The 40,374-nt window shown below is 72.2% G+C and carries 34 protein-coding genes, 1 tRNA gene and 1 pseudogene; 11 read left to right on the top strand and 25 right to left on the bottom strand.

Annotated features, from left to right (window positions below):
• Positions 1 to 27: 27 nt before the first annotated feature.
• A complete protein-coding gene (locus ACSNOK_RS05050) occupies positions 28 to 627 on the bottom strand; it encodes a TetR/AcrR family transcriptional regulator (RefSeq protein ID WP_436779339.1) in 600 nt (199 codons plus the stop codon).
• 164 nt (positions 628 to 791) lie between these two features.
• Between ACSNOK_RS05050 and ACSNOK_RS05045 the strand changes: the two genes are divergently transcribed.
• Positions 792 to 4,076 carry a S41 family peptidase gene (locus ACSNOK_RS05045; protein ID WP_436779338.1) on the top strand — a complete coding sequence of 1,095 codons (3,285 nt, stop codon included), beginning with the start codon at positions 792 to 794 and terminating at the stop codon, positions 4,074 to 4,076.
• A gap of 157 nt (positions 4,077 to 4,233) precedes the next feature.
• Here ACSNOK_RS05045 and ACSNOK_RS05040 read toward each other — a convergent pair whose 3' ends face one another.
• The 3 genes from ACSNOK_RS05040 to ACSNOK_RS05030 form a co-directional block, all read right to left on the bottom strand.
• Entirely contained in the window at positions 4,234 to 4,413 is a 180-nt protein-coding gene (locus ACSNOK_RS05040; protein ID WP_436779337.1) for a hypothetical protein, read from the bottom strand.
• Positions 4,414 to 4,496: 83 nt separating this feature from the next.
• Positions 4,497 to 5,417, bottom strand: coding sequence for an SDR family oxidoreductase (locus ACSNOK_RS05035; RefSeq protein WP_436779336.1), 921 nt, complete (start codon positions 5,415 to 5,417; stop codon positions 4,497 to 4,499).
• Positions 5,414 to 6,955: a flavin-containing monooxygenase gene (locus ACSNOK_RS05030; RefSeq protein ID WP_436779342.1), complete on the bottom strand. Its 1,542-nt coding sequence runs from the start codon at positions 6,953 to 6,955 to the stop codon at positions 5,414 to 5,416. Before ACSNOK_RS05030 ends, ACSNOK_RS05035 begins: the two co-directional genes overlap by 4 nt.
• Before the next feature lie 332 nt (positions 6,956 to 7,287).
• On the opposite strand from ACSNOK_RS05030, the gene ACSNOK_RS05025 reads away from it, so the two are divergent.
• Positions 7,288 to 8,049, top strand: coding sequence for a MerR family transcriptional regulator (locus ACSNOK_RS05025; protein ID WP_436779341.1), 762 nt, complete (start codon positions 7,288 to 7,290; stop codon positions 8,047 to 8,049).
• Positions 8,050 to 8,127: 78 nt separating this feature from the next.
• Here ACSNOK_RS05025 and ACSNOK_RS05020 read toward each other — a convergent pair whose 3' ends face one another.
• Positions 8,128 to 9,618: an MFS transporter gene (locus ACSNOK_RS05020; RefSeq protein ID WP_436779335.1), complete on the bottom strand. Its 1,491-nt coding sequence runs from the start codon at positions 9,616 to 9,618 to the stop codon at positions 8,128 to 8,130.
• Between the two features lie 153 nt (positions 9,619 to 9,771).
• Between ACSNOK_RS05020 and ACSNOK_RS05015 the strand changes: the two genes are divergently transcribed.
• On the top strand, positions 9,772 to 10,728 hold the full coding sequence (locus ACSNOK_RS05015; RefSeq protein ID WP_436779334.1) for a LysR family transcriptional regulator: 957 nt from the start codon (positions 9,772 to 9,774) through the stop codon (positions 10,726 to 10,728).
• Between the two features lie 81 nt (positions 10,729 to 10,809).
• Here the strand turns inward: ACSNOK_RS05015 and ACSNOK_RS05010 are convergent, their stop codons facing one another.
• Both ACSNOK_RS05010 and ACSNOK_RS05005 read right to left on the bottom strand, forming a co-directional pair.
• Complete coding sequence (locus ACSNOK_RS05010) at positions 10,810 to 11,064, bottom strand: FAD-dependent monooxygenase (protein ID WP_436779340.1); 255 nt, start codon at positions 11,062 to 11,064, stop codon at positions 10,810 to 10,812.
• A 76-nt stretch (positions 11,065 to 11,140) separates the two neighbouring features.
• Positions 11,141 to 11,932, bottom strand: coding sequence for an exodeoxyribonuclease III (locus ACSNOK_RS05005; protein WP_436779333.1), 792 nt, complete (start codon positions 11,930 to 11,932; stop codon positions 11,141 to 11,143).
• A 66-nt stretch (positions 11,933 to 11,998) separates the two neighbouring features.
• On the opposite strand from ACSNOK_RS05005, the gene ACSNOK_RS05000 reads away from it, so the two are divergent.
• Positions 11,999 to 12,547 (top strand): GNAT family N-acetyltransferase, encoded by a 549-nt coding sequence (locus tag ACSNOK_RS05000; RefSeq protein ID WP_436779332.1) that lies wholly within the window; start codon positions 11,999 to 12,001, stop codon positions 12,545 to 12,547.
• Positions 12,548 to 12,596: 49 nt separating this feature from the next.
• Here the strand turns inward: ACSNOK_RS05000 and ACSNOK_RS04995 are convergent, their stop codons facing one another.
• Complete coding sequence (locus ACSNOK_RS04995; protein WP_436779331.1) at positions 12,597 to 13,901, bottom strand: ATP-binding protein; 1,305 nt, start codon at positions 13,899 to 13,901, stop codon at positions 12,597 to 12,599.
• Between the two features lie 22 nt (positions 13,902 to 13,923).
• Positions 13,924 to 14,397: a hypothetical protein gene (locus ACSNOK_RS04990; protein ID WP_436779330.1), complete on the bottom strand. Its 474-nt coding sequence runs from the start codon at positions 14,395 to 14,397 to the stop codon at positions 13,924 to 13,926.
• A 382-nt stretch (positions 14,398 to 14,779) separates the two neighbouring features.
• Here ACSNOK_RS04990 and ACSNOK_RS04985 point away from each other — a divergent pair, with 382 nt between their 5' ends.
• Positions 14,780 to 17,035: an alpha-N-acetylglucosaminidase gene (locus ACSNOK_RS04985; protein WP_436779329.1), complete on the top strand. Its 2,256-nt coding sequence runs from the start codon at positions 14,780 to 14,782 to the stop codon at positions 17,033 to 17,035.
• Between the two features lie 69 nt (positions 17,036 to 17,104).
• On the opposite strand, the gene ACSNOK_RS04980 is transcribed toward ACSNOK_RS04985, so the two are convergent.
• The 9 genes from ACSNOK_RS04980 to ACSNOK_RS04940 all read right to left on the bottom strand — a co-directional run bounded on the left by ACSNOK_RS04980 (position 17,105) and on the right by ACSNOK_RS04940 (position 26,880).
• Positions 17,105 to 18,589, bottom strand: coding sequence for a hypothetical protein (locus ACSNOK_RS04980; RefSeq protein WP_436779328.1), 1,485 nt, complete (start codon positions 18,587 to 18,589; stop codon positions 17,105 to 17,107).
• A 221-nt stretch (positions 18,590 to 18,810) separates the two neighbouring features.
• Positions 18,811 to 19,674: a putative RNA methyltransferase gene (locus tag ACSNOK_RS04975; RefSeq protein WP_436779327.1), complete on the bottom strand. Its 864-nt coding sequence runs from the start codon at positions 19,672 to 19,674 to the stop codon at positions 18,811 to 18,813.
• Between the two features lie 266 nt (positions 19,675 to 19,940).
• Positions 19,941 to 20,807 carry a YwqG family protein gene (locus tag ACSNOK_RS04970; RefSeq protein ID WP_436779326.1) on the bottom strand — a complete coding sequence of 289 codons (867 nt, stop codon included), beginning with the start codon at positions 20,805 to 20,807 and terminating at the stop codon, positions 19,941 to 19,943.
• Positions 20,808 to 21,026: 219 nt separating this feature from the next.
• Positions 21,027 to 22,493 carry a SulP family inorganic anion transporter gene (locus ACSNOK_RS04965; RefSeq protein ID WP_436779325.1) on the bottom strand — a complete coding sequence of 489 codons (1,467 nt, stop codon included), beginning with the start codon at positions 22,491 to 22,493 and terminating at the stop codon, positions 21,027 to 21,029.
• A 67-nt stretch (positions 22,494 to 22,560) separates the two neighbouring features.
• Positions 22,561 to 23,157, bottom strand: coding sequence for a carbonic anhydrase (locus ACSNOK_RS04960; protein ID WP_436779324.1), 597 nt, complete (start codon positions 23,155 to 23,157; stop codon positions 22,561 to 22,563).
• A gap of 650 nt (positions 23,158 to 23,807) precedes the next feature.
• Entirely contained in the window at positions 23,808 to 24,356 is a 549-nt protein-coding gene (locus ACSNOK_RS04955) for a hypothetical protein (RefSeq protein WP_436779323.1), read from the bottom strand.
• Positions 24,357 to 24,376: 20 nt separating this feature from the next.
• Positions 24,377 to 25,672: a hypothetical protein gene (locus ACSNOK_RS04950; protein WP_436779322.1), complete on the bottom strand. Its 1,296-nt coding sequence runs from the start codon at positions 25,670 to 25,672 to the stop codon at positions 24,377 to 24,379.
• Positions 25,673 to 25,897: 225 nt separating this feature from the next.
• On the bottom strand, positions 25,898 to 26,047 hold the full coding sequence (locus ACSNOK_RS04945) for a hypothetical protein (protein ID WP_436779321.1): 150 nt from the start codon (positions 26,045 to 26,047) through the stop codon (positions 25,898 to 25,900).
• A gap of 248 nt (positions 26,048 to 26,295) precedes the next feature.
• Positions 26,296 to 26,880 (bottom strand): dihydrofolate reductase family protein, encoded by a 585-nt coding sequence (locus ACSNOK_RS04940; protein ID WP_436779320.1) that lies wholly within the window; start codon positions 26,878 to 26,880, stop codon positions 26,296 to 26,298.
• 689 nt (positions 26,881 to 27,569) lie between these two features.
• Here ACSNOK_RS04940 and ACSNOK_RS04935 point away from each other — a divergent pair.
• Together ACSNOK_RS04935 and ACSNOK_RS04930 are read left to right on the top strand one after the other, a co-directional pair.
• On the top strand, positions 27,570 to 30,008 hold the full coding sequence (locus ACSNOK_RS04935; protein WP_436779319.1) for an aminotransferase class III-fold pyridoxal phosphate-dependent enzyme: 2,439 nt from the start codon (positions 27,570 to 27,572) through the stop codon (positions 30,006 to 30,008).
• A gap of 2 nt (positions 30,009 to 30,010) precedes the next feature.
• A complete protein-coding gene (locus tag ACSNOK_RS04930; protein WP_436779318.1) occupies positions 30,011 to 31,384 on the top strand; it encodes an aldehyde dehydrogenase family protein in 1,374 nt (457 codons plus the stop codon).
• Positions 31,385 to 31,474: 90 nt separating this feature from the next.
• Here ACSNOK_RS04930 and ACSNOK_RS04925 read toward each other — a convergent pair whose 3' ends face one another.
• The 4 genes from ACSNOK_RS04925 to ACSNOK_RS04910 all read right to left on the bottom strand — a co-directional run bounded on the left by ACSNOK_RS04925 (position 31,475) and on the right by ACSNOK_RS04910 (position 34,253).
• A complete protein-coding gene (locus ACSNOK_RS04925; protein ID WP_436779317.1) occupies positions 31,475 to 31,930 on the bottom strand; it encodes a hypothetical protein in 456 nt (151 codons plus the stop codon).
• Between the two features lie 62 nt (positions 31,931 to 31,992).
• Positions 31,993 to 32,490: a hypothetical protein gene (locus ACSNOK_RS04920; RefSeq protein WP_436779316.1), complete on the bottom strand. Its 498-nt coding sequence runs from the start codon at positions 32,488 to 32,490 to the stop codon at positions 31,993 to 31,995.
• Between the two features lie 26 nt (positions 32,491 to 32,516).
• Entirely contained in the window at positions 32,517 to 33,857 is a 1,341-nt protein-coding gene (locus tag ACSNOK_RS04915) for a PPE domain-containing protein (protein WP_436779315.1), read from the bottom strand.
• A gap of 15 nt (positions 33,858 to 33,872) precedes the next feature.
• Positions 33,873 to 34,253: a hypothetical protein gene (locus ACSNOK_RS04910; protein ID WP_436779314.1), complete on the bottom strand. Its 381-nt coding sequence runs from the start codon at positions 34,251 to 34,253 to the stop codon at positions 33,873 to 33,875.
• 642 nt (positions 34,254 to 34,895) lie between these two features.
• Here ACSNOK_RS04910 and ACSNOK_RS04905 point away from each other — a divergent pair.
• Together ACSNOK_RS04905 and ACSNOK_RS04900 are read left to right on the top strand one after the other, a co-directional pair.
• A complete protein-coding gene (locus ACSNOK_RS04905) occupies positions 34,896 to 35,354 on the top strand; it encodes a hypothetical protein (protein ID WP_436779313.1) in 459 nt (152 codons plus the stop codon).
• A 332-nt stretch (positions 35,355 to 35,686) separates the two neighbouring features.
• Positions 35,687 to 36,214, top strand: coding sequence for a hypothetical protein (locus ACSNOK_RS04900; RefSeq protein WP_436779312.1), 528 nt, complete (start codon positions 35,687 to 35,689; stop codon positions 36,212 to 36,214).
• 212 nt (positions 36,215 to 36,426) lie between these two features.
• On the opposite strand, the gene ACSNOK_RS04895 is transcribed toward ACSNOK_RS04900, so the two are convergent.
• The gene (locus tag ACSNOK_RS04895) at positions 36,427 to 36,777 is read right to left on the bottom strand and encodes a helix-turn-helix domain-containing protein (protein WP_436779311.1); all 351 of its coding nucleotides are present in this window, start codon (positions 36,775 to 36,777) and stop codon (positions 36,427 to 36,429) included.
• 39 nt (positions 36,778 to 36,816) lie between these two features.
• On the opposite strand from ACSNOK_RS04895, the gene ACSNOK_RS04890 reads away from it, so the two are divergent.
• Both ACSNOK_RS04890 and ACSNOK_RS04885 read left to right on the top strand, forming a co-directional pair.
• Positions 36,817 to 37,749 (top strand): hypothetical protein, encoded by a 933-nt coding sequence (locus ACSNOK_RS04890; RefSeq protein ID WP_436779310.1) that lies wholly within the window; start codon positions 36,817 to 36,819, stop codon positions 37,747 to 37,749.
• The gene (locus ACSNOK_RS04885; RefSeq protein WP_436779309.1) at positions 37,746 to 39,545 is read left to right on the top strand and encodes a hypothetical protein; all 1,800 of its coding nucleotides are present in this window, start codon (positions 37,746 to 37,748) and stop codon (positions 39,543 to 39,545) included. The genes ACSNOK_RS04890 and ACSNOK_RS04885 overlap by 4 nt, the downstream gene beginning before the upstream one ends.
• A gap of 262 nt (positions 39,546 to 39,807) precedes the next feature.
• Here the strand turns inward: ACSNOK_RS04885 and ACSNOK_RS04880 are convergent.
• Together ACSNOK_RS04880 and ACSNOK_RS04875 are read right to left on the bottom strand one after the other, a co-directional pair.
• Positions 39,808 to 39,881 (bottom strand) — tRNA-Ala (locus tag ACSNOK_RS04880).
• A gap of 100 nt (positions 39,882 to 39,981) precedes the next feature.
• Positions 39,982 to 40,374 (bottom strand): annotated as a pseudogene (locus tag ACSNOK_RS04875) (hypothetical protein); the annotation flags it as partial.

The following is a 40,374-nucleotide window of genomic DNA, read 5'->3' as shown; positions in this document are numbered from 1 at the left end:
TGTGGGTGGGGGGATATGAGCCGGGGCTCAGCAGCCGAGGGCGGGGAGCACCACGGCGTCGATGAAGCGGGCGAGGTAGGCGGGGTCCGCCGGCCGGTCCTCGATCAGCGGGCGGGCGACGAAGGCGCCGATCATGGTGTGCTCGACGAAGTCCATCGCGGGGGTGTCCGGCGCCAGCTCACCACGCTCCACGGCCCGGTCGAGCAGCCGCCGGAGGGACTCCCGCTCGGGCTCGATCAGCAGCTCCCGCAGGGCGCGGTGGAGCTCGGGGTTGCAGTGGACGGCGTGTCCGAGCCCCCGCATGAGGGCCGCGTCGCGCTCCATCTGCGCGGGGTCGGCGACGGCGGTCAGCGCCAGCAGGTCGCCGCGCAGGGTGCCGGTGTCGATGTCGTCGACCTTGATCGGCTTGGTGTGCCGCAGCGCGCTCGCGACCAGCTCCGGCTTGCCCTTCCACTGGCGGTAGAGGGTCGCCTTGCTGGCCCGGGTGCGGGCCGCCACGGCGTCCATGGTCAGCGCCTCGTAACCGACCTCGCGCAGGATCGCGAGGACGGCCTCGTAGAGCTCCGCCTCACGTTCCGGCGTGAGCCGGGTGCGGCGGACCGGCGGCGCCGCGGATTCCTCCGGCATGTCGCACCTCCTGCGTTCGGGTCCGATGGGAACGAAACGGTTTCGTACAGTACGAGAGTACGGCGGCCCTCAGCGAAACGACGCCGTTTCGCACGTGGTGTGCGTCACGCGTGGCACGCGTCACGGCCCGGGTTGCCGGTGGGCCGGACGGTGGAAACCATGAAGTGGTGAGCGATGCCTACCTGAGGTACCCCCATCTCCACGGCGACCTGCTCTGCTTCGTCGCGGAGGACGACCTGTGGCTGTCCCCGCTGCCGGGGGCGGACGGCGGCAAGGACCGCGCCTGGCGGCTGACCGTCGACCGCACCCGGCTGGGCCACCCGCGGTTCTCCCCCGACGGCACCCGGATCGCGTTCACCAGCTGGCGCAGCCTCGACCCCGAGGTCCACCTCGTGCCCGTCGACGGCGGCCCGGCCCGGCGGCTGACCTACTGGGGCAGTACCGACGCCCGGGTCTGCGGCTGGACGCCGCCGCACCGGGACGGCACCAGCGACATCCTCGCCGTCTCCTCCCACGGCCAGCCCTTCTCCTACTTCTCCTGGGCCTACCGGCTGCCCACCGACGGCAGCCCCGGCCTGCGCCTGCCGTGGGGGCCGGTCTCCGACATCGCGATGCGCGGCAGCGGGCACGGCCCCGGGGACGCGCCCGGCGAGACCCTGCTGCTCACCGGCAAGCCGCCGCACGAGCCGGCCTCCTGGAAGCGCTACCGGGGCGGCGCCACGGGCCGGCTGTGGCTGATGGACAAGCGGCTGGTACCGGACCTGAACGGGCACCTGGACGCCGTGATGTTCGTCGGCGACCGGGTCGCGTTCCTCTCCGACCACGAGGGCGTCGGCAACCTCTACTCCTGCCGCCCCGACGGCACCGACCTCCGCCGCCACACCGACCACGCCGACTTCTACGCCCGGCACGCCTCCACCGACGGCAGCCGGGTCGTCTACCAGTGCGCGGGCGACCTGTGGCTCGTGGACGACTTCGGACCGGACGCCGTCCCGCGCCGGCTGGACCTCCGGCTCGGCGGGCCGCGCGCCGGACGGCGCACGTACCAGGTGCAGGCCGCCTCGCACGTCGACGCGCTGGCCGTCGACACCACCGGCCGGGCCAGCGCCGTCCAGGTACGCGGCAGCCTCTACTGGCTCACGCACCGCGACGGACCGGCGCGGGCCATCGCCGACACCCCCGGCGTCCGCGTCCGGCTGCCCGAGATGCTGGGCTCGACGGGCCGGGTCGCGTACATCACCGACGCGGAGGGCGAGGACGCCGTCGAGATCGCCCGGCTGCCGAGCGCGGCGGGCACGTCGGAGCACCGGCGGCTGGCGGCGGGCCGGATCGGCCGGGTGCACGAGACGCTGTCGTCGCCGGACGGCTCCCGGCTGGCGATCGCCGCGCACGACGGGCGGCTGCTGCTGGTGGACACCTCGCCGGAGGGGGACGGCGAGGTGAGCGAACTTGTCCGGTCCGACAACGGGCCGGTGCGCGACCTGGCGTTCTCCCCCGACTCCGGCTGGCTGGCCTGGTCCCACCCCGGCGTCGGCCGCTCCCTGCGGCAGATCAGGATCGCCCGCCTCTCCGACCGCATGGTCGTGGACGTCACCAACGGCCGCTTCGAGGACGAACAGCCCGTCTTCACCCGCGACGGCCGCTACCTCGCCTTCCTCTCCTGGCGCGGCTTCGACCCGGTGTACGACGTGCACACCGGCGACCTGTCGTTCCCGCTCGGCTGCCGCCCCTACCTCGTCCCGCTCTCCTCGGCCACCCCCTCGCCGTTCGCGCTGACAGCGGAGGGCCGGCCGGCGGGCGGCGGGCTGGACATCGACAGCACGACCGGCAGCGACAACGGGGGCCCGCTGACGGTGGAGACGGAGGGGCTGGAGAGCCGGGTGACACCCTTCCCGGTGGCCGCCTCCAAGTACTCGCACCTCCGCCCGGTGCACGGCGGCGGCCTGGTGTGGCTGCGCTGGCCCATCTCCGGCGCGCTCGGCGAGACCTTCGCCAACCCCGCCGACACCTCCGGCCGCCCCACGCTCGAACACTTCGACCTGTGCAAGGCCAAGCGCACCGAACTGACCGCGTCGCTCGACTGGTTCGAGGTCAGCGGCGACGGCACCCGGCTCGTCGTCAACGACGAGGGCGACCTGCGGGCCGCGCCCGCCACCGAGTCCGGCGACCCCGACTCCGTCGTCCACATCGACATGCGACGCATCCTGCACGAGGTGGACCCGGCCGCCGAGTGGCGGCAGGCGTACGCGGAGGCGGGCCGGATCGTCCGGGCCTACTTCTGGGAGCCCGGCATGGGCGGCGTCGACTGGGACGCGATCCTGGAGCAGTACCGGCCGCTGGTCGAACGCGTCGCCTCCCCCGACGACTTCGCCGACCTGCTCCGCGAGGTGCTGGGCGAACTCGGCACCTCCCACGCCTACGTCATCGGCTCCCGCCGCAACGAGGGCCCGCCGCACTACCAGCGCGCCATCGGCCTGCTCGGCGCCAACCTCACCCGGCTCAAGGACGGCCGCTGGGCCGTGCGCCGTATCCTGCCCGGCGACTCCTCCGACTCCAAGGCCCGTTCGCCGCTGGCCGGTTCGGGCATCCGCGAGGGTGCCGTCCTCACCCACGTGGACGGCCGGCCGGTCGACCCGGTCACCGGCCCGTACCCGCTGCTCGCCGCCGCGGGCGGCACCACCGTCGAGCTCACCTTCGCCCCGGGCGAGGGCGAGGGACCGGCCCGCCGGGTGGCGGTGGTCCCCCTGATCGACGAACGCCCGCTCCGCTACCAGGACTGGGTGGCCAAGCGCCGCGCGGTCGTCCGCGAACTGAGCGGCGGCAAGTGCGGCTACCTGCACATCCCCGACATGGGCGGCTCCGGCTGGGCGCAGTTCAACCGCGACCTGCGGATGGAGATGTCCCGGCCCGCCCTCATCGTGGACGTACGGGGCAACGCGGGCGGCAACATCAGCGAACTGGTGGTGGAGAAGCTCACCCGGACGATCATCGGTTGGGACCTCACGCGGGGCGCGCAGCCGGTGAGTTACGCCTCCAACGCGCCGCGCGGCCCGGTCGTCGCCATCGCCGACGAGATGACGTCCTCCGACGGCGACATGATCACCGCCGCGTTCAAGCTCCAGGGCATCGGGCCGGTGGTCGGGCTGCGCACGTGGGGCGGCGTCATCGGCATGACGGGCCGGCACCGGCTCGGCGACGGGACGGCGATCACGGTGCCGATGAACGCGGCCTGGTTCGACGCCTACGGCTGGGGCGTCGAGAACCACGGCGTGGAGCCGGACGTCGAGGTCGACCGGACGCCGCTGGACTGGGCCGAGGGCCGCCACAAGCAGCTCGACGACGCGGTCCGCCTGGCCCTGGACCTCCTGGAACGCCACGGCGCGACGACCCCGCCGGACTACGCCGACGTCCCGAACCGCGCCCGCCCGGAGTTGCCCCCGCGCCAGTAGCACCGCGGGGGCGCGGCCCCCACGGGAAACGGGAAGGGCCGGGGCGAAACCACAAGGGGCGCGCCCTGCGAACAGGGCGCGCCCCTCGCTCACGGAAGAGCGACCGGCCGACGCGGAGCGACGACCGTCGACGCCGGCCGTCGACCGCCGGCGTACGTCAGCGATCGTCGATCTCGTCGCGGATGTCGTCGAAGGACTGCTGCCCCTCCTGCCGGCCCTGCTGCCCCTTCTCGCGCAGCCGGTCCTGCCCCTGCTGCCCGCGCTGCTGCGCCTGCTCCTTCGCGTCCTGCATCTTCTGCTTGGCCTTCTGGGCCTTGCCCTGCATCTCGTCCTTCATGCCCATGGGTGTTCACTCCTCGGGGAGATCGTCTGATCGGGCCGGGACCAGCCTCGCACGCACCGTCACCCCCCGCACGTCGATCAGTTACCCTCCGTACTCACCGGCCCCTTGGCCCGGCCGGCGGCATCGGCGGCCCCACCGGCCCCCACCAGCCCCGGCGCGGACGCCTCCGCCGAGGCGAGCCGGGGCCCGAACCGCCGCATCTCGCGCCGCGCGCCGAGCGCGGTCAGCGCGGGCAGCAGCGCCCGCACCGGCTGGGCGGCGCGCAGCCACGCCTGGGCGTACACATGCGCCGAGCGCCGTTCGATCCCCGCCACGAGCCGCTCCACGGCGGGCTCCAGCGGGTACGTCCGGTTGGCCGGCCACGGCAGCCGCCGCCGCATCTCGCGCATCACGTCGATCTCGTCCGCACCCCGCACCATGTCGGTGTCCGTCCAGCTCAGATAGCCCACCCCGACCCGCACCCCCCGGTGGCCGACCTCACCGCGCAGGGCGTGCGCGTACGCCTCCACGCCCGCCTTGGACGCGCAGTAGGCGCTCATCATCGGCGCCGGCGCGATGGCGGCGAGCGAGGCGATCTGCAACAGATAGCCGCGGCTCTCGACGAGGGCGGGGAGGAAGGCGCGGCCGGTGACGGCGGAGCCGATCAGGTTGACCTCGACGACGCGACGCCAGACGGCGAAGTCGCAGCGCTCCAGCGGACCTCCCCCGGCGACACCGGCGTTGGCGACCACGATGTCGACGCGCCCGAACCGCGCGCCGACCTCCTGGGCCACCCGCTCCATGGCCTCCTGGTCGGTGACGTCGGCGTGCCAGTGGGCGGATTCCGTCCGCAAGGTGCCCGCGACGCGCCGGAGTTCGTCCGGCTCCAGGCCGACGAGGGCGAGCCGGGCGCCGCGCGCCGAAAGCTTGCGGGCCAGCGACTCGCCCACACCCCGCGCCGCGCCGGTGACGACGGCGACCTGCCCGCTCAGACTGTTCCCGCGGTACGCCGCGCTCATCGGGCCACCGCCCCTTCGCCCCGCCCCGACGAGACGAGCCCGGACACGGCGCCGGCCGCCCGCCGGCGCCGGGGCTCTCGCAGCACCTGGTATTCCTGGAGGTCTACCCGTCGGGTGGCCCGCCGGAACTCCGTCGTGGTGCCCGGCCAGGCCGTGGTGTTGCGCCCCTGGGAGTCGAGGTACCAGCTGTCGCAGCCGCCGGTGTTCCACACGGTCCGTTCCATGCGCCGCTGGAGGCCGCGGTTCCAGGCGTTGACGGCGGACGGCCGGGCGACGAGCGCGGTACGCCCGCCGAGCACGTCGAGTTGCCGCAGGTAATCGGCCAGGTAGTTGAGCTGCGATTCGATCATCAGCACCATCGAGCTGTTTCCGAGCCCGGTGTTGGGGCCGATGATGAAGAGGAGGTTGGGGAATCCGGCGGCGGTGGTGCCGCGCAGCGCGGCCATCCCGTCCTTCCACTCCTCGGCGAGCGTGGTGCCGTCGGCGCCGGTGATGCGGTGGGCGATCGGCATGTCGGTCACCCGGAATCCGGTGCCGAAGACCAGTACGTCGGCCTCCGCCCGCGTCCCGTCGGCCGCGACCAGCTCCGAGCCGCGCACCTCGCTCAGCCCGGACGAGACGACGTCGACGTTCGGCCTGGTCAGTGCCGGGTAGTAGTCGTTGGAGAGCAGGATGCGCTTGCATCCGATGCGGTAGTCGGGGGTGAGCCGGGCGCGCAGCCCCGGATCCTTCACGGAGCGCCGCAGATGCGCCCTGGCCAGCGCCTCCACCGCGCCGAGCCGCTCCGGATGTCTGGTGAACGCCCCCACCTGCAACTCCCTTATCGTCCACAGCAGTCCGCGCCGTACGGCCCGGGTGGCCGGCACCTTGCTGTGCAGCCACCGCTCGGCCCCCGTGATGCGCCGGTCCGCCCGGGGCAGGACCCAGGCCGGCGTGCGCTGGAAGACGGTCAGCCGGGAGACGTCCGGCTGGATCCCCGGGACGATCTGGATCGCCGACGCCCCGGTCCCGACGACCGCGACGCGCTTGCCGCGCAGGTCCACGCCGTGGTCCCAGCGGGCGGAGTGGAAGACGGGCCCGGGGAACGAGTCCAGGCCGGGGACGTCCGGCAGCCGCGGGTCGGAGAGTGGTCCGGTGGCGGAGACGACGACGTCGGCGGTGTAGGCGGCGCCGGAGGCGGTCTCCAGCTCCCAGCGCAGCCCCTCCGCGTCCCACCGGGCGGCTCTCACCTCGGTGTTCAGCCGGAGGTGCGGCCGCAGGCCGAAGGTGTCGGCGAGCCGCTCCAGGTACGCCTGGATGTGCGGCTGTCCGGAGAAGTTGCGCGGCCACTCGGGGTTGGGGGCGAACGAGAACGAGTACAGGTGCGAGGGCACGTCGCAGGCGCAGCCCGGATACGTGTTGTCCCGCCAGGTCCCGCCGATCGCCCCGGCGCGTTCCAGGACGACGAAGTCCGTCACCCCCTCCCGGCGGAGCCGTACGGCCGCTCCCAGCCCCCCGAACCCGGACCCGATCACCGCCACTCGCACGTGCTCGGCCATGCCGCTGCCTCCCGGATCGCTCCGCATCGCGCCAGTGATTACTGGCACGGTGCGAGCGTAGGGGTGTGACGTACCGAGCGGTAGGGGTGCGGCACAAGGAAGTTACCGCCGGTCGTACCCCCTCGCGGTGAACGGGGAGAACGCCTCGCCCGGCCCGTTCGTCGCTCGCTCACCGCGGCCGGACCGTCGACACGGCCGGAGATAACGGCTCACCCCGCCCAACCGGCGAACGAGCGGGACGGGGGCGCCCCACCCCGGCCACCGCCTACGCTGCCCGCGTGACCACCGAAGAGCCCGACGAGCCGGGCACCCCCGGTAAACGCGAGTACCGCATGGCGGAACTGGCCCGGGAAGCGGGCATCCCCCTCCGCACCCTCCGCTTCTACCGCGAACGCAAACTCGTCCCGCCCCCACGCCGCGAAGGCCGCCTGGCCTGGTACGACGACACCCACCTCAGCCGCCTCCGCACCATCGCCGCCCTCCTGGAACGCGGCCACACCCTCGGCGGCATCGCGGACCTGCTGGCCGCCTTCGAGGGCGGCCGGGACGTGGCCGAGCTCCTCGGCTTGGACGGCGTCCTGTCCACCCCCTGGTCACGGGAGACTCCGGTCCGCCTGAGCGCCGAGGAACTGGCGGACACCTTCGCGGGCCAGGTCACGGCCGAGAACCTCGCCGCCGCGCTCGACATCGGCTATCTCGCCGTCGACGGCGAGGAGTTCGTCCACGTCAGCCGCCGCCTCCTGGAGGCGTCCACCGAACTCGTGCGCGCCGGCGTCCCGTTGTCCGCCGTCCTGGCGGCGGCCCGCGACGTCCGCGTCCACGCCGACGCCCTGGCGGCGATCTTCACCGACCTCATCCACACCCACCTCCTGAAGGACGCCCTCACCCGCTCCGCCGCCGGCACCCCCCTCCCCCACGACGAGACCGACCACATCGCCCGCACGCTCGAACGCCTGCGCCCGGTGTCCCAGACGGTGGTCGACGCGGAGGTCTCCATGGCGATGGACCGCCATATAAGGGCGAACGCGGAAGCGTGGTCGCGGGCGCACGAGCCGGCGGGGGACGACGCCCAAGGCGACCCGGCGGCGTCCTGACGCGCCCCTCCCGCCCGGACGTCGCACGGTCTTCGTCCACCCGCGCCTCCGCCGCCTCGGTAGTCCGGCCGGTGGTGCTCACGAGCCCGCCCGCGGCGCGTCCGCGCGGCGGCCACGTCCGTGCCGGACGAGGGCCACCAGGCCGATGACGGCGACCAGGACGGCGATGACGCGGTAGCCCTGGGCCATCGCGTCGGTGAACGCCCGCACGGCGGCGTCGTGCCCGTCGGCGCCCAAGCGGTCGGCGGCGGCCATGGCGTCCGAGGCCGAGTGCGCGCTCTCCTCGGCGCCCTCGGGCAGGTGCGCGAGGAAGCGGCTGGTGACGACGGTCGCGACGACGGCGATGCCGACGGCGCTGCCGATCTCGCGCGCGGTGCTGTTGAGGGCGGAGCCCAGGCCGCTCCGGCTCTTGGGCAGCGCGGCGACGATGCCGCCGGACAGGGGCGGGGTCGCCAGCCCCATGCCGGTGGCCATGACGAGCAGCGCGAGCGCGTACCGCCAGTAGGGCGTCGCGGCGGTCGCCAGGGACAGCAGTACGAGCCCGCCGACGATCAGCGCCATACCGACGGCCACGACCGGGCGCACGCCCCAGCGGCCGGCCAGTGTGGCGGCCTTGGGCGAGACCACCTTCATGCACAGCCCCTGCGGCAGGATGGCCAGACCCGTCTCGACGGCGCTGAACCCCTTGGCGTAGTGCAGGTACTGGGCGTTGAGGAAGAAGAGGCCGAACATGCCGAGGAAGGCGGCGGCCACGCCCAGGATGCCCGCGCCCACCGCGGGCGTCCTGAGCAACCGGAGGTCGACCAGGGGGCGTTCGGCACGCAGCGAGTGGACGACGAACACCGCGCCGACGACCAGGTCCCCGGCGAACGCCGTCAGCACGGGACCCGACGTCCAGCCCAGCTCACGCCCCTCGATCAGACCGAACAGCAGGCCCGTGAGCGTCGCCACCAGCAGGACGGTACCGAGCGGGTCGGACCGGCCCGGGTGGCGCTCGGTGTCCGGGCACCGGCGGAAGGCCAGTACGGCGAGCAGCACGGCGGCCGGGACGAAGAGGGCGAAGAACACGGGCCAGGAGAAGAACTGCAGGGTGGTGCCGGCGACCAGGTTGCCGAGCATGCCGCCCAGCCCGGTCGCGCCCGACCAGGCGCCGACCGCCTTGCCGCGCTCGGAGGGAGGCGTCACGGCTAGGGACAGGGCCAGGGTGGCCGGCATCACCGCGGCCGCGCCCAGACCCGCGACGGCCCGCCCGACGAGCAGGACCGTGACGTTCGGGGCGAGCGCGCAACCCAGACAGCCCAGGGCGAACGTGGCGAGCCCGCCGACGAGCACCCGCTTGCGGCCCAGCCGGTCGCCCAACGCCCCCGCCGGGATGAGGAGTCCGGCGAAGACGAGCAGATAGACGTCCACGATCCACACCATCTGCGTCGCCGACGGGTGCAGACCGCTGCCGGAGATCTGGGGGATGGCCAGGTTGACACCGGACACCATGGCCTGAACGGCGATGACGGCGGCGTTCATCAGACGCGGGACGGACTGCCGTGCCGCCCGGCCGTGAGGAGGTTCCATGGCCCCGCCCGGCGGCCGCCCCGCCGCACGGGCACGGTCCGCGTGGGGCCTCGCTGCGCTCTCCGCGGTCATGACCTCCCCTTCCTTTCCGACGCGCCAACGACCCTAGAAACGAGGCGAATTAACTTCAAATGCATGTTCGTGATCCATAAAATGCGTTTGGTGCATACGAAGTTGGATCTGAATCTGCTCGTCGCCCTCGACGCTCTGCTGGAGGAGTGCTCCGTCACCGGGGCCGCCGCCCGCCTGGCCGTCTCCGAGCCGGCGATGAGCCGCACGCTGGGACGCATACGCAAGGTCGTCGGGGACCCCGTGCTGGTCCGCGCCGGTCACACCATGCAGCCCACTCCCCGGGCCGTGGCCATGCGGACGGAAGTGCGCGCCCTGGTGCGGCGCGCCCACGCGGTGCTCGCCCCGACCGGCGAGATCGACCTCGGTTCGCTGACGCGTACCTTCACCATCAGCGCCAATGACGCGATGGTCACCTCGGTCGGCGATCACCTGCTCACCCGCGTCGAACGGGAGGCGCCGGGCGTGACGTTGTGCTTCCTGGCGGAGCCGCCGGGCGATCACACCGGGCTGCGGGACGGCAGTATCGATCTCCAGATGGGCGTGCTGGGCCCGCTCGCGCCCGAGGTGCGGTCGGAACCGCTCATCGACGACCACACCGTGATGGTCATGCGCCCGGACCACCCCCTGGCCGAAGGCGAGCTCACCGCCGAACGGGTCGCGGGCGCCCGGCACATCGTCACGTCCCGCCGCGGCCGCCCGAGCGGCCCCCTGGACGACGCCCTGGCAGCGCTGCGGCTCAGCCGGCGGGCCGCCGTCGTCGCCCCGACGTTCGCCGCCACGCTGTTGATGCTGGCCAACCGGCACGACGTGGTCGGCCTCTTCCCCTGGCGCCAGTACCGCGTCAACGTGCGCACGCTCGGCCTGATCACCCGGGAGCTGCCCGTCCCGCTGCCGCCGCTCCCGCTGTCCCTCGCCTGGCACCCGCGCGACGACTCCGACCCGGCCCACCGGTGGCTGCGCTCCCGCATCCGCAGTTCGGTCGCCGCCGTGCTGGCACCCGACGACGTCCCCACCGGCCCGGGCGCGGCGGCCGGGTGACGGCCGCGTGGCGGCACGGGGCTTGCTCGCGGGGTGGCGGGCGGACGGGCTGGGCGGCCCGCCACCGGCGTGTCACTCCCGTCAGGGCCGGCCGGGGGGCGGACGCGCGGTCAGGCCGAGCAGCGGGGCGCCCAGGCCGGCCGGTTTCACCGTGGCCTGGCGGCCGGTGAGGGTGGGGCCGGTGCCCTCGAAGCCGATACCGAGCAGCTTGCGTACGGTGCTGTGCCTACCGTCGCAGCCCGCCAGGCGGGAGGCGCGCACCACCTTGTCGCCGTAGGGGCGCGGGTGTACCAACGAGCCGCGAGGGCCGGCCTCCCTGGGAAGGCCGGCGGACACCCCGCGCCCGCGAGCCACGCAGGGCACCCGCCGGCGCGCCCCCGGACCGTCCGCCGCCGCGCGCCCCCGTCGCTCCCTACGCCCCGTACACCACCGTCACCGGCGCATGGTCGCTCCACCGCTCCGCGTGCGAGGCCGCGCGCTCGACGTGGGCCTTCAGGGCGCGGGCCGCGAGGCCCGGGGTGGCGACGTGGTAGTCGATGCGCCAGCCGGAGTCGTTGTCGAAGGCGCGTCCGCGGTAGGACCACCAGGAGTAGGGGCCGGCGACGTCGGGGTGCCGGTCGCGGACGACGTCGACGTACTCCTCGAAGACCTTGGTGAGCCAGGCGCGCTCCTCGGGGAGGAAGCCGGCGCTCTTCCGGTTGGCCTTCCAGTTCTTGAGGTCGGCCTCCTGGTGGGCGATGTTCCAGTCGCCGCAGACGAGGACCTCACGGCCGTCCGCCGCCGCGCGCGCCTTCAGGGAGACCAGGTAGGGGAGGAACGCGTCCATGAAGCGCTCCTTCTCGTCCTGGCGCTCGGTGCCCACCTCTCCCGAGGGCAGGTAGAGGCTGGCGACGGTGACACCCGGCAGATCGATCTCCAGGTAGCGCCCACTGCCGTCGAACTCGGCGGAGCCGAAGCCGGTCCGTACCGCGTCGGGCTCGCGCCGGGAGTACACCGAGACGCCGGCCCGGCCCTTGGCCGCAGCGGGGGCGTGGTAGGCGTGCCAGCCCTCGGGCTCGCGGACCTCGTCGGGGAGCTGGTGCGGCTCGGCGCGGACCTCCTGGAGGCACACGACGTCGGCGTCGGTCGCCGCCAGCCACTCCACGAAGCCCTTCTTGGCGGCGGCGCGGAGTCCGTTCACGTTTACGGAAGTCACAGTGAGCATTCCGGCACGATACCGACTTTGCGGGCGCCCCTGTCGCGCCCGGTCAGGTGATCGTACGATCGCGGAATGCGGATTGTGCCTGTGTCCTTCGACCACCCGGACGCCGTGAAACTCAACGACGAGGTGCAGCTGGAGTACCAGGCGCGCTACGGCGACGAGGGCGATCTCACCCCGCTGGAGCCCGCGCACTTCGCCCCGCCGCGTGGCCTATATCTCATCGCCTACGAGGACGACGGAGCTCCCGTGGCCTCCGGCGGCTGGCGCGCGCGGGACCGCGACGAGGAGGGGTACGCGGACGGCGACGCCGAGCTCAAGCGGATGTACGTGGTGCCCGGCGCGCGGGGACGCGGGCTGGCGCGGCGGATCCTCGCGCTGCTGGAGGAGGACGCGCGGGCGGCGGGCCGGACGCGGGTGGTCCTGGAGACGGGTACCGCGCAGCCGGAGGCGATCGCGCTCTACACGTCGAGCGGGTACGTGCCGGCGGAGCGGAAGTTCGGGATCTACCGGGAGTACGAGCAGAGCCGCTGCTTCGCCAAGCCGCTGCGGCGCGGGGCTCCGCCCTCGTCCATCGGGACCGGAAGCGGGGCCGGAGCCGGGGCCGCGGCCGGTCTCTGAACAGGCAGCGACCGATCGCCGGTCCGGCAACGCCGGAGGGGCCGGAGCGTCAGTCAGCCGACGCCCCCGGGGCCGGCCGCGGCTCCCGCTCCGGATGTTCCGCTTCCTGTTCCGCTTCCCCTGCCCCTTCCGGTTCCGGCGGTACCGGCCCCCGCGCCGCCCCGCGCAGGTCGAGCACCGCCTCCGCCCCGCCCTCCGACGGGTTCGCGAAGGTCAGCGGGGCGCCCAGCACCCGCGCCTGCCCCGCCGCGATCGTCAGCCCGAGGCCCAGCCCCGCGCCGGAGTCCGTGCGGAACCGCTGCGGCCCGTGGGCCAGCAGCGACTCGGGGAAGCCGGGACCGCCGTCGCGGACGCGGATGACGCCGTCGTCCACCTCGACGGCGACCGGCTCGGCGCCGTGCCGGTAGGCGTTGGTGACGAGGTTGGTCAGTATCCGTTCGACGCGCCGGGCGTCCGTCTCCACCAGACAGTCGCGCACCACCCGTACCTCCGCCGCCGTACCGCCCGGCCCGCCCGCCGCGCCGGCCGCGCGCCGGGCGAGGTCGCCGAGGGGGCGGACGTCGCTCTCCACCCGTTCGGTGTCCGCGTCCAGCCGGGCCACCTCCAGGACGTCCTCCATCAGGGTGTGCACCCGCCGGGCCCGCTCCCGGACCATCTCGGCGGGCCGGCCGGGCGGCAGCAGGGCCGCCGCGGCGACCAGACCGGCGACGGGGGTGCGCAACTCGTGCGCGATGTTGGCGGTCACCTCGCGCTCGGCCTGGAGACGGGCGGCGAGCGCGTCGGCCATGGCGTTGACGGCGATGGTCAGCCGCGCGATCTCGTCCTTGCCGCCGCGGGGCCGGAGCCGCGCGGTGAGGTCCCCGTCGGCGATGCGCTCGGCGATACGGGCGGAGGCGTTGAGCCGGCGTCCGGCGAACGTCGCCAGGCCGACGCCGACGATCCCGGAGAAGGCGGTGCCCAGGCCGCCGGCCGCCCAGAGCACGTCGTCGAGGTCCTGAAGGTCGCGGGTCTCACGGCGGTAGGGCCGCTTCAGCACGATCAGGTCGTCACCGAGCCGGGTCGCCGCCCACAACACCGGCTCCCGGCCGCTCCGGTCCAGGTAGGTGGCGCGTTTGCCGCCCTCCGCCGCCTCGCGCAGGGGCGCCGGTACGCCGTCCGGGTTGACGAGGGTGTGCTGCCGGTCGATGCCCGCCGCGTGGTCCTCGACGGCCGAGGTCAGCCGGGCCTCGATGGTCTCGCGGGCCGTCGCCAGCTGATTGACGCCGGTGCGGTGGTGCACGACGAACCCGATCAGGACGGCGACGAGCGCGGCGGTGACGGTGATCGCCGCGCCGATCTTCGTTCGCAGTCCCATGGTGTCCAGGCTCCTCGACGGCCTACGCCGGCGGCTGTCGCCCCGGCACGAAGAGCCGCAGATCACGCAGCTCGTCGTACTGCCCGCCCGGGAGCCCGTCGACGAGGACGGAGACCCGGCTGTAGTAGGAGTGACGATCCTGCCCTACGCGTCCGGAGAACCGGACGCGGGCCTCGCGCGGACGGTCGCCGCAGGCCGGCGCGCACCACGGGCCGGTGACCGTGCCGGTCGCCTCGGCGGCCGGCCCGCCCCAGGACCGCCAGCGCAGCCGGGTGAGCCGGACGACACCCGCGACCTCGAACGTCGCCGGGCGGCTCACGCCGGGACGGCCGGGGCCCTCGCTGACGTGTACGGGCAGCGCGGCCGGGACCGGCGTCCGCGCCGGGCCGCTCACCTCCAGCCCGCCGGGCTCCGCGCAGCCGGTGAGCAGTCCGCCGGACAGACCCGTGGCGAGGAGGGTGGTGAGGATGCCGGGGACGGCACCGAGTCGTCGCACGGCATTCCTCGGGTACGGGAAGGGGCCCGGGGACGGAGGAGTCCCCGGGAACGGCGGCGGCTGCGGAACGGACCGACCGGACGGTATGGACCGCTCCTGTTCAACGGATGTCACGGATACGTCGGATGCCACGGATGCCACGGATATGGCAGATGCCACAGACGTCACAGAAAAAATCGCCGACGCGAACGGGACGGCCGAAGCGGCCGGAAGACGCCGAACGGGCGACGAAGCATCAACCCGAAAGAGGCCTTTCGCAGTAAATGTTACCGGTGTGACCGATTCGCCCAAGGCACTCTTGACGTTCGGCCGTCGTCGGCTCATAGGATCTCGGCGCTCAAGTGGTCCAGGCCGGTAGCCGCAGCTGCCTCGGAGGTCACTCATGCACATCGCCCGTCGTTCGGTCCTCGGCGCCCTGGCCGGCTCCGCCGCGCTCGGCACCCTCGGCGCCTCCCCGGCGGAAGCCGCGGCCTCCGCTCAGCCGCCCCCTGGCGTCCCGGGAACCCCGCTGGTCCCACCCGCTCCCGACAGACCGGACGCACCGACGGCCGCCGGCCCCGCCGCCGCGGCCCTGGCCCGGCTCTTCCCCCGCCACCACCGCCAGGTCACCTTCCGCACCATCCCCCGCCGCTCCGGCGCGGACGTCTACCGGGTCACCGGCCAAGCCGGCCGGATCCTCGTCGAGGGCAGCACCCCGGCCGTCCAGCTGACCGGATTCCACCGCTACCTGCGGGACGTCGCCCACGCCCACGTCTCGTGGGCCGGCGAGCGGACGGCCCTGCCCGCCACGCTCCCCGCCGTCCGGGGCAGCGTCACCGCCGAGGCGAACGTCCGCCACCGCTTCGCCCTCAACGACACGAACGACGGCTACACCGGCCCCTACCGGGACTGGGCCTACTGGGAACGCGAAATCGACATCCTCGCGCTGCACGGCTACAACGAGGTGCTGGTCTACGCGGGGGCCGACGAGGTCTACCGTCGAACGTTCATCGAACACGGTTACACCGACGCGGAATGCCGGAATTGGGTTCCCGGCCCCGCCCACCAGCCCTGGTGGCTCATGCAGAACATGAGCGCCTTCGGCGGCCCGGTCTCCCGCGCCCTCCTCGACCGCAGGACCGCCCTGGCCCAGCGGATCACGCGCCGGCTGCGCGAGCTCGGCATCACCCCCGTCCTCCCCGGCTACTCCGGCACCGTCCCGCCGGACTTCGCCCGCCGCAACAAGGGCGCCCGCACCGTCCCGCAGGGCGACTGGGCCGGCTTCCGCAGACCCGACTGGCTCGACCCGCGCACCGCACACTTCTCCCGCGTCGCCCGCACGTACTACCGGGTGCAGCAGGAGCTCTACGGCGCCTCCTCCATGTACAAGATCGACCTGCTGCACGAGGGCGGCACCCCCGGCCCCGTCCCCGTCAGCGCCGCCGCCAAGGCCGTCGAGAAGGCGCTGCGCACCGCGCACCCCGGCGCCACCTGGGCCATCCTCGGCTGGCAGACCAACCCCCGCCGCGAGATCCTCGACGCCGTCGACCGCTCCCGGATGCTCGTCCTCGACGGCATCCCGGACCACTACCCGCGCGTCACCGACCGCGAGAAGGACTGGGGCGGCACCCCGTACGCCTTCGGCACCATCTGGAACTTCGGCGGGCACACGGCGATGGGTGCCAACACCCGGGACTGGGTCTCCCTGTTCCACCAGTGGCGCACCAAGAAGGGCAGCGCGCTGCGCGGCATCGCGCTGATGCCCGAGGCGGCCGACAACAACCCCGCCGCGTTCGCCCTCTTCTCCGACCTGGCCTGGACCAAGGGGCGGCTGGACGTGGAGGACTGGTTCGCCCGCTGGCCCGTCCAGCGGTACGGCGCCGCCGACCCGAACGCGCGCCGCGCCTGGGACGTGCTGCGCCGCACCGCCTACGGCACCACGCGCGCCGACGGCTGGAGCGAGGCGGCCGACGGCCTCTTCGGCGCCCGCCCGGACCTGGCCGTCAACCGCGCCGCCGCCTGGTCCCCGCGGCAGCTGCGCTACGACGCGGCGGCCTTCGACGAGGCGCTGCCCGCGCTGCTCGCCGTCGCCCCGGCGCTGCGCGGCAGCTCGGCGTACCGGTACGACCTGATGGACGTCGCCCGGCAGTGCGTCAGCAACCGCAGCCGGCTGCTGCTCCCCCGGATCAAGGCCGCCTACGACGCGGGCGACCGGGCCCGCTTCCGGACCCTGACCCGGCAGTGGCTGGACTGGATGACGCTCCTTGAGGAGACCGTCGCCACCAGCGAACGCCACCTGCTGGGCCGCTGGATCGCCGAGGCCCGCGCCTGGGGCGGCACGGCCGCCGAACGCGACCGGCTGGAGCACGACGCCGTCTCCCTGCTGACCGTCTGGGGCCCGCGCGCCTCGGCGGACGCCGGCAAACTGCACGACTACGCGAACCGCGAATGGGCGGGGCTGGTCGGCGGCCTGTACCGGCTGCGCTGGAAGACCTACTTCACCGAGCTCGAAGCGGCGCTCGCGGCTCGGCGGAAGCCCAAGCCCATCGACTGGTACGCGCTGGAGGACGGCTGGACGCGCAAGCGGCCCGCGTCCCCGGCGAAGCCGTCGGGTGACATCGTCGCGGTGGCCCGGAAGGTGGCGACGCGGCTGACGTGACCGGTTGCCGGGACGGTGGAGGGCCGGGCGCGCGCCCGGCCCTCCACACCGTCACACGGTCCCGCGAGGTCAGCCCTTCGAACCGGCCAGCTTCCACTCGCGGTGCAGCCCCGGCAGCGGCAGCTTCCGCTCGAACACCGGCGTGCCGAAGATCCGCAGCTGGAGCTGGAGCGCGCCGTTGAGGTCGACGCCGCCGAACGCCCCCCACTTGCCGTTCAGCGACTTCTTCCCGTCGGTCGACGCCTTGGCGGCGACCTCGCCCTCGGCCCGCAGGTACGGCGACAGGTCGCCCGTCACGCCGACCGTGCCGTACAGCCCGACGGACGCCTCGGCGCCCAGCGCGGCGCGCACGCGTCCGCCGGCCGCCACCGTGGCGCGCACCGGAGAGCCCTTCATGGCGGTCTTGCTGACGGGCGCCCAGCCCTTGGCCCTGCTGTACGAGCCGCCGACCCGGAAGTCGCCCTTGACGTCCTGCTTCACATCGACGGTGATCTTCCCGTCGGCGTCCACCTGCAGGTAGCAGGTCAGGTCCGCGTTGACGACGACCGGGACGGGCCCGACCTGGACGACGGGGGCGGCGTGCAGCTTGGCGAACGGCAGGCGCAGCGGCTTGCCCTCCGTCGACGCGGCGGCCCGGCCCTTCAGTTCCCACTGCGCCGACCAGTCGCCGGCCAGGGCGAGGGACGCCGTACCGGGGGCGCGGCCGTCGGTGCCGCGGCCGTCGTAGGAGAAGTCGACCTCGGGCGCCAGCTGCACGAAGCCGTCGACCGACGCCTTGGCCGAGGCGGGGGCGCCCTTCGCGGTGGCGACGGCGGTGGACACGTCCACGCGCAGGTTGCCGAGGGGCAGCTTCGCGCCCTGCGGGCCGAAGCGGAGGTTCCCGCGCTTGGCCCAGGACACCTTGACGCCCGGCACGAGCGGCTTCACCTGCACGGCGGACGGGTCGACGGCCACGGTGCCGTTCGCCTTCGCGTCGCCGAGGAGCGCGGGGAGGGTGGCGGGCGCGGTGCGCACCTCCAGGCCCTTGTCCGTCGTCCCGACCACCTTCGTCACCTTGGCGAGGACGCCGTTCGGGGCGCCCGGCGTGGGCGCGCTGGCGAAGACGTCGCCGACGGCGACGGTCTTGGCCGGGGCCGCCGGGCCGCCTCCGGATCCGGAGCCGGGCTTGCCGCTCGGCTTGGCACCCGGCTTGTCACCCGGCTTGGCACTCGGTGCGCCGCCCGGCTTGGCGGTGGTGACACCGGAGATGACGGCGCGGCCGGTCGCCCGGTCGTACGAGGCCACCTTGAGCGTCGACGTCCGTGCCCGCTCCTGCCGAGGGGCCGCCGACGGGCGGTCCGCCGACGCGCCGGGCGCGACCGCGGCGGCGCGCGCCCCGAGGGGCGCCGCGGCGACCGCGAGCTCCTGCGGTGCGGCCGGTGCGGTGGCGGCCGGCGCCGCGGCCCGGTCGTCCGGCTTGTCGGCGGCCTTCGGGCCGGACGACGAACACCCGGCGACGGCCAGGGACATGGCGGTCAGGGCGGGGAACAGCACTCTCTTGTGGCGCTTGCGCAATTCGGATCCTCGGGGGCGTGCCGCGCGACAGCGGGACAAACTGCGATTACTCACTGGTAAGGAACCGCATGATCCTGTCATGCACGCCGCGAGCCGGGGATCCGTCGGATGGCGATCACCGGATGATCTGCGTCACAGCACTGCCAGGACGCCGTCGGTGCCGCCCGGGGCGCACGCCACGCACGGCAAGCGCCCGAACGCGCCGACGGCACGGCACTCCGTCACACGGCCCGGTACACCGACACCAGACAGGAGACGGTGACCGGCAGCGGCAGCGCCAACTCGTCGACGCGACCCCGCAGTTCCTCGGGCGTCACGTGCCAAGCGCTGGGCCCCATCAGTACCAGGTTCATCACGTCGTCCGCCGACAAGGCGACGGTGTGCTCGTGCGTCTCCGCGCTCTCGGCCCGGAACCGGTCGCCGAGCGTCCGCCGCAGCCGGTCCTCCTTGTCCGCGTCCACGGCGAGCAGCCCCAGGCTCTCCCGCAGGCCCGCCAGGTGACGGGCGGTCGGCGTCACGACCACGAGCGCGCCGCCGGGCCGCAGCACCCGGTGGAACTCCGCGCCGTTGCGCGGCGCGAAGACGTTCAGCACGACGTCCACGGACTCCCCGCGCACCGGCAAGGGGCGCCAGACGTCCCAGGTCGCCGCCCACGCCCGGGGGTGGGCCCGGGCCGCCTGGCGCAGCGCGTACTTGGAGGCGTCGAGCCCCAGCCCGACGGCGCCCGGCAGGGCGTCCAGGGCGGCGGCGAGGTAGTACCCGGTCCCGGCGCCGGCGTCGAGCAGCGTGCCGCCGTCCGGACAGAGCGGCGCCACGGCCCGGGCCACGGCCGTGGCCAGCGGGGCGTAGTGCCCGGCCCCGAGGAACGCCGTCCGGGCGCGCACCATGTCGGCCGTGTCGGCGCTGCCGGCCCGCATGTTGCCGGTCAGCAGGCCGACGTAGCCCTGGCGGGCGACGTCGAACGAGTGCCGCCCGGCGCACCGTACGGATCCGTCGGCCGTCTCCAGCCGCTCGCCGCAGTGCGGGCAGGTCAGGACGGAGAGGAGGCGGAGCCGCGCCTCGGGGGCGACGTGAAGGGCGGGCATGCGTGGTCCTCCGCGGCGGTGGGCCGCGTGTCAACGGGGAACGGTCGGGATCCCCGGCGGCCCGGGCCGGCGCCTCGGGCGCGACCCGCCTCAGCGTGAGGCGCGCGGACGGCTGGAGAACGCCATGGTCACGAGGCTAACACGGGGTCTCCCGGCCTCCGATGGCCCACACGGACCGCCCCACGGACCGCCTTCGGCCTCCACCCTCCCGCCCCTTCGCTCCCCGTGCCCTCTGCCCCCAGCGGACGCCTCCCGCGTCACCGCCCTCAGCAGCACTGCCAGGTGAGCATCGCCCGGTCGAACCGCCGCTCCGCCAGGTCCCGCGGGCGTATGAGCCAGTAGAGCGCGCCCGTGTCGCCCCACATCATGTCGGCGGCGGCGTCACTGTCGATCTGGGCCAGCAGCGTCCATTCCCTGGCTTCCTCCGCCACCCGCGGATCGTCCCACTTCGCGCCCAGCACGCCACGGGCCACCTCGGGCTCGACGGGCCCCTGGACCGTGTCGGCCCAGCCGCCGATCCGGTGCGCGGTGCCGTTCCCGAGGCGCCACAAGGCGTCGCAGAACGCCCGGCCGTGCACCGGGTGCTCGATGTACGGCTCCCCGGAGGCCAGGTCCCCCGCGAACTCCGCCTCCACCACCGGATGGTCGGGGTCGGTGGCGGCGGTCACCTCGGCGCGGACGCCCAGCGGCACGCGCGGGTACGCCTCGGCCCCGACGGGCGCCTCGCGCGGGGACACGGGCGTCCCTTCCGGCACGTGCACCACACGGGCGCCCGGCCAGGTCTCCGGGTCGCCCGGGTCGACGCATGCCTCGCCGTCGTCGATCCGGCCGTCGAAAAAGAAGAAGTTGAGCGTGCCGTCGGTGGGAAAGGGCACGTCCAGGGCCGCGACGGACAGGGCGGCGCAGTCCACGGAGGCGACGAACGCCAGGGGGCCGTGCCCCTCCCACTCGGGCCACTCCACGTCGTCAGGGAGCCGGGGCAGCCCGCCGAGCGCCCCGGCCGGCGCCTCCCCGTCCGCCGCCGGGACCAGCCGGGCGCTCGGCCGCAGCAGGGCCAGCCAGCGCTCGGCGACGTCGGACGGAAGGTGGGCGCGGGCGATGGCCCGCAGCGTGTCTGCGGTGGGCTGCGTCATGCTCCGATGATGCCGGGCACCACTGACAACGCCCCATCGGCCACTCGACTCCCAGGCGTTCCGGCATCCCCCTGCGGCAGACCCGCACCCCACCGTCGTCACGAGCCGTCGTCGCGCGCCGTCATCACGAGCCGTCGTCGCGCGCCGCCGACACGAGCCACCGGCGCGCGCGCACGGCCGGGCCCGGTGGGAGCCGATCCCACCGGGCCCGTACCGCGGTCACGCCTTCGTCAGGGCCTCGATCGTCGTGCCCCGGTGCTCGGCCCAGGTCTCCAGGACCGTGCGGCACGCGTGGTCGAGATGGCGCAGCTGGGACAGGTCGAGTTCGACGGGGCGGTCCTCCGGGAGCGCCTCCAGGGTCTCCAGCATGCGGGGCAGCCGGAGGAAGGTCGCGTTCCCGCTGGCCGTGACCGTCAGCCGGCCCTCCACCGTCTCCTGCACGTCGAGGTGGATCTGCGACGTCTCCCAGGCGGACTTGACGACCGCCAGCAGCAGGCCGATGAGGACGCCCTCGAACATGTTGGTGACGATGATGCCGATCGCCGTGACCGCCAGCACCACCGCCTCGCCCCGGTGCTGCCGCCAGAGCGGCACGATCTGCTGCACCGGCACGAGCTTGCAGCCGGCGTGGACGAGGACGCCCGCCAGCGCGGCCAGCGGGATGATCCCGACCGCGGCCGGCAGGAGCGCCGAGAACAGCAGCAGCCAGGCGCCGTGCAGGATGCGGGCGTTCTTGGTGCGGGCCCCCGCCTGGACGTTGGCCGAACTCCGCACGATGACGGCCGTCATGGGCAGGGCGCCCAGGATGCCGCAGACCGTGTTGCCCACGCCCTGCGCCATCAGCTCCTTGTCGTACTCGGTGCGCGGACCGTCGTGCATCCGGTCCACCGCCGCCGCGCTGAACAGGCTCTCCGCCGAGGCGATCAGCGCGAAGGCGAGGATCGTGCTGAGCGCGGCCATGCTGCCGAGGGCGCCGAAGTCGTCGGCGCCCGGCGGCTGGACGGCCTGGACGATGCCCTCGAACTCGACGTTCGCCACGGACAGCCCGGCCAGGGCGCTGACAGCCGTGGCGAGGGCCACTGCCACGAGAGGCGCGGGCACCATCTGCGCCCCGGCCGGGAGCTTCTTCCAGAGGACGAGGACGACGATCGTGCCCGCGCCCAGCAGGAACGGGGTCAGGGCGTCGGCGTCCGTCACCACGGTGCCGATCAGCCCCGGCACGCCCGTGATCTTGTCGACGCCGGACCGGGGCTGCTTGACCCCGGCCATGGTGTAGAGCTGGCCGAAGAGCAGGACGAGGCCGATGCCGGCGAGCATCCCCTGCACGACGGCCACGGACACGGCCCGGAAGAGCCGCCCGAAGTGCAGGGCGCCCAGGATGATCTGAAGCAGCCCGGTGGCCAGGACGATGGCGCCCAGGGCGCCCAGGCCGAACTCGTGGACCGCCTCGAAGACCAGCACGGTGAGCCCGGCCGCGGGCCCGCTGACCTGGAGCGAACTGCCGGGCAGGCACCCGACGACCAGGCCGCCCACGATGCCGGTGATCAGGCCGAGTTCGGCGGGCACCCCGGAGGCCACGGCCACGCCCACGCACAGCGGGAGGGCCACCAGGAAGACGACGAGCGAGGCCAGGACGTCCTGCCTCAGGGTGACGGGATCTTTGAGGTTCTTGAGGGTCGAGAGCATGACTGCGGATTCCTTGCGCTGTGAGGGGATGGGGACGGTGGCCGCCCGACCGGTGGGCGAACGCGTGTCACAGCAGGTGGAACCGCCCGTCGGGCCGGTGCTCCCTGACGGCACCGGTGTGCACCTCGTAGTACCAGGCGTGCAGCCCGATCCCGCCGTCGGCCAGCCGCTCGGCGACGCAAGGGTGGGTGCGCAGCCGCTCCAGCTGCTCGACCGCGTGCCGCTGCACCGGCTCGGCCAGGTCGGGCGCTCCCGCTTCCACCGGCTCGTTCCACGGCCAGGCGACGGTCCGCTCCAGCCAGCCCCGCACGGCCGGCACGGCGGACAGGTCGTCCCCGCCGACGAGCGCCCGCACGGCGCCGCAGTGGGAATGGCCGCAGACCACGATGTCGCGCACGCCCAGCACGCGGACCGCGTACTCGATGGTCGCGGTCTCGCTGCTGGGGCGCTCGCCGTCGTACGCGGGGACGACGTTCCCCGCGGTGCGCAGCTCGAACAGCTCGCCGGGGCGGGCGCCGGTGATCAGCGACGGCACCACACGCGAGTCGGAGCAGGTGATGAAGAGGACTTCGGGGCGTTGGCCGGCTTCCAGGGCGCGGAACTCGTCGGCTCGCTCCGCCACATGGGTGGCGAAGGACCGGGCGTTGGCTATCAAGGACCTCATGGTGGCCTTTCTCCTGCGCCCGCCGTTTCCGGGCAGGGCGCGGTGTGTTCAAGGTCAGCACTGGGGTGTCGGACGCCGGCGGCCCCGTCGGGGGGACGCCGGCAGATGCCGCGCCGTCGTCCGGCGCGGAAAGCGAGGGAGTACCGGAGGCGGACGCACCCGCCTCCGAAGGATGAGAGGACCGGACTACCGCCGGGAGAACGCCACCGTGGTGGGGTGGACGGACCGGAGGCCCACAGGGTCGGGCAGCCGTTCCGGTCGGCTTGTGGTCCTGTCCGGGACCCGTCGTTCCATCAGCACATACTCCCCCGAGTACCGTGGACCATCGGTCGTGTGGTGACCGCGCCGTGCGCGCGGAGGCTTCTTCGGCGGCCGGCCGTTCCGGCGGCTACCAGCCCTTGGCCTCCACGCTACCCGCTGCGTCTGGTCAAAAGATAGCCAAATCCTTCTCTCGCACAGGTAATTGGCGCTCGACACCAACCAAAGCAACGGAGGCGCACAACTGCGGCGTGAGAGATGGCCGCGCGCCCCTCAAATGTCCTGTGCGCCCTAGTCGGAACCGTGCGACGCGGGACGGACGCCCACCGTCCCGCACGAGGCGGGCACCCGTCCCGCACAAGGCGGACACCCGTCCCGCACGAGGCGGACGCTCACCCGCCCGCCGCACCCGCCGCCGCCTCGGCCGCCCCCGGTCCGCCCCACTCGGGCAGCGCCGAGATCTCCTCCAGCGTCATGCCCATCCCCTGGTGCAGGAAGCGGACGATGGTCCAGTGCGGCAGGGCACCCTCGTCGAACGGCCCGAACTCCCGGCAGTACAGCGGGATCCAGCGCAGCGCCTCCTCCAGCACGCGCTCGCGGCCCGGCTCCTCCTGGTAGTCCTCGTAGGCGATGCTGCGGTGGTGGACGAAATACCGTCCGGGCAGCCGTTCCTCGCACAGGGCGCGGTACTCGCGCGTCTGGAGGATCAGGTAGTGCCAGATCTCGTCGATCTCCTGCTCGACCGGCAGGAAGAGCCCGGCGAGCCGCTCCCGGTGGCGCGAGACGAGGTACAGGTAGCGCAGGCACTCCAGGACCTGGCGCTCCACGAAGGCCGGTTCCGCGTCCGTCCGTCCGGCGGCGTACGCCACCACTTCCGCGTACAGTTCCTCGCCCAGCAGGGCCCTGAGGTCGTCGGCGGTCACGTTCGGCTGTGCGGTCATGGTCATTCCGTCCGTCGGGTTCAGCGGTCCTCGGCGGGGGCGGGCGGCTCCGCGATCGCGGCCGGCTCCGCCGCCCGGCGGTCCTCCGCGAGCCACGCGTACTTGCCGGACCTGCCGATCGGCAGGTGTTCCCGGTGCTCCACCCGGCAGCGCAGACCGGTGAGTTCGCGTACATCGCCCGCCAGCTTCTCGGCGGCGCCGGTTTCGACGGGCGATCCGTCGAACGTCGTGTAGAGCAGTACGGCGTCCCGCTCGCCCGCCGTCCGCAATTGGTGCAGGAAGACCCGCGAGGAGGCCGCGGCCACGCGGTCGTCGAGGTCCGCCTGCGACACCGGCCTGCCCTTCGCCGTCGTGAACAGCTCCTTCTCCCGGCCGCAGAAACGGGTGATGCGGGCGGGGTCCGGCGAGCCGTCCTCCGTTCGGACGCAGTCGCCGGAGCGGTAACGGACCAGCGGCATATAAGGGTTGCGCACACTGGTGACGATGAGACTGTGGATGTCACTGCCGGGCGCGACCGGGATCAACTCCACGCTCATCCGGTCCAGATACGGGTGGTAGACGCCGTTCCGGTCGCTGTAGAAGAGGTAGCCCAGCTCGGTGCTGCCGAACAGATCGACGACCGGGCAGTCGAAGTGCTCGCGGAGGTACCGCCGGACGTTCACCGGCGTGTATTCGTAGGCGTGCACGATGCTGTCGGGCCGGGGGAACCGGTCCCACAGGCCCCAGTGGTCGACTTTGCGCACGAAGTGCGCGAGATGGGGGCCCGAGCAGTCCAGGTGGTATCGGCCCGTCGGGTGGGCGTCCCGAATGGCCTGGATCTCCTCCAGCATGCGCTCCACCTCGTCCCGCTCCCACAGTCCCGGGTCGAGTCGCAGGTTGAGGTACAGGGTGCGTTCGTCGAGCCGCCGCTCGTCGAGCGAGGGTTCCGCTTCCGGCTCGGCGCCGCGTTTCGCGGCGTTCACCCGGGCGACGTGCTCGGTCGCCAGGACGGTGGTCAGCGAAACCCGCCGGCAGCCGTCCCGCCAGGTGGAGGAGATGTCGGGATGCTCGCTCCACAACCGGTAGTAGGACTTCAGCAGGAAGTAGGGCGGCCGGATGATCTGCATCCGCGCGTGGTTGGTGCCCGTGGAGAGCACGAATTCGGCCTCGCCGGCGGCGAGCGCCTCGGCCAGTTCCGGCGTCATCCAGTTGTCGGGGAATCCCCTGGCGATGTCCGTCTTCTCCAGGATGGGGAAATACCCCCGCTCGACCGACTCCCGGTAGAGCGGTATGCCCGCGACCCGGGCGACGACCTCGGCCGTCGGCTGTCCGTCCATGGACGATCTCATCGGCTGGGCACTCTCATTCGCTGGGGAGTCGTTCACCGTCTTCTGCCGGGGGTCCCTCGGGACGGGAACGCCGCGGCGGTTCCCGCGAGTGCGGGCGGAATCGCGCGGGAGCGGAGGAAAAAGGCCGGCCTTGGCGGCCCGGAGCCCGTGGGGCGAGGCTCCGGACCGCGGTCCGGCGGGCCGGCACTCCTCAGGGGGCGGTGATACCGCCGGTCAGGAGATGCAGCCGGACTTGTAGGAGATACAACCCGTCTTCGGGGTGGCGCTGATGCAGCCGTCCTTGCCGGAGGCCTGGGCGGAGTTGGCCGCCACCCACCGCTGCCAGTTCTCGTCCCGCGCCATCTTCTCGATCAGCTTTTCCATGGAGTCCTCCTGGGGAAAGTGCCTGGGAAGGGGTGGATCACACGCCGGTGCGGCGAGTGACAAAAGTAAAGCGATCCCCAAAGGAGTGTCAACGAAATGCCATACGGCAAGAAGGCGAACAGGCCACCCCGAGCCCGGGATGGCCTGATCACCACGCCCGCGACCGTACGACTACCGCCGGGCGCGACGGGCGTTGCCGGGCACCACCGGCCGGCGACAAACCGCCGCCGGACACCCCCGCCCTGCGACTACCGCCCGCGAACGTACTTCCTGACGAGGACACCGTTGCCGAAGACACGCACCGACTCCAGCGTGAAGTCGGCGATCCGGAAGCCCGAGCCGAACATCGGCATGCCGGAACCGTAGATCTGCGGATAGGTCTTGATGACCAATTCATCCACTTCGTCCGCGAGTTCACCCGCGATCCGCGAACCGCCGCAGAGCCAGATGCCCTTCTCGCCTTCCTCCGCCTTGAGTTCGCGGACGGCGGCGACGACATCCCCGTTCAGCAGGCGCACATTCGGGTGGGGCGACTCCGTCAGCGTCCGGGTGGCGACGTATTCGCACAGGTGCCCGTAGGGGCTGGGGAGCCCGGCGTCCAGGCCGATCTGGTAGCTGCCGCGCCCCTGCACGACGGTGTCGAAGTGCCGGTTCTCCAGCCCCTCCAGCCCGAGGGCGCGGCGCCCTTCGGCGGAAATGGTCTCGGGGTACTCGGTCGTGAGGTACTCCAGGAACTCCTCGTCGACGAAGGCCATCATGGACGACGCGTCACCCTCGGGATCGCCGATGAACCCGTCGATCGAGCAGGCGACGAAGTAGGTGAGCTTGCGCAAAAGGAGCCTCGTTTCGCTGGGTGGCGTCTGTCTCCGGCGATCCCCACGCCGGAGCGGAGCCCGGCGGTCGATCGACCACTCCGCACATAGTGCTTCATCCGTAGTGGTTTGGCAAGTGGCTCGTCCGCCACCCGCACCCACGCACCCCGCACCCACGCCCCGTCCCGACGACTCCCGCGACGGCCCGCACCACACCCGCCCCGGGCAGCGCGCGCGGCGGAAGACCGAAAGCGGAATACCTCGCCCCCTCACGGCATTCCCGGGCGCGGAATTCCCGCCCCTCGCACGGCCCAAGCAAACGCACCTTCGTTCAAGTGCGCCCCGACCGAAAACCGTCCACTCCGAATACGCCCCGTCGCCAAACGGAAGACGCTCCACGCACCACCCCCGAGGCGCCTCCCGACAGAACCCCCGACATGACCCTTCACGCAGGTCAGACCAGGCGGTACAGGCTCGCCACGCCCATCCGGAAACCCGCGCTTCGACGCGTTTCCCCCCGGAATCCCCTCCCGCCGAAGCGAATACGGAAAAGATCGTTCCCACCCTTCCGGAACGACCCCGTAGATCTTTTCCGCAGTCCGCCTCTATTCAGTTGAACCCGCCGCTTTCGCTGCCTCCCGCCGGGCACTAGCATCCCGCGAAGAAACCCCCCAGAAATGTAATTCCGGAATTTTCGAGACGAGGGTGAAATGGCGGCACCACTGGTCAACGCAGAGGCCCTGGTGAAGACCGACCGATCCCGGCTGATCCACCCGCACCTGCCCGGTGCCGCCGCCGATCGGATCATCATGGTGGAGGGTTCCGGCTGCCGGTTACGCGACGCTCACGGCCGCGAGTACCTGGACGCCACCGGCGGTCTCATGCTGGCGCATGTAGGGCACGGGCGGCGCGAGATGGTGGAGGCCGCCGCCGGGCAGATGGCGAAACTGGAGTACTTCAGCAGCTTCCACGAGTTCTCCAACGAACCCTCCATCCAGCTGGCCGACCGGCTGATCGATCTCGCGCCCGCCCCGATGGAGCGGGTGTACTTCACGAGCGGCGGCGCCGAAGCGGTCGACGCCGCGCTGCGGATGGCCCGGCTCTACCACCACCGGCTCGGCCGGCCCGAACGGACGTGGATCCTCGCCCGGAACCTCGGCTACCACGGCGTCACCTACGGCGGTGGCGCGGCCACCGGAATGCCCATGTTCCACCAGGGCTTCGGCCCCATGCTGCCGAACGTCCGCCACCTCACACCGCCGCTGCCCTTCCACCCGGAGCTGTACGACGGCGCGGACCCCACCGAGTACTGCCTGAGCGAGCTGCGGGACACCATCGAGGAGATCGGCGCGGAGAACATCGCCGTGATGATCGGAGAGCCGATCCTCGGTGTGGCCGGCGTGGTGGAACCCCCGGCCGACTACTGGCCGCGGGTCCGCGAACTGCTGTCGTCCCACGGGATCCTCCTCATCCTCGACGAGGTCATCACGGCGTTCGGCAGGACCGGCCACTGGTTCGCCTCCGAACGGCTGGGCGTCACCCCCGACTTCATCGTCACCGCCAAGGGCCTGACCTCGGGCTACTTCCCGATGGGCGCGCTCCTGGTGGCCGGTCACGTGGCCGATGTCGCCACCCGCGACGAGGGGTTCGTCGGCGGGTACACCTACAGCGGCCACGCCACCGGCTGCGCGGTGGCCCTGCGGAACCTCGACATCCTGGAGCGGGAGGACCTCCTCAATGCCGCCCGCGAGGTCGGCGACCACCTCGGCGCGCGCCTGCGGCGCCTGGAGGAACTGCCCATCGTCGGCCAGGTACGGCAGACCGGACTCATGATCGGTATCGAGCTGACCGAGGACCCGGCCACCGGCGAACTCCTGTCGGCCGACCGGGTACCGCCCCTCGTCCGGGACCGCGGCGTCATCGTCCGCAACAACCCCAACACCGTCCTGCTCAGCCCGCCCCTGGTGATGACCCACGAGGAGGCCGACCGGGTCGCCACCGCGGTGTCCGACGTCCTCACCGAGTTCGCCGCCACACCACGCTCCAGGAGCACCGCACCGGCCCCGTCCGCCCTCGACACGCCGTGGGACCGCCCGCCCTCGATGCCGGACCTGCTCGCCGAAGCCATGGAATGGCACTTCGGCCCCCGGACCGGCTCCCGGTTCTGGCTGGAGCGGGCCAAGACCCTCGACTTCGACCCGCGCAAGGACGTCCGCACAGAAGCCGACCTGGCCCTGTTCCCCAACGTCGTCGACGAGTTGCGCGACGCCCGCGTGGAGGACCTCGTACCGCGCGGATACGGGGACGAGCCGATCCCGCTCGACATCTTCGAGAGCGGCGGGACGACCGGGGCGCCCAAGCGCGTCGTCTGGCCCCCCGACCTCCACGAGCGGCTCACCTCGTGGCATGCGAAGGTCCTGGACGACCGCGGCGTCCCGCGCGGGGTGAACTGGCTGACGATCGGACCGAGCGGACCGCACCTCTTCGCGCCCACGAGCCGAACGCTCGCCCATCTGCGGGGCGGCATCCCCTTCACCCTCGACCTCGACCCCCGGTGGGTGAAACGGTGCGTCACCGAGGGCCGGGCGGAGGAGACCAGGCGGTACCTGGAGCACATCCTCGACCAGGTCGGATGGATCCTGCGCAGCCAGGACATCGGTGTCGTCTTCACCACGCCCCCGCTGCTGGAGGCGCTGGCCGGCCGCGAGGAGCTGGCCGAGCTCATCAACCGGAAGGTCCGCACCCTCATCTGGGGCGGCGCCTCCATGAGCGTCGACACCCGCCACCTGCTCCGCACCCAGGTGTTCCCCGAGGCGCGGCTGCTGGGCTTCTACGGGAGCACCATGGTCGGCGGCGGCATGTACGAGCGGGACGGGCTCGCCGAACACGAACCGTCCACCTTCGACCCGCCGTACCCGTTCATCAGCTTGCGGGTCGTCGACCCGGACACCGGGAAGCCGGTGCCCTACGGCGAACGCGGCCAGGTCGTCATGAGCCACGTGAGCCGCGGCATGCTGCTCCCCAACAACCTCGAACGGGACACGGCGCTCCGCGTCCCCCCGGTGGAGGGCTCCGGCGGCGACGCGGTCGCCGACATCCGCCCCGTCCGGTCGTTCGGCGGCACCACCGTCGTCGAGGGGGTGTACTGACCATGGCTCCCGAGCCCCTCCACCTCGACGCCCTCGGCCCCACCGGCCCCTACCGGACCCAGGCCAGGGAGACCGTCCACGACGTCACGGGACGGCCCGTGGCGGAACTCAGCGTCGTACCGCGGCTGTACGTGCGGCGCGCCCTGGCGGCGCTGCGGCGGGCGGAGGCGCCGCCGCCGGACGAGCGGATACCGGCCCTGGCCGAGGCGGGCCGGCTGTTCGCCACCGCGACGATCGACGGGATGCCGGTCGAACGGTACGAGCACACCGTCGCCCGGGTCAGCGGCCTGCCCGTCCCCCTTGTGCGGGAGGCCACCCGCACCGTGGCGACGGCCCTGGCCGGCGCGTACGGCTTCGCCTGCCAGGCCCGGCCGCGCGGCAGCCGGGACCCGTCGCTCGGCACCGGCACCGCGGCGTGGATCCGGCGCGGCGACGTGCTCTCCGTGCTCGTCGCCGGCAATCACCCGGGGGTCCACAGCCAGTGGGCGGAGGCCCTGGCCCTCGGCTACCGCGTCGCCGTACGACCCTCCCGGCGCGAGCCGCTGAGCGCGCACCGCCTGGTCGGCGCCCTGCACGAGGCCGGATTCGGCACGGACACGGTCGTGCTCCTGCCCACCGACCACAGCGCCGCCGACGAACTCGTCACGGGCGGCGACCTGGCCATGGTCTACGGCGGTGACGCCGTGGTGGACAAGTACCGGTCGGGCACGACCGTCCTGGCCCACGGCCCGGGCCGGGCCAAGATCCTCGTCACCGCGGACACCGACGCCACCCGGCACCTGGACACGATCGTCGATTCCGTCGCCGCGCACGCCGGCGCCGCCTGCGTGAACGCCACCGCCGTCTTCGTCGAGGGCGACCCGGCACCGGTGGCCGAGGCCGTCGCGGAACGGCTGGCCGGTCTGCCCTCCCTGCCGCCGGAACACGAGGGGGCGGTACTGCCGGTCCAGCCGCTGGACGACGCGCGGAATCTGGAGAAGTACGTGCACGCCGAGGCCGCCGGGGCCACCGCCTGGCTGGGCGGCGACACACTCGTCGGCGACCTCGGCGACGGCTCGGCGGCGCTGCGCCCCGCGGTGTTCCAGGTGGACCGCGCCGACGCGCCGCAGACCCGGCTGGAAATGCCGTTCCCGTGCGTCTGGTTCGCGCCGTGGAGCCGTTCCGACGGCCTGGCCCCGCTGCGCGACACGCTCGTGCTCACCGCCCTCACCTCCGACCGGGACCTGGTGGCGCGGCTGCTGGCCGAGCCGACCATCCGAAACCTGCACGTCGGCGACCACCCGACGCACGTGCTGGTGCCGGGCCTGCCCCACGACGGCTACCTCGGCGAGTTCCTCATGCGGAGCAAGACCTTCACCACCTCGCCGCCGCGCTGACGTCCGCCGCGGGCGGGATCCCGCCGGAAACGCCGGGATCCCCCCCGGCTCTCGCCGGACGGGATCCCGCTCACCGCTTCCGAGGGCCGGTCACCACCGGAAAATGACCCCGCGCCAGACCCATCCGGCGCCGGTGACCGTGTCACACAGGGGGTTCTTCATCTCCCGCGAGTCGTAGGCGAACGTCTCGACCCGCTGCCGTCGGCCGTCGGGCCCCCGCTCGTACGTCCAGCGTTTGGAGACCGTGGTCGACGGCCCCCGGCTGTACTCCGCCGACACGGCGATCCTGGGGGTGCCGCCGACCCATGTCACCTCCCACTGCTCGTCGAGGGCGCGCACCTCGTGCTTCCCCGGGACCAGCCGCATCCGGATGCGATACTGCCGGTCCAGCCCGCTCCGGGCGAAGAAGGCGTGCCAGCCGGGTTCCTCCACCCGCAACTGCGCCACCAGGTCCGCCTTCTCCTTGGGCAGCGCCTCGCGTACGACGTACGGCACATCGGGCCCGTTGAGCGCGAGCAGCGCCGCCCGCAGTGTGGCGGCAGGCACCGGTACGGAACCGCCGGCCGGATACCGGGTGCCCGTGTACCCGTCCCAGAAGCGGACCACCGTTACGCCCCCTCTCCGGCGTCAGGACGCACCGTGCGCAGGAACCACTCGAAATCGCCAACGACACCGGCCTCCTGCGCCACGGTGGACGTCAGGATCAATCTGATCACCGCACGCCGGTGCGGCCCGCCCGGATCCGGCATGGCCAGGAAGACCTGAGCCTGCACCAGACCGCGGCGCGCACCGCCGGAGTCGGCCGACAGAGTCAGCCTCTGGGCCAGACCGGGGGCGTCGTCCGAACCGAACTCGCCGCGCTTGGTCACCACCACCGACTCGTCGATCTCCCGCAGCCGCCGTACCGCCTCGTCGGCCAGGTCGGACAACGCCACTTCGTCCGGCCGGACGTCGCCGTCGATGGTGATGTTGGCCGTGAACCCGGCGTCCGGTTCCGGATGGAGCGCGACGAAGGCCACGCCGGGTGCGCCGACCTCGTCGGGAGGTGCCGGTCGCCAGCCTTCCGGCAGGCTGAACTCGATCGGCACCGGAAGTGTCGTGGCCATCGCGGCCCTCCTTTCGTACAAGGACATCACCTGACCAGGCCGACAATGCCGTCCTTGAGAGCCACGGCGCCGTCCTTCACATCACCGGCCGCGTCGACCACGAAGTCCGCCGCCTTGCCGGCGGCGTGCGTCACCTTCTTCGGATCGACCGTGAACTCCAGGCCCACGCCCCCGCCGAGCCCGGGAGTGAGGTTGACCTTGGGTCCGATGTGGTACTTGCCGTCTGCCCCTTTCTCGCTGGTCCATTTCACTTCGAAGCCGCTACCGGCCGAGGCCTCGACCGTACCGCCTATACCGATACCGCCGACCTCCGCGCCTCCGGCGGCGGAGACCTTGGCCCCCTCGAACGCCTTCACACCAGCGTTGACACCTTTCGGGCCGGCACCGAAACTGCCCGACAGCTCCTCACCGGCGAACCCCTCGGCACGTCCGTACAAGCCGAGCGGCCCGCGCTCCACGCGCCCCTCGGCCAGCCCTCTGGCGCCCACCGACACCTCGCCCTTGGCGGTCACTCCGGAGTCGGTGAATCCCCAGTTCGCGGTGGCCCTGCCTCCCACGTAGCCGTCGGCGATCCCGGTGAGCTTCCATACCCCGTCGGTCGACGACCCCTTGGCCGTCGCGTGGATGAGGTCGGCGTACAGCTTGACCGACCCCTCCTTGCCGTATTTGACGCCGCTGACGGTGAATCCGGTATCGAGACCCTTCACCGACACCTCGCCCTCGGGCTTCCACTCCCGTTCCTTCTTCCCCTCCTCCGCCCAGTGCTTCTGGTAGACCTTGAGGTCACCGACGGCCTGGGCGTTGAAGCCGCGCCCCGCCAAGGAGAAGGTGCCCGTGGAGTCGGTGCCGGAGGCCAACCGCAGGGCGCGTTCGACATCCTTGTCCACTTCGTCCACCTGCCGCACGGCCTTCTTGATCGCCTGGGTCCAGGCCGTTTCGGCCTCTCGTGTCCTACGGCAGAAGCCCTCGAAGTCCGGGTCCTTCCTGGCGTACGCGTCGAGCCGGCTCCAGTCGTAGGCGGCCTTGCCTTGCGAGTCGATGAGGAAGTGCTTCTTCCGGGCATCGACGACCAGGTCCTTGACCACTTTGACCAGTGCGGTGAACTGCGTGTGAGCCTGCCGGAGCAGCGAGGCGATCGCCTTCGCCTGTTTCTGCGCCGCACTGAGCTGTTCCTGCGTGTCCTTGAACCGAGCGGACGCCGCTATGGCGGCCAGCCCCACCCACCGGCCGTCTTCCGCGACCGTCCGCACTTTGTGCGCGTAGTGGTCCTCGATCTTCTTGAACGCCTCGGCCATGGCCTCCCACTTGGCGGCCGCAGTGGTGAGCGGCTCCAGCTTCGTGGTGACGACTTCCTGATAAGTCAGCATGACGGTCCCCGCCCCCTAGTCGCCCTTGGCCTTCGTCCCGCCGTAGAACCTGCGGAGCAGCTCATTGGTCCGCTGGTCGTCGAACCCCTTCCCGGTGCGGCGGTCGAACGCGGAGAAGCCCTCCGCCGTCTTGGTCAACGCCTCCTCGTCGGCGGACAACAGCGCCTGCAGATTCCGAACCTGTCGGTCCCACTCGTCGTGAACGTTCTTGAGAGCCTTGGCTGTAGACCATCCATGCAATGCGGTACCGGCTTGAGCAGTCCCCTCCTCCGCTGTGGTTCCGGCCGTGCGGACATCGGGCCGGATGTCGTTTCTGAGCGCTTTCGCAGCCGCCTTTTTGCCCGCTTCGTTCGTCTTGAGCCTGTCCGAGCCTCCTGGGCCACTTCCGTTCGCCATGTGACCACCCCCTGTCTCTGTCGCAGCGATCAAGCGTGCTGACACAACAAGTCAGTGGGGCGATCATATGCATGACAGTTCTCGGCCAACTCGCGAACTGTTCCGACGATGACGGAGGCTCCTCGGCCGCTTCGCCCGACCCGAAAACGAAAAGATCCCGCCCGGCCTTTCGGCCGGACGGGATCTTCGATGACTGCTCCGGAACAGTCGTGTTGTCGGGTGTTCACGAGTGCGCTCAGGCTGCGATGAAGCGGGGTGGCTAAAGATCGCTTCCCAGTTCTGGACTGATCATTTCCCGTTGGGCCGGTTCCTTCTATGCTCGGCTTCGCGCTTTGGCCAGAACTGGGAGGGGGTCTCGTGCGTGGTGTTCGATGTGGGTCACGCTCTGGCGCATGGATGCTGGCGGCTGGCTTGATGCTGTCCGTGGCTGGGTGTGGTGGAAGTGAGACGGCTTCCCGCGCTGGAGCCAGTGCTACGCCGAGCGACGGGCGCCCCCACACGGCCGCCCCGTCCACCGCTGCCCACCCCGCCCCGGCCGATGATTCAGGCAAAGGCAATGGCTGCGGTCTGACCGACACCGATCAGACCCCGCCCACCAGTACGCCCAAGGACGTCACCTGGCAGATCATCAAGGGCGACGCGATGCCTACCTCACCGAGCGCCGGCCCAGGCGAGATCGAGGGCCCTATCGCCCGCTGCTACGCGCACACTCCGCTCGGCGCGCTGATCGCTGCCTCGCAGATCGGCGACCGGCTGGGCGTGGCCTCCAACCGTGAAGCGATGGAGATCCTCAAGCAGCAGGCGGTGCCCGGTCCGGGGGTGGAACGCAACCTGGCACGGTTGACCGGGCCCGAGGTGGGCGACGGCTCCGTCGACGGGCAGACAGCGGGCTTTCAGTTCGTCGGCTACACCCCCGACATGGCTGTTATCAACCTCGTCTCCCGGATGAAGGACGGCACGTTCAATGTGGCCACGTTCACGATGAAGTGGCTTGACGGGGACTGGAAGATCCAGCTCCAGGACAGCGGGGCGGACAGTTCCAGTGTCTCCCAAGTCACGAGCCTGGCCGGGTACGTGGCTTGGAGCGGTGACGCTCGGTAGCGCCCTGCCCCCGAGCCCCACGGGCTTGGGGCCTGCCCTACTCCCCGAGCCGATCTCCACGGGTCCAGCCACGGCAGCTAATGGACCGCTGTCGAGCGGGCGTTGTCATGAGGCATTGGCGATCAACGTCTGGGAGGAGCACCCGCACCCCTGTGATCTTCCACGGTCGCGCGACGCCCCATATCACCCCTGATCTGGGCGGCAGTTGTCGTTAGGGATCTTTGGCGATCACCTACTGCGATCTCAGCCGGGCTCCCCTACGGTGTGGGCGGGGTTCTGGCAGTTCTGGGCCTGGAGCCCGGACGGCGCTAGGACGATTCCAAGGGCAGGCAATGACGTCGCTGTTCGATCGGCTGGACAGGGAAGAAGCCATCGTCCGGGGTGAGCTGGCGGCTCTGCGCGAGAAGGTTGCCCAGGCGGAAGAGCGCCTGGCTCATCTGGCGATCACTCGCGTGACCCTCGCCTCCCTGGGGGCCGCGGAGGCTGAAGACAGTACCGATGAGCCGTCCTCCAACGCTCCATACGGCAGTCCTGCTGATGGCGAGGCCGAGGCCGACGCCAACGGGTCGGCGGGTGATGGGGAGGCCGCTCCTGCGGGCGAGCCTTCGGGGCCGGCGCTGGAGGAGTTGCCGCTGGAGGTGGCCCGTGAGCGGATCCTGGCCCTGCTCGCGCAGACAGGCCGGGCGGTGAAGTTGCAGGATCTGCTGCCGGCGATCGGCGAGGCTCGGGTGGAGACGACACGCGCGCGGCTGAAGGCCATGGTGAAGGAGGGACTGCTCGTCGAAGGTCCCGTGGCGTGGTTCGCGCTCAAGCCGACTGCCGCCGCGGAAGAAGTTTCGGAGGAGGTCCGGGTGGCCTGATGAGATGTCCGCCGGGTGCGGCCTCGGGCCCGCTGTGGCGGATGAGGCTGGCACCGCCGAGATCTGACCTCGGCGGTGCCGGTTGCTTGAGTCCCTAGCAAGGTGGCTCTCGCGTGTCCTGACAGTAGTGGAGATCATCCCGGTGTTGGGTGCGGAGCCACGAAATCGTCATGCCCGGTCGCAGTCGTGCGATTTCGGGCGCGAATCGAGGCTCATTGTCTGCTTCTCCGAGCATGAACGGGCCCGTCCGGCCACAGCGGCACACCGGTGAAGGCAGCCAGCCGGGCGACGGTCGCCACGTCCGGCCAGGACCTTCCGGCGAGCAGGTCTGCGATGGCTTGCCGGTTGACTCCGGAGCCGGCCGCCATCGCTCGCAGGCTCAGCTTCCGGTCCCCCATCTCCCTCGCGAGGCGGCGGGCGATCTGGCGCACGGCCTCGGCCCCGGCGTCGGGGCTGGGCGCCTCGGGCCAAGCTTCAGGGTCGTGGGTCATCTCCCGCGGGGGGCGTGCGCGGGCGCGTCCGCCGACCATGCGCGCACCGTCCTCTCTGTCGAAGTCGATCAATCTCCGGGCGGCTGCTTGTCCAGCCGCTATTCGTGGATCGTGATCCTTGATCCTCAGACTTCCGCGAAGATCGCCAGCTACCGGCCACGGGAGGCCCCGCCCGTCTGGGAAGAGGTCGCGCCGCTGGTGAGATCGGTGGTGGCGGCCACGGTGAGCTCGGTTCCCTACGACGTGGAACGGCTGCTGCACGTCACCGCCTCCCTGGCCGTCTGGGCCGTCAAGGCCGGGCACCCCAAAGATCCGGATGCCTGGCTGCGGAACGAGGTCATCGACGCGTACGTGCTCTCCCGCGCTGCCGACCTTGAGGAGTCGTCGGTGCGCACCTACCGCACGTGGCTGCTGCGGGTGCGGGACGCGCTGGCCTGGAGCGAACGAGGAGAGACCGCTCCAGTCCGCCTGCACGCCGAGCCCGCACCCCATCCTCCCTATGAGCGGGCCGACCTGGCGGCCCTGAAGCACTGGGCGGAGCATCTGCGTGGCCAGCAACGCAGCGACGCTCAGGCCCTGCTGGGCCTCGGGGCGGGATACGGGCTCCAGCCCCGGGAGGTCGCCGCCACCCTCGGGAGTCATCTTCAGTGCCGCGGTGACGCAGACGGCCCGCTGGTACACACCGGCGTCACGCGCGAGTATCCGCTGGCCGCCCGGTCCGGCTGGGAAGAGGTCCTCGAGGAGCTGGCCTGGCAGGCCGGAGGCGGATACCTTTTCCGCCCTCGCCGCACCGTCGAGTATGCCAAGAACCTCATTGGCTCCTGGTCGCTGCTGCACCAACCCCCGGAGGGTCTGCCAAGAGTGTCGGTGGGGCGGCTGCGAGCCACGTGGATCGTGCAACTGATGGCTACCGGGCTCGGCCACGATCTGATTGCCAAGGCCGCGGGCCTTGCCTCGGCCGCCTCGCTGGCCCGCTACCAGCACCACGTGCCGCCTCTCCACGACAACACCGCAGCCCGCCTTCTGCGGGATGCCAAAGCATGACCGCCCCCCGCTCCTGGCGGGACAGCAAGAAGATCAGGCACTGTCGGCCACGTCCGGCCACCGACGCTCCGTTCGCGATACCTGATTCCAAGGTCGGCCAGCTCGATACGCTGCTGCACCACAGCGGCGTACTCGGCCTCATCGATACCGAGCTGGCCGGCCGACCGGGACCAGGCGGGCTGCCAGTGCGGACCGTGTTGGTGGCCCTGCTGCTGTCCCTGCACTACCACCAGAGCGCCACCCTGGCCGATGCCTGCCGCGTCCTGCTCGACGAGCTCACCCCCACCGCCCGGGACTGGCTCGCCGTCACCGACATCGACCGGCACGATCTCCATGCCAGGCTCGCCTTCTCCCGCCGCGTCTACCGCTCCTTCGACCGGCTGACCAGCGCTCTGGATCCCTACCGGTGCGACAGACGCCGCCGCCTGCCCACTGACGAAGCCGCCGCACACGCCGCGGCTTGGGAGGACGGGGACGCCGAACACCTCAGGCGTCGCCAGCTTCTGCAGGAGATCAGCGACCGCCTGGTCCTGGTCACCGTCCGCCTGGCCCACAGACGCGGCCTGTTCAAGGGCTGGAAGGGCGACATCGGTATCGATACAACGCCAGTTCCCGCCTGGCACGACGAGCCGAAGACCCACAAGGGCCTGGCCTCTGTTGAGATCACGGCCGGATGGCACTTCTGCGGGGGCTCCACCGAGGGAATCTTCGGCCACAGCGCGACCCTGCTCGTCGCCGGGAGCCGCCGCCATCCGGCCGGCCATCCACGTGCGGGCCAGCGGGTCAGTGAGCACCCTCAGCTCGCCCTGGGTCTGGTGCTGGACACTCCTGGCAAACGGATCGGTCCCAATGCCATCCACGCTCTGGGGGTCCTGGCCCCGTTCGGGTTTCCGGCCGGGGTTCTGGCCGTCGACCGCGCCTACACCGACCAGACCACCCCTCACTTCGCCGAGCCTGCCCGCCGTCTGGGCTACCGCCTTGTCCTCGACTACAAACAAAACCAGCGCGGTGTCCAGGGCAGTGCGCCATCCGGAGCCCTCTTGGTCGATGGCTCCCTTGCCTGCCCTGCTATGCCGACCCGCTTTGCGCACGCCACCGCGGGCCTGAATGACGGCGCTGTCCGCGCCATGGACGACCAGCTCGCCGGGCTCATCGCCCAGCGCCAGCCCTTCTTCCTCAAAACCAAGCAGGCCGCCGACGCACGCGGCACCATCCGGCTTCAGTGCCCTGCCGCCGGGCCCTCGCCCTCGGTCAACTGCCCCCGCTTTCACCACGTCCACGGCACCGTCGGCGCACGGCCGAAGGCCGTGGACCTCACCAACCTCCGGGCAACCGCCGCTCACAGCGCGGCCAAGACCGCCGTCCCGATCCCAACCGCCGAGCGCCTGCGTCCCCCGCCGAAGAACGAACTGCCCCGGATCTGCCAGAAGCCGACCATCACCCTCCATCCAGGAGGCCTCGGCGCGCACGACAAGTTCCGGCAGGACTTCCCCTACCTCGGCCCCGCCTGGCACGACACCTACAAACCCATCCGGGCCAACAACGAAGGACTCAACGGACGCGCCAAGAGCCACCGCATCGACATCGGCGACCCCAAGAAACGCCTCGCCCACGGACGCGCCGCCCAGACCATCCTCGTCGCTCTGATGGTCTGCACCCTCAACCTGCAGATCCTCCACGACTGGCATTTGACCAGCGGCACCCCGCCCACACCGGAAACCGTTTTCAGCGGTTTCAAGCACGACGGCCACCTCACGCCGACCGCACACACCAGCACCGGCATACCGCCGCCGTGACGAGCACCACACCACGCGATTTCTGAAGAGCACTTCGCCCAGCCGCACCGGCCGACCCGCCCAGCGGCGACCCCGGCATGCCCTTCGCACCCGGAATCACCCCCGAACCCGCCGCGCAGCTAGCCGAGCAGCCACCCCCAGGCCCGCCGAGTTCGGAAACCACCTCGAACAAACCCCGGAAACACGAAGATCCCGCCCGATCGGAGTGATCGGACGGGATCTCGTCAACTATCCCTGAGCGAACTCAAGAACAGTCGTGTTGTGGACCTGAGGGGATTTGAACCCCTGACCCCCTCGATGCGAACGAGGTGCGCTACCGGACTGCGCCACAGGCCCTTGCAACGAGTGAAACTCTAGCACCCCGACCGGCCAGGAAGAAAATCGCCCTTCGCGGCCCCCGGCGGCTGACCAGGGAGGGGGCGGACGGAGGTGGTGGTCACTCGTTGGCGGCGCGGGGGCGCTCGTCGTCCGCGTACTGGTCGAACAGCGGGGTGCGGCCGCGTTCGCGCGGGCGGCGGCGGGGGCGGGCGGCACGGCGGTCGTCGGCCGGCTTGCGGTCGAGGGCAGGGCCGGCGGTGCTGGAGCGGGCGGCGCTCCAGGTGTCCGGGGTGCCGAGGTCGGCGGAGTCGCCGGCGCGGGGGGCGACGGGGGCCGTGACATAGGTGGGCAGCGGCACGGGCACCGGCTCCCAGCCGTCGCCCTCGGTACCGCGGTCGCGCTGCTGGTCCACCCACTCCGCGTGGTCGGTCTGCTCGACCAGGGCGCGGCGGCCCGCGCTGGGCGAGGGGGTCGGCGGGGCGGCCGGGCCGCTCGCGGGCTCAGCCGCGGC

It is taken from the genome of Streptomyces sp. URMC 126, assembly GCF_051386555.1.
Lineage (GTDB): Bacteria > Actinomycetota > Actinomycetes > Streptomycetales > Streptomycetaceae > Streptomyces.
This window is presented reverse-complemented; position numbering and strand designations above follow the sequence as displayed.

Excerpts from the sequence above, each read along its gene's own strand:
- ACSNOK_RS05000 (WP_436779332.1), top strand. The coding sequence starts at position 11,999 with ATGCGGATTGTGCCTGTGTCCTTCGACCACCCGGACGCCGTGAAACTC.
- ACSNOK_RS04915 (WP_436779315.1), bottom strand. The coding sequence starts at position 33,857 with ATGCTGACTTATCAGGAAGTCGTCACCACGAAGCTGGAGCCGCTCACC.
- ACSNOK_RS05030 (WP_436779342.1), bottom strand. The coding sequence starts at position 6,955 with ATGGCCGAGCACGTGCGAGTGGCGGTGATCGGGTCCGGGTTCGGGGGG.
- ACSNOK_RS04995 (WP_436779331.1), bottom strand. The coding sequence starts at position 13,901 with ATGGGACTGCGAACGAAGATCGGCGCGGCGATCACCGTCACCGCCGCG.
- ACSNOK_RS04950 (WP_436779322.1), bottom strand. The coding sequence starts at position 25,672 with ATGGACGGACAGCCGACGGCCGAGGTCGTCGCCCGGGTCGCGGGCATA.
- ACSNOK_RS05015 (WP_436779334.1), top strand. The coding sequence starts at position 9,772 with ATGCGTTTGGTGCATACGAAGTTGGATCTGAATCTGCTCGTCGCCCTC.
- ACSNOK_RS05050 (WP_436779339.1), bottom strand. The coding sequence starts at position 627 with ATGCCGGAGGAATCCGCGGCGCCGCCGGTCCGCCGCACCCGGCTCACG.
- ACSNOK_RS05005 (WP_436779333.1), bottom strand. The coding sequence starts at position 11,932 with ATGCTCACTGTGACTTCCGTAAACGTGAACGGACTCCGCGCCGCCGCC.
- ACSNOK_RS04960 (WP_436779324.1), bottom strand. The coding sequence starts at position 23,157 with ATGAGGTCCTTGATAGCCAACGCCCGGTCCTTCGCCACCCATGTGGCG.
- ACSNOK_RS04985 (WP_436779329.1), top strand. The coding sequence starts at position 14,780 with ATGCACATCGCCCGTCGTTCGGTCCTCGGCGCCCTGGCCGGCTCCGCC.
- ACSNOK_RS04970 (WP_436779326.1), bottom strand. The coding sequence starts at position 20,807 with ATGACGCAGCCCACCGCAGACACGCTGCGGGCCATCGCCCGCGCCCAC.
- ACSNOK_RS04930 (WP_436779318.1), top strand. The coding sequence starts at position 30,011 with ATGGCTCCCGAGCCCCTCCACCTCGACGCCCTCGGCCCCACCGGCCCC.
- ACSNOK_RS05040 (WP_436779337.1), bottom strand. The coding sequence starts at position 4,413 with ATGAAGGACGAGATGCAGGGCAAGGCCCAGAAGGCCAAGCAGAAGATG.
- ACSNOK_RS04945 (WP_436779321.1), bottom strand. The coding sequence starts at position 26,047 with ATGGAAAAGCTGATCGAGAAGATGGCGCGGGACGAGAACTGGCAGCGG.
- ACSNOK_RS04910 (WP_436779314.1), bottom strand. The coding sequence starts at position 34,253 with ATGGCGAACGGAAGTGGCCCAGGAGGCTCGGACAGGCTCAAGACGAAC.
- ACSNOK_RS05035 (WP_436779336.1), bottom strand. The coding sequence starts at position 5,417 with ATGAGCGCGGCGTACCGCGGGAACAGTCTGAGCGGGCAGGTCGCCGTC.
- ACSNOK_RS04905 (WP_436779313.1), top strand. The coding sequence starts at position 34,896 with ATGCCTACCTCACCGAGCGCCGGCCCAGGCGAGATCGAGGGCCCTATC.
- ACSNOK_RS05025 (WP_436779341.1), top strand. The coding sequence starts at position 7,288 with ATGGCGGAACTGGCCCGGGAAGCGGGCATCCCCCTCCGCACCCTCCGC.
- ACSNOK_RS05020 (WP_436779335.1), bottom strand. The coding sequence starts at position 9,618 with ATGGAACCTCCTCACGGCCGGGCGGCACGGCAGTCCGTCCCGCGTCTG.
- ACSNOK_RS04885 (WP_436779309.1), top strand. The coding sequence starts at position 37,746 with ATGACCGCCCCCCGCTCCTGGCGGGACAGCAAGAAGATCAGGCACTGT.
- ACSNOK_RS04975 (WP_436779327.1), bottom strand. The coding sequence starts at position 19,674 with ATGCCCGCCCTTCACGTCGCCCCCGAGGCGCGGCTCCGCCTCCTCTCC.
- ACSNOK_RS04955 (WP_436779323.1), bottom strand. The coding sequence starts at position 24,356 with ATGACCGCACAGCCGAACGTGACCGCCGACGACCTCAGGGCCCTGCTG.
- ACSNOK_RS04900 (WP_436779312.1), top strand. The coding sequence starts at position 35,687 with ATGACGTCGCTGTTCGATCGGCTGGACAGGGAAGAAGCCATCGTCCGG.
- ACSNOK_RS04920 (WP_436779316.1), bottom strand. The coding sequence starts at position 32,490 with ATGGCCACGACACTTCCGGTGCCGATCGAGTTCAGCCTGCCGGAAGGC.
- ACSNOK_RS04935 (WP_436779319.1), top strand. The coding sequence starts at position 27,570 with ATGGCGGCACCACTGGTCAACGCAGAGGCCCTGGTGAAGACCGACCGA.
- ACSNOK_RS04965 (WP_436779325.1), bottom strand. The coding sequence starts at position 22,493 with ATGCTCTCGACCCTCAAGAACCTCAAAGATCCCGTCACCCTGAGGCAG.